Source organism: Arthrobacter sp. 05N33_2, assembly GCF_056397425.1.
On record NZ_JBFTNJ010000016.1, the window covers coordinates 1 to 57,671 of the forward strand.

Annotated in this window: 47 protein-coding genes and 1 pseudogene (1 of these 48 running past the window's edge); 11 read left to right on the forward strand and 37 right to left on the reverse strand. The window is 67.7% G+C overall.

What is annotated here, in order from left to right; all coding sequences use genetic code 11:
- Positions 1-271 (forward strand): hypothetical protein (locus tag AC1DHX_RS09930; RefSeq protein WP_476899999.1); only part of this gene is annotated, 271 nt, incomplete at its 5' end.
- On the opposite strand, the gene AC1DHX_RS09935 is transcribed toward AC1DHX_RS09930, so the two are convergent.
- The 3 genes from AC1DHX_RS09935 to leuS all read right to left on the reverse strand — a co-directional run bounded on the left by AC1DHX_RS09935 (position 255) and on the right by leuS (position 4,311).
- On the reverse strand, positions 255-434 hold the full coding sequence (locus tag AC1DHX_RS09935) for a hypothetical protein (protein WP_476849342.1): 180 nt from the start codon (positions 432-434) through the stop codon (positions 255-257). The genes AC1DHX_RS09930 and AC1DHX_RS09935 overlap by 17 nt on opposite strands.
- Positions 435-553: 119 nt before the next feature.
- The gene (locus AC1DHX_RS09940) at positions 554-1,630 is read right to left on the reverse strand and encodes a DegV family protein (RefSeq protein ID WP_476858436.1); all 1,077 of its coding nucleotides are present in this window, start codon (positions 1,628-1,630) and stop codon (positions 554-556) included.
- Positions 1,631-1,779: 149 nt separating this feature from the next.
- Entirely contained in the window at positions 1,780-4,311 is a 2,532-nt protein-coding gene (leuS, locus tag AC1DHX_RS09945) for a leucine--tRNA ligase (RefSeq protein WP_476849282.1), read from the reverse strand.
- An 876-nt stretch (positions 4,312-5,187) separates the two neighbouring features.
- Between leuS and AC1DHX_RS09950 the strand changes: the two genes are divergently transcribed.
- Genes AC1DHX_RS09950 through AC1DHX_RS09965 form a run of 4 tightly spaced genes read left to right on the forward strand, consistent with a single transcriptional unit; the run spans position 5,188 to position 12,910 of the window.
- Positions 5,188-8,337: an efflux RND transporter permease subunit gene (locus AC1DHX_RS09950; protein WP_476858435.1), complete on the forward strand. Its 3,150-nt coding sequence runs from the start codon at positions 5,188-5,190 to the stop codon at positions 8,335-8,337.
- Positions 8,334-8,792 carry a hypothetical protein gene (locus AC1DHX_RS09955; protein WP_230008548.1) on the forward strand — a complete coding sequence of 153 codons (459 nt, stop codon included), beginning with the start codon at positions 8,334-8,336 and terminating at the stop codon, positions 8,790-8,792. The genes AC1DHX_RS09950 and AC1DHX_RS09955 overlap by 4 nt, the downstream gene beginning before the upstream one ends.
- Before the next feature lies 1 nt (position 8,793).
- Positions 8,794-11,940, forward strand: coding sequence for an efflux RND transporter permease subunit (locus AC1DHX_RS09960; protein WP_476849284.1), 3,147 nt, complete (start codon positions 8,794-8,796; stop codon positions 11,938-11,940).
- A 31-nt stretch (positions 11,941-11,971) separates the two neighbouring features.
- Positions 11,972-12,910, forward strand: a complete 939-nt coding sequence (locus AC1DHX_RS09965) for a hypothetical protein (RefSeq protein WP_476858434.1) — start codon at positions 11,972-11,974, stop codon at positions 12,908-12,910.
- 75 nt (positions 12,911-12,985) lie between these two features.
- Here the strand turns inward: AC1DHX_RS09965 and glpK are convergent, their stop codons facing one another.
- The 3 genes and pseudogenes from glpK to AC1DHX_RS09980 all read right to left on the reverse strand — a co-directional run bounded on the left by glpK (position 12,986) and on the right by AC1DHX_RS09980 (position 17,243).
- Entirely contained in the window at positions 12,986-14,500 is a 1,515-nt protein-coding gene (glpK, locus tag AC1DHX_RS09970) for a glycerol kinase GlpK (RefSeq protein ID WP_476858433.1), read from the reverse strand.
- Between the two features lie 54 nt (positions 14,501-14,554).
- Complete coding sequence (locus AC1DHX_RS09975) at positions 14,555-15,307, reverse strand: MIP/aquaporin family protein (protein WP_476857068.1); 753 nt, start codon at positions 15,305-15,307, stop codon at positions 14,555-14,557.
- 156 nt (positions 15,308-15,463) lie between these two features.
- Positions 15,464-17,243, reverse strand: a pseudogene (locus AC1DHX_RS09980) (glycerol-3-phosphate dehydrogenase/oxidase).
- A gap of 123 nt (positions 17,244-17,366) precedes the next feature.
- On the opposite strand from AC1DHX_RS09980, the gene AC1DHX_RS09985 reads away from it, so the two are divergent.
- The 4 genes from AC1DHX_RS09985 (at position 17,367) to AC1DHX_RS10000 (ending at position 21,307) form a co-directional block, all read left to right on the forward strand.
- Positions 17,367-18,329, forward strand: a complete 963-nt coding sequence (locus AC1DHX_RS09985; protein ID WP_476849289.1) for a sugar-binding transcriptional regulator — start codon at positions 17,367-17,369, stop codon at positions 18,327-18,329.
- Between the two features lie 82 nt (positions 18,330-18,411).
- Positions 18,412-19,281, forward strand: a complete 870-nt coding sequence (locus tag AC1DHX_RS09990; RefSeq protein ID WP_476849290.1) for an aldo/keto reductase — start codon at positions 18,412-18,414, stop codon at positions 19,279-19,281.
- 11 nt (positions 19,282-19,292) lie between these two features.
- Positions 19,293-20,219 (forward strand): alpha/beta fold hydrolase, encoded by a 927-nt coding sequence (locus AC1DHX_RS09995; protein ID WP_476858431.1) that lies wholly within the window; start codon positions 19,293-19,295, stop codon positions 20,217-20,219.
- The gene (locus AC1DHX_RS10000) at positions 20,216-21,307 is read left to right on the forward strand and encodes a glycosyltransferase family 4 protein (RefSeq protein WP_476858430.1); all 1,092 of its coding nucleotides are present in this window, start codon (positions 20,216-20,218) and stop codon (positions 21,305-21,307) included. Before AC1DHX_RS09995 ends, AC1DHX_RS10000 begins: the two co-directional genes overlap by 4 nt.
- A gap of 250 nt (positions 21,308-21,557) precedes the next feature.
- Here AC1DHX_RS10000 and AC1DHX_RS10005 read toward each other — a convergent pair whose 3' ends face one another.
- From AC1DHX_RS10005 to pyrR, 13 genes are all read right to left on the reverse strand, one after another.
- Positions 21,558-23,777, reverse strand: a complete 2,220-nt coding sequence (locus tag AC1DHX_RS10005) for a primosomal protein N' (RefSeq protein ID WP_476858429.1) — start codon at positions 23,775-23,777, stop codon at positions 21,558-21,560.
- Between the two features lie 180 nt (positions 23,778-23,957).
- Complete coding sequence (metK, locus tag AC1DHX_RS10010) at positions 23,958-25,193, reverse strand: methionine adenosyltransferase (protein WP_028276457.1); 1,236 nt, start codon at positions 25,191-25,193, stop codon at positions 23,958-23,960.
- 77 nt (positions 25,194-25,270) lie between these two features.
- A complete protein-coding gene (locus tag AC1DHX_RS10015; RefSeq protein WP_476858428.1) occupies positions 25,271-26,599 on the reverse strand; it encodes a bifunctional phosphopantothenoylcysteine decarboxylase/phosphopantothenate synthase in 1,329 nt (442 codons plus the stop codon).
- A gap of 52 nt (positions 26,600-26,651) precedes the next feature.
- The gene (gene rpoZ, locus AC1DHX_RS10020) at positions 26,652-26,912 is read right to left on the reverse strand and encodes a DNA-directed RNA polymerase subunit omega (RefSeq protein ID WP_018773134.1); all 261 of its coding nucleotides are present in this window, start codon (positions 26,910-26,912) and stop codon (positions 26,652-26,654) included.
- Between the two features lie 39 nt (positions 26,913-26,951).
- Complete coding sequence (gene gmk, locus AC1DHX_RS10025) at positions 26,952-27,524, reverse strand: guanylate kinase (protein ID WP_476858427.1); 573 nt, start codon at positions 27,522-27,524, stop codon at positions 26,952-26,954.
- A 40-nt stretch (positions 27,525-27,564) separates the two neighbouring features.
- Positions 27,565-27,882 (reverse strand): integration host factor, actinobacterial type, encoded by a 318-nt coding sequence (gene mihF, locus AC1DHX_RS10030; RefSeq protein WP_223916673.1) that lies wholly within the window; start codon positions 27,880-27,882, stop codon positions 27,565-27,567.
- A gap of 188 nt (positions 27,883-28,070) precedes the next feature.
- Complete coding sequence (gene pyrF, locus AC1DHX_RS10035) at positions 28,071-28,937, reverse strand: orotidine-5'-phosphate decarboxylase (protein ID WP_476849295.1); 867 nt, start codon at positions 28,935-28,937, stop codon at positions 28,071-28,073.
- The gene (gene carB, locus AC1DHX_RS10040) at positions 28,930-32,229 is read right to left on the reverse strand and encodes a carbamoyl-phosphate synthase large subunit (protein ID WP_476858426.1); all 3,300 of its coding nucleotides are present in this window, start codon (positions 32,227-32,229) and stop codon (positions 28,930-28,932) included. Before carB ends, pyrF begins: the two co-directional genes overlap by 8 nt.
- Complete coding sequence (gene carA, locus AC1DHX_RS10045; RefSeq protein WP_476857075.1) at positions 32,229-33,488, reverse strand: glutamine-hydrolyzing carbamoyl-phosphate synthase small subunit; 1,260 nt, start codon at positions 33,486-33,488, stop codon at positions 32,229-32,231. The genes carB and carA overlap by 1 nt, the downstream gene beginning before the upstream one ends.
- Positions 33,489-33,525: 37 nt before the next feature.
- The gene (locus tag AC1DHX_RS10050; RefSeq protein ID WP_476857076.1) at positions 33,526-34,047 is read right to left on the reverse strand and encodes a PH-like domain-containing protein; all 522 of its coding nucleotides are present in this window, start codon (positions 34,045-34,047) and stop codon (positions 33,526-33,528) included.
- Positions 34,044-35,432: a dihydroorotase gene (locus AC1DHX_RS10055; RefSeq protein WP_476858425.1), complete on the reverse strand. Its 1,389-nt coding sequence runs from the start codon at positions 35,430-35,432 to the stop codon at positions 34,044-34,046. The genes AC1DHX_RS10050 and AC1DHX_RS10055 overlap by 4 nt, the downstream gene beginning before the upstream one ends.
- Entirely contained in the window at positions 35,432-36,520 is a 1,089-nt protein-coding gene (locus tag AC1DHX_RS10060) for an aspartate carbamoyltransferase catalytic subunit (RefSeq protein WP_476858424.1), read from the reverse strand. The genes AC1DHX_RS10055 and AC1DHX_RS10060 overlap by 1 nt, the downstream gene beginning before the upstream one ends.
- Entirely contained in the window at positions 36,517-37,143 is a 627-nt protein-coding gene (gene pyrR, locus AC1DHX_RS10065; protein WP_476858423.1) for a bifunctional pyr operon transcriptional regulator/uracil phosphoribosyltransferase PyrR, read from the reverse strand. The genes AC1DHX_RS10060 and pyrR overlap by 4 nt, the downstream gene beginning before the upstream one ends.
- 136 nt (positions 37,144-37,279) lie before the next feature.
- On the opposite strand from pyrR, the gene AC1DHX_RS10070 reads away from it, so the two are divergent.
- The gene (locus AC1DHX_RS10070; protein ID WP_476858422.1) at positions 37,280-38,554 is read left to right on the forward strand and encodes a PrsW family intramembrane metalloprotease; all 1,275 of its coding nucleotides are present in this window, start codon (positions 37,280-37,282) and stop codon (positions 38,552-38,554) included.
- Positions 38,555-38,657: 103 nt separating this feature from the next.
- Here AC1DHX_RS10070 and nusB read toward each other — a convergent pair whose 3' ends face one another.
- The 15 genes from nusB to AC1DHX_RS10145 form a co-directional block, all read right to left on the reverse strand.
- The gene (gene nusB / locus AC1DHX_RS10075; protein ID WP_018773145.1) at positions 38,658-39,068 is read right to left on the reverse strand and encodes a transcription antitermination factor NusB; all 411 of its coding nucleotides are present in this window, start codon (positions 39,066-39,068) and stop codon (positions 38,658-38,660) included.
- Positions 39,068-39,631, reverse strand: a complete 564-nt coding sequence (gene efp / locus AC1DHX_RS10080) for an elongation factor P (RefSeq protein WP_018773146.1) — start codon at positions 39,629-39,631, stop codon at positions 39,068-39,070. The genes nusB and efp overlap by 1 nt, the downstream gene beginning before the upstream one ends.
- Before the next feature lie 155 nt (positions 39,632-39,786).
- Positions 39,787-40,305, reverse strand: a complete 519-nt coding sequence (locus AC1DHX_RS10085; RefSeq protein WP_476858421.1) for a tetratricopeptide repeat protein — start codon at positions 40,303-40,305, stop codon at positions 39,787-39,789.
- Positions 40,305-41,396, reverse strand: a complete 1,092-nt coding sequence (gene aroB, locus AC1DHX_RS10090; protein ID WP_079554549.1) for a 3-dehydroquinate synthase — start codon at positions 41,394-41,396, stop codon at positions 40,305-40,307. The genes AC1DHX_RS10085 and aroB overlap by 1 nt, the downstream gene beginning before the upstream one ends.
- The gene (locus tag AC1DHX_RS10095) at positions 41,396-42,016 is read right to left on the reverse strand and encodes a shikimate kinase (RefSeq protein ID WP_476858420.1); all 621 of its coding nucleotides are present in this window, start codon (positions 42,014-42,016) and stop codon (positions 41,396-41,398) included. The genes aroB and AC1DHX_RS10095 overlap by 1 nt, the downstream gene beginning before the upstream one ends.
- The gene (aroC, locus tag AC1DHX_RS10100) at positions 42,016-43,215 is read right to left on the reverse strand and encodes a chorismate synthase (RefSeq protein WP_476849302.1); all 1,200 of its coding nucleotides are present in this window, start codon (positions 43,213-43,215) and stop codon (positions 42,016-42,018) included. Before aroC ends, AC1DHX_RS10095 begins: the two co-directional genes overlap by 1 nt.
- Positions 43,216-43,241: 26 nt before the next feature.
- Positions 43,242-44,153, reverse strand: a complete 912-nt coding sequence (locus AC1DHX_RS10105) for a shikimate dehydrogenase (RefSeq protein ID WP_476858419.1) — start codon at positions 44,151-44,153, stop codon at positions 43,242-43,244.
- The gene (gene mltG, locus AC1DHX_RS10110; protein WP_476900000.1) at positions 44,150-45,916 is read right to left on the reverse strand and encodes an endolytic transglycosylase MltG; all 1,767 of its coding nucleotides are present in this window, start codon (positions 45,914-45,916) and stop codon (positions 44,150-44,152) included. The genes AC1DHX_RS10105 and mltG overlap by 4 nt, the downstream gene beginning before the upstream one ends.
- Entirely contained in the window at positions 45,913-46,497 is a 585-nt protein-coding gene (gene ruvX / locus AC1DHX_RS10115; RefSeq protein ID WP_223916695.1) for a Holliday junction resolvase RuvX, read from the reverse strand. The genes mltG and ruvX overlap by 4 nt, the downstream gene beginning before the upstream one ends.
- A 10-nt stretch (positions 46,498-46,507) precedes the next feature.
- The gene (gene alaS / locus AC1DHX_RS10120) at positions 46,508-49,186 is read right to left on the reverse strand and encodes an alanine--tRNA ligase (RefSeq protein ID WP_476858417.1); all 2,679 of its coding nucleotides are present in this window, start codon (positions 49,184-49,186) and stop codon (positions 46,508-46,510) included.
- Positions 49,187-49,361: 175 nt separating this feature from the next.
- Positions 49,362-49,628, reverse strand: coding sequence for a DUF6167 family protein (locus AC1DHX_RS10125; RefSeq protein ID WP_253906754.1), 267 nt, complete (start codon positions 49,626-49,628; stop codon positions 49,362-49,364).
- A gap of 20 nt (positions 49,629-49,648) precedes the next feature.
- The gene (locus tag AC1DHX_RS10130; protein ID WP_018773156.1) at positions 49,649-50,023 is read right to left on the reverse strand and encodes a DUF948 domain-containing protein; all 375 of its coding nucleotides are present in this window, start codon (positions 50,021-50,023) and stop codon (positions 49,649-49,651) included.
- Between the two features lie 179 nt (positions 50,024-50,202).
- Entirely contained in the window at positions 50,203-50,829 is a 627-nt protein-coding gene (gene rpsD, locus AC1DHX_RS10135; protein WP_018773157.1) for a 30S ribosomal protein S4, read from the reverse strand.
- Positions 50,830-51,015: 186 nt separating this feature from the next.
- Positions 51,016-51,414 carry a cupin domain-containing protein gene (locus AC1DHX_RS10140; RefSeq protein WP_028276474.1) on the reverse strand — a complete coding sequence of 133 codons (399 nt, stop codon included), beginning with the start codon at positions 51,412-51,414 and terminating at the stop codon, positions 51,016-51,018.
- A 264-nt stretch (positions 51,415-51,678) separates the two neighbouring features.
- Positions 51,679-53,124, reverse strand: coding sequence for a replication-associated recombination protein A (locus AC1DHX_RS10145; protein ID WP_476857085.1), 1,446 nt, complete (start codon positions 53,122-53,124; stop codon positions 51,679-51,681).
- A 59-nt stretch (positions 53,125-53,183) separates the two neighbouring features.
- Between AC1DHX_RS10145 and AC1DHX_RS10150 the strand changes: the two genes are divergently transcribed.
- Entirely contained in the window at positions 53,184-53,831 is a 648-nt protein-coding gene (locus tag AC1DHX_RS10150; protein ID WP_476858416.1) for an acVLRF1 family peptidyl-tRNA hydrolase, read from the forward strand.
- A gap of 61 nt (positions 53,832-53,892) precedes the next feature.
- Here the strand turns inward: AC1DHX_RS10150 and AC1DHX_RS10155 are convergent, their stop codons facing one another.
- The 3 genes from AC1DHX_RS10155 to aspS all read right to left on the reverse strand — a co-directional run.
- On the reverse strand, positions 53,893-55,641 hold the full coding sequence (locus tag AC1DHX_RS10155; RefSeq protein WP_476858415.1) for an HNH endonuclease signature motif containing protein: 1,749 nt from the start codon (positions 55,639-55,641) through the stop codon (positions 53,893-53,895).
- A gap of 121 nt (positions 55,642-55,762) precedes the next feature.
- Positions 55,763-56,599, reverse strand: a complete 837-nt coding sequence (locus tag AC1DHX_RS10160) for a GNAT family N-acetyltransferase (RefSeq protein WP_476858414.1) — start codon at positions 56,597-56,599, stop codon at positions 55,763-55,765.
- Between the two features lie 95 nt (positions 56,600-56,694).
- Positions 56,695-57,671: the 3' portion of an aspartate--tRNA ligase gene (gene aspS, locus AC1DHX_RS10165; protein WP_476849310.1), read on the reverse strand. 808 nt of this gene lie beyond the right edge of the window; the window shows 977 of its 1,785 coding nt (coding positions 809-1,785); its start codon lies off the right edge, out of view — the gene reads right to left on this strand; its stop codon occupies positions 56,695-56,697.

The window sequence follows — 57,671 nt, forward strand, 5'->3', positions numbered from 1 at the left end:
CCCCACCGACGGTCCCGGAAACGCCCGCCCCGCCAACGTCCGAGCCGGCCGCCCCACCGACGGTCCCGGAAACGCCCGCCCCGCCAACGTCCGAGCCGGCCGCCCCACCAACCACCGCCCCACCAACCACCGTGTCAGCGACAACGCCAGAGACAGCGCCAACGGAACCAGCCCCACCCGCGCGTACAGCATCGCCCACGCCCGGACGGACATCGCCCGTGCCTACCCCCTGAAACGCATCTACAGTCGGGGGTTCACTTCTGATAGGTGATGTATGCCTCGTACTGCACGCGCCATTTATCCGCAGCCTTGGGATCCGGGACCGTGGTGGTGAGGAATTGAACGCTGGTCACTTGGCCTTTGAGGTATTTCAGCCACTTGGTCACCTCTTCGGCAACGTCGCGATCGAACTGGACTACGTGGTGCACCTGCATTGCCATGGCGGCCTCCGGATTCGCTGGTTCGCTGGGTTCGGTGGAGTGACTTTACCGCCGCCGCCCGTTCACGGCCAGAGTCCGGCGTCCGCGCAGATAGAGCACATGGACCCGCCGCGCTAGTCGCCGGATTCCGTCGCTTCGGCCGACGCCCCGCCAGGGCGCGCTTCCCCGCTGTCCGGGCTGGCGACGTCCCCGGCGAAGGCATCGGGTTTCGCTGCAGCAGGGGTGCTGCCCTCCCCCACGATCACGGCGAGCACACCGAGCCCGGCGTGGGCCGCCAGGACTGCCGGGAGAGCGCTGATCTGGGCCGGCGGACATGCCGGCAATGCCACGGCCAGGCGCCGGGCAAGGTCTTCGGCCTCGGCCTGGTTGCCAAAGTGGTGCACAGCCAGCCGCGCCTGCCCGGCAGGGCGGCCGGATGCGTCCGCGGCCACGATTTCTTCCAGGCGTGCGATGGCCTTCGCCGCTGACCGGACCTTTTCCAGCGGGATGATCCGGCCGTCTTCCACCGCCAGGATGGGTTTGATGGAGAACATGGTCCCCCAGAGCGAGGCCGCCGCCCCGATCCGGCCGCCCCGGCGCAACTGTTCCAGGGTCGGGACATAGAAGTACACTTTGGTGCGGTCCAGCCGGTCCTGCGCGAAGGCCAAGACGTCGGCCGCGCTCCTGCCGTCGGCGGCCGCGACCACCGCGCCCTGCACGCCCATCCCCTGGGCCATTCCGACCGTCCGGGAGTCGAGGACCTCTACCGGTATGCCAACCCGTTGGGCTGCCAGGCGGGCGGCGTCGGCTGTCCCGGACAGCCCCGCGGAGATGTGAATGGAGACCACGGACTGGAAGCCACGCTCGCTGGCCTCCCGGTAGGCGTGTTCAAACTGCCCCGGTGACGGACGCGAGGTCTTGACGGGCTTGCCGCTGGCCAGGGCCACGGCGATGGTCTCCGCAATGTCGTCCTCACCCTCGCCGTAGATTTCGGCGCCGACCATCACGGGCATCGGGACCACGGTGAGCCGGCCGTCAGCAGCGAAAGCCCGGACCCAGTCCGCGGGCAGCGCGGCGGCAGAGTCCGTGACCACCGCAACCTGCACGACGGCGGCGGGAGCCGCTTCGGGGATGCTGTCCCGGGAACCCTGCCGCAGGCGAACAAGCCGCTCGCGCAGCCATGGCCAGCCTGACGGCTCGCGGTGTGGCACGAAGGACCTCCTGCTGTGGGGACGCGTGGACTTACTTCTCCGGCGGGGGCACTTGTGCCCGTCCCATTGTCTGCACTGGTTGTCTGCACTGGTTGTCTGCACTGGCCGCCGGGATCAGCCGGCGGCCAGTGTCAAGCTGGTACGTCCGGCTAGGCCGGGACGATGTTGACCAGTTTAGGCGCCCGTACGATCACCGTGCGCAGGGCACGGCCATCGAGGGCGCGCTGGACATTTTCCGATGCCAGCGCCAGTTCGCGCAGGTCCTCCTCGGAGATGTCCGGGGAAACCTCCAGCCGGTCCCGCACCTTGCCCTGCACCTGGACGACGGCGGTGACCGTGTCCTCCACGAGCAGTGCGTCGTCGTGCGTGGGCCAGCCGGCGTTGGCGACCGATGCCGGGTGCCCCAGGACGTTCCACAGATCCTCGGCGGTATACGGTGCAAACAGGCTCAGGATTACGGCTACGGCCTCGACGGCCTCGCGGACTGCTGGGTCCGCACCGCCGGCACCGCTGGCTGCATCTATGGTCTTGCGGGTCGCGTTGACCAGTTCCATCAGCTTTGCCACAACCACGTTGAACTTGTTGTTGTCCAGCAGGGCCTGCGCATCGGCGATCGTGCGGTGGGTGACGGTGCGCAGCGCACGGTCACCGGTGGCGGCATCGACGCCGGGTGCGCTTGTGACGTCCTGCCCGAGGCGCCAGGCCCGGGCCAGGAACTTCGCGGAGCCCGACGGCGATACGTCCGCCCAGTCGACGTCGTCCTCCGGCGGGGAGGCGAAGATCATGGTCAGGCGGACAGCGTCCACACCGAACTTGTCCAACTGCTCGCCGAGGTCGACGCCGTTGCCCAGGGACTTGCTCATGGCCTTGCCGCCGTTGAGCACCTGCCCCTGGTTCAGCAGTGCGCTGAACGGCTCGTCCGCCTCAATCATGCCGAGGTCGTGGATGACCTTGGTGAAGAACCGCGCATAGAGCAGGTGCAGGATGGCGTGCTCCACGCCGCCCACGTACTGTCCGACCGGCATCCAGTCGTTGATCTTCTCCGGATCGAACGGACCGCCGGTGTACTGCGGAGAGACGAAGCGCAGGAAGTACCAGGAGGAATCCACGAAGGTGTCCATCGTGTCCGTGTCCCGTTTGGCCGGGCCCTGGCAGTTGGGGCACTCGACATTGACCCAGCTTTCGACCGCGGCGAGCGGTGACGTGCCCTTCGGGGACAGGTCCTCGCCGCGCAGGTCCGCCGGCAGGGTCACGGGCAGCTGATCATCCGGGACCGGGACCTCCCCGCAGGCCGGGCAGTGGATGATGGGGATCGGTGTGCCCCAGAACCGCTGCCGGCTGAGCAGCCAGTCACGCAGCCGGAAGTTCACGAACTTCTCGCCGGTGCCCAACTCGCGCAGGATTTCGATGGCCGCCGGGATGGCCTCGGCCTTGGGCAGCCCGTCGAGGCCGCCGGAGTTGATCAGGGTCCCTTCGCCGGTGGTGGCGATGCCCGTGGCGGCGGGGTCTTCCTCGCCCGTGTCCAGGACTGCCCGGACGGGCAGGTCAAAGGTCTTGGCGAAGTCGAGGTCGCGCTGGTCATGGGCCGGGACGGCCATGATGGCGCCTGTGCCATAGTCGGCCAGGACATAGTCGGCGGCCCAGACGGGCAGCTTTTCGCCGTTGAGCGGGTTGGTCGCGTAGCGCCCGGTGAAGACGCCGGTCTTTTCGCGCTCGGTGGACTGGCGCTCGATTTCGGAGAGCGCCTTGACCTGCTCCCGGTAGGCGTCCAGGGCGGCGGCGTGCTCGTCGGTGACCAGTTCGACGGCGAGCGGCGCGTCGGCGGCGACGACGAAGAACGTGGCGCCGTAGAGGGTGTCCGGGCGCGTCGTGAAGACGGTGACGTCCTTGGCGGCTTTGCCGCCGTCGGCCTCGATCACGAAGTTGACGTGGGCGCCCTCGGAACGGCCGATCCAGTTTTTCTGCATCGCGAGGACGCGTTCGGGCCAGTGCCCGCGCAGTTCGTCCATGTCATCGAGCAGGCGGTCGGCGTAGTCAGTGATCTTGAAGTACCACTGGTTCAGGGACTTCTTGGTCACGGGAGTGCCACACCGCTCGCAGGCGCCGTTGACCACCTGTTCGTTGGCCAGCACGGTCTGGTCCTTGGGGCACCAGTTGACCGGCGAATTCTTGCGGTAGGCCAGTCCACGCTCGTAGAACCGCGTGAACAGCCACTGGGTCCAGCGGTAGTACTCCGGGTCCGAGGTGTGCAGCCGGCGGGACCAGTCCGCGGAGATTGCGTAGCGCTTGAACGACGCCGCCTGGGTGTCGATGTTGGCGTACGTCCACTCACTGGGGTGCGCGTTGCGTTTGATCGCCGCGTTTTCCGCGGGCAGGCCGAAGGAGTCCCAGCCGATCGGGTGCAGCACGTCGTAGCCCTGCTGGCGCAGGTAGCGCGCCACAACGTCGCCCATCGCGAACGCCTCGGCGTGGCCCATGTGAAGGTCACCGGACGGATACGGGAACATGTCCAGCACGTAGCGGCGTTCCTTTGAGCCGTCGTCGAGGGGCGTGAAGACCTTCAGGTCTTCCCAGACCTGCGGCCATTTGGCTTCCATTGCCGCGAAGCTGTAGGCACCTTCCTCAGGCCCCTCCGCCGCGGCTGCTGGCGATCCGGTCTGTGTTTCCGGCTGAACGCTCACTGCTGGCCTCTTCTGTTCTGTGCGGCCTGTTACCCAGGCCTGTCTACCTTCAGGCCTGCCTGCCGCCAGGCCTGTTCACCATCAAGTCTGCACTGTCACGGCCGGCTGCCCGGTCCTGACTCCATACTGTCCGTACGTGGTACTCCTGCTGTAACTTCGTGCGTTGCGGACCGGAATTTACCCCGGACACACAAAAGCCCCTCGACATGGAGGGGCCGCCGCTCGGCAATCCGGGGACTCTTCGGAAACGAGGTCTCGCCGGGATGCCGGGCGGCTAGCTAAGCAGGAGCACGGCGCGCATAGGACCACTTTAGCCCCTCGGGCTGGTTCGTGCTGAACCGACGAGCCGGTTGCGGCCCGGTAGTCGCAGTCGACTCGCGCTCCGGCGGCCTGTGCGGGCTGCTATGTCCGCAATTGTTACAAACGACATACCTATGGAATAGCGGTACTTACTGCCAATTGCCCGACGTATCGGGCAAGTAACTACGACAGAAATTCGGGTAGCTCGGCGCGGAAAACAAGTAGAAAAACAACGAACACCCGGGTGGCCGGCCACGGGCGCCCGGGCCCTTCCGCGAAGTTTCTTCGGAGAGCGCATTGTGAGCCTCCAAGCTGGGAGAAACCCGTGAAAAACCGTGAAGCAGGCCTAAAATTTTGATCTTGCCAAACGATTCAAATGGGAACACTATTCGATAAAGATCAGCAAGAAATGGGATCTCTCGGGGGGATTCGCAAATGGTCTCGGGTTGAGGAGCCTGTCATGTATCAATTGCGCAATTCTTCCGTGCATTTGCCGAAATCCCCCGCCGGCCGCACCTGCGACGCCGGCTCCCTGGAACAGGGCTAGCCATGTTCGGCTGGATCACCCGTTTCAGTATGCAGTTCCGCATCCTGGTTCTCGCCATGGCGGCCGGACTCATTGCCTTCGGGGTAGTGAACGTCCCCCACGTCGCCATCGACAGCATGCCCGAGTTCGCCCCGGCCCACGTCGAGATCCAGACCGAGGCCCTGGGCCTCTCAGCTGCCGAAGTTGAACAGCTCATCACTGCCCCGATGGAAGCCGACCTCCTTAACGGGGTGGCGTGGCTCGATGAAATCCGGTCCAAATCAGTTCCCGGCCTGTCCTCGATCGAGCTCGTGTTCGAGCCGGGCACCGACCTTCTGCGCGCGCGCCAGCTCGTGGCCGAACGCATGACCCAGGCCCACGCGCTGCCGAACGTCTCGGCGCCGCCGCTGATCATGCAGCCGTTGTCGTCCACCAGCCGCGTCCTTATGGTCCGGATGAGCTCCAAAGAGCTTTCCGGGATCGAAATGTCGGTCCTGGCCCGGTGGAAGATCAAGCCGCGGCTGATCGGCATTCCCGGGGTCGCCAACGTTTCCATTTGGGGACAGCGCGAACAGCAGCTCCAAGTAGAGGTGACCCCCACGCAGCTGCGTGACAAGGGCATCACGCTCGAACAGGTCATCAAGACCACCGGCAACGCAGTCTGGGTGTCGCCGCTGAGCTTCCTTGAGGCGTCCACCCCCGGCACGGGCGGGTTCGTGGAGTCGCCGAGCCAACGCCTGGGCATCCAGCACGTGCTGCCCATCCGAACACCGGAGGACCTGGCCAAGGTCAGTGTCGAAGACGCCGGATCTCCCATGCTCCTGGGTGACATTGCCCAGGTGAAGGAGGACCACCAGCCGCTGATCGGCGATGCCGTCGTCGGCCAGGATGCGGGCCTCCTGCTGGTCGTGGAGAAGTTCCCCGGAGCCAGCACGCTGCAGGTCACCAAGGACCTCGAGGCTGCGCTGAACGACATGCAGCCCGGGCTTTCCGGAATCCAGATGGATACGTCCGTCTTCCGGCCCGCCTCCTTCCTGCAGGATGCCGTGGACGGACTCGGCCTGGCGCTGCTCGTGAGCCTCCTGATCGCCGTGCTGCTCTTCTGGGCCCTGTTCCGCTCCTGGCGGGTGGCCGTGATCGCCCTCGTGGCGATCAGCACCACCGTCATGGCGGCGGGAGTGGTGCTCTACTTGCTCGACTCCACACTGAATATCTCGATCCTCGCCGGCATCTTGCTGGGCGTCTCTGTGATTGTCGGAGACATCGTGGAGGATGTGCAGGCGCAGCGGCGCCGGCCGTTGCGGACCACCGGGACCGAGACAGATGCCACCATCAGGTTCCGCATGGTCCAGCTTGTCCGCAGCGTCCGCACACCGCTGTTCCACGGGTCGCTCATCATGGCCCTCGCGCTCGTACCGACGCTGTTCGTCACGGGAGTCGGCGGTGCGTTCTTCCAGCCCCTCTTCTGGTCCCTGGCGTTGGCGCTTGCCGTGTCAATGCTGGTGGGTTTGTCCGTGACACCGGTCCTGGCATATCTCCTGCTTCCCGGTGAGAAAGCCCGGCGGGCGGACTCGCTCGGTGTTGTCCGGGCCAGGTCCACGTACGACAGGGCACTCGAGGGGGCACGTTCCCGCCGTGCCCTCGGCATTGTCGCTGTCGCCGTCGTTGGACTGCTGGGGCTCGCCGCGGCATCGCAGCTGGTCGGGAACCGGGCGGTCGTGCCGACGATTCCGGACCGGACACTCCTGGTGCAGTGGGACTCGATGGCAGGCACGTCCAACGACGAGGTGCGTCGGGTGGCGTCCAAGGCGTCCGACGAACTGCGGACCCTGCCTGGTGTCTCGGGAGTTGGCGGCCACATCGGCCGCGCCATTTCCTCCGACCAGGTTGTCGGGAACAGTTCCGCGGAACTCTGGGTGTCCATCACACCGGATGCCGACTTCAGCGAAACGGAGCAGGCGGTCCGTGACGTCGTCCAGGGCTACCCCGGCATCGCCCACAACGTGGTGAACTACTCCCAGCAGCAGATCGGCCAGGAGCGCAGCAGCATGGATCCCGGATTCGCTGTCCGCGTCTACGGAACAGACTTGCCCGTCTTGCGAGAGAAGGCAGAAGAGGTCCGCAAGGCCATCGAAAAGGTCGACGGCGTGAAGAACCCGACGATCAACGCCAGCGCCATGACGCCCATCGTCGAAGTCGAGGTCAACCTCGAGGCGGCGCAGAAGGTCGGCATCAAACCCGGCGACGCACGCCGCGCCGCCGCCGCCCTGATGCAAGGCATCGTCGTCGGCAACCTCTTCGAACAGCAGAAGGTCTTTGAAGTGGTGGTGCGCGGCGCGGTGGACGTCCGGGATGACCTGACCAGCATCCGTGAGCTCCTGCTGGACACGCCAAGTGGCGGCCAGGTCCAGCTGGGCCAAATCGCCGACATCCGGCTCGTTCCCAATGAAGTCGTGATTCTGCACGATGACACCTCACGCCGGATCGATGTGGTGGCCGAGGTCAGCGGACGTCCGCTCGCGGATATCCAGCGCGACATCAACGCGGCGATCGAGCAGATCCAGTTCCCGCTGGAATACCACGCCGAAATCCCCACGAAGTACAGTGAACAGCTCGCCGGGGACGCCATGGTTCTGTGGATCGGCGCGGCTGCCCTTCTGGGAATCCTGCTCCTTCTCCAGACAGCGGTGCGGAGCTGGAAGCTGGCGCTTGCCATCTTCCTGTCCCTGCCGGCCGCGCTGGCCGGGGCCGCCGTGGCAGCGTGGATCGCGGGAGGCGCCATCACTGTGCTGGCACTCACGGCCTTTGCCGCGGTGCTGGCCGTTGCAGCCCGCAACGCGGCGCTGCTCTCCGCCCGGACGGATGAGCTGTGGCGGGCCACCCCGCACGAGTCCCCTGACAAGGTCATCATGATGGCGGCCCGGGACCGGGTCTCGCCCATTCTGAAGGCAGCCCTGATCACGGTGGCGATCCTGATCCCGCCGGGACTCTTCGGCGGCGCCGTCGGCGGGTCCTTCCTGGGCCCGATGGCCCTGATCATCGTCTGCGGACTCATCACGACAACTCTCATCGGGATCTTCGTACTCCCCCTGCTCGCACTCTGGTTCGGGCCCGGTTCCGCCCCGGAAGAGTGGGCCGAAGTGTACGAGGCCGAAGTTCCCGTCCAGCCCGTTACGCAGGAAAAGGTGGAAGCAAAATGACCAGCCAACAGCCCTCGCGGCGCCTGCCCCTGGCGGCCGCTGTATGCGCAGCACTTTTGTTCGCGTTGCCCGCATGTGCCCAGACGACGGCGGCGGCCCCCGCCGCCGTCTCGGCCAACGAACCCGCCAAGGTGGAGAAGAATGCCGCAACAGGCATCGCGAAACTGACGTTGACGGAGAAGGGAATCGAACGCCTCGACCTGAAGACCGACACCGTCAAGGCCGGAAAGGGTAAGGACGTCGTCGTGCCCTACTCAGCCCTGCTCTACGACGCCAGCGGAAAAACCTGGGTGTACACCAACCCGGCCCCGCGGGTCTACCAGCGGCAGTCGGTCACGGTAGCCAAGGTAGAGGACGGAGTGGTCACGGCCTCGGCCGGCCCCGCGGTCGGCACCGCAATCGTAACCGTCGGCGCGGCTGAACTCTTCGGCGCTGAATTCGATACGGCGCACTGACATGCGCCGGATTGTCGCTGCAAGCCTGAGGTTCCGGTCGATCATCATTGCGATGGCGGCCGCCCTCATGATCGTGGGCGGCGCGCAACTCAGCAGCGCTTCGGTGGATGTTTTCCCGGAGTTCGCACCGCCCCGCGTCGAGGTTCAGACGGCATGTCTGGGTCTCACTGCCTCCGAAGTCGAGGAACTCGTAACGGTTCCGATGGAGCAGGCCTTCAACGGCATAGACGGCCTGGACCAGATGCGGTCGAAGTCTGTGTCGCAGCTGTCCGCCATCGTGATGGAGTTCAAACCCGGGACCGATCTGCTCACCGCCCGGCAGCTGGTGTCGGAGCGGATGGCAACGGTCATACCGACTCTGCCGACCTGGGCCGCGCCGCCAATAATGCTCCAGCCGCTGTCCTCCACCAGCCGTGTCATGAAGATCGGGCTCTCCTCCGAGACCCGCTCCCTGATCGAAATGTCCATGGTTTCCTACTGGAACATCCGGGCACACCTGCTGCGGGTGCCTGGCGTGGCGAACGTTGCGATCTGGGGCGAACGGCTTCAGATGCTCCAGGTCCAGGTTGATCCGACCAAGCTGGCAGCCAACAACGTGACGCTGGAAAACGTCATGAACTCCACGTCCGACGCCTTGGACGCTGGCCTGCTCAAGTACTCCCCCGGTGCCTTGATCGGCACCGGAGGGGCGCTGGAAACACCCAGCCAGAGCATGTCCATCAGGCACGTACAACCCATCACGTCTCCGGCGGACCTTGCCCAGGTGCCACTGGAGGAACGCGAGGGACTGCCTCCCCTGAAGCTCGCCGACGTGGCAACCGTCGTGGAGGACCACCAGCAACTGATCGGTGACGCGGTTATCAATGGCGGCCCCGGACTGATGCTGATCGTCGAAAAGCTGCCGTGGGGCAACACCCTCGAAGTCACCCGCGGGGTCGAGGAAGCGCTCAAGGAACTGCAGCCCGGCCTGACCGGAATCGCAGTCGACACCACCCTGTTCCGGCCCGCCTCGTTCATCGAGGAGTCGCTCGGCAACCTGAGCCTCGCGCTGCTGCTGGGCTGCTTCCTGGTCGTCCTGGTGCTGAGCGTCTTCCTGTTCCAATGGCGGACAGCCCTGGTGAGCGTGACGGCGATCCCGTTGTCGCTGATGGCAGCGGCCCTGGTGCTGTATTGGACCGGAGGCACGATTAATACGATGGTGCTTGCGGGGCTGGTGATTGCCGTCGGGGTCGTGGTGGACGATGCCATCATCGACGTCGAGAACATCGTCAGGCGGCTCCGGCACCACCGCGCCAGCGGCGGGACCGAAAGCACCGCCCGCGTGGTCGTCAACGCCTCCCTGGAAGTCCGCGGCCCCATCGTCTACGCCACCCTGATTATCGTTGCCGCCACGGTACCGATCTTCTTCCTGGACGGCCTGACGGGCGCCTTCTTCCGGCCCCTGGCGACCGCCTACACCCTGGCGGTTTTGGCGTCCATGCTGGTGGCCCTCACGGTCACGCCGGCCATGGCGTACATCTTCCTGCGCAATGCCAAGCTGGAAGACCGCGATCCGCCGGTGGTCCGGGTCCTCAAGCGCTGGTACGGCGCCGCCCTGCGTCCCATTGTGAAACGCCCGCTCCCGGGCTACCTCGCGGTGGGGGCACTCGGCGTCGTCGGAATCATAGCGGCCCCGCTCCTGGGCCAGTCACTGTTGCCCTCGTTCAAGGAACGTGACTTCCTCATGCACTGGGTCACGCAACCCGGCACCTCCAACGCCGAGGAAGTGCGCGTCAGCCAACTGGCCTGCCAGGAGCTGATGACCATTCCAGGCGTCAACAACTGCGGGTCCCACATCGGCCAGGCCTTCGCCGCCGATGAGGTGGTGGGGGTCAACTTTGGCGAGAACTGGATCAGCGTTGACCCCTCGGTCGACTACGACAAGACCCTGGCCTCCATCCAGCAGGTCGTGGACGGGTATCCCGGCATCCACCGGGACGTCCAGACCTACCTCAAGGAACGTGTCCGCGAGGTGCTCACCGGTACGGGCTACTCGATCGTGGTCCGCGTGTACGGCGATGACCTGGACACGCTGAAGAAGCAGGCGGACAAGGTCAAGACTGCCCTGGCCGGCATCGAGGGTGCCATCGGAGCCAAAGTCGCACTCCAGGTCAACGTTCCGCAGGTGGACGTCGAGGTGAACCTGGACGCCGCCAACCGCTACGGCCTGAAGCCCGGTGACGTCCGCCGTGCCGCAGCCACCCTGGTATCCGGCGAAGAGGTCGGCGACGTCTACCGGGACGGCAAGGCCTATGACGTCCAGGTCTGGAGTCCTCCGGCGATCCGGACCAGCGTCACAAGCATCGAGAACCTCCCGCTGGACACTCCCAGCGGGCAGAAGATCCGGGTGGCCGATGTCGCCAAGATCACGGTAAAGCCCACTCCCAACGTCATTGAGCGTTCGGAAGGGTCCCGCCGCCTCGATGTCAGCGCCAACGTCAAGGAAGGTGATCTGGCCAAAGTCGTCGAGAAGCTCGAATCCGATCTCAAGTCCGTGGAGTTCCCCACCGGATACAGCGCCGAGATCCTGGGCGAATACGCGGAGCGGCAGGCCGCCTCGCAGCGGCTTCTCCTCTTCGCGATGGGCGCCCTGGTTGTGGTGTTCCTCCTGCTCCAGGCGGCATTCCGGAGCTGGCGGCTTGCCGTTCTGGGCATCCTGACGCTGCCGGTGGCACTGGTGGGCGGGGTGATCGCCGCGCACATGAGCGGCGGAATCCTGTCCCTCGGGTCGCTGGTCGGGTTCCTGACAGTGATGGGCATCGCCGCCCGCAACGGCATCCTGCTCATCAACCACTGCCAGCACCTGGAACAGTTCGAAGGCGTGCCGTTCGGCCGGGACCTGGTCCTGCGGGGCGCAGCCGAACGCCTGTCACCAATCCTGATGACCACGCTCGCCACCGCACTCGCCCTGGTCCCGCTGGTGGTGATGGGCAACCGCCCCGGCCATGAGATCGAGCACCCCATGGCCGTGGTGATCCTGGGCGGGCTGGTGACATCGACACTGGTCAACCTGTTCATCGTTCCATCGCTCTACCTGCGGTTCGCCAAGAAGGGTCCGGCACGTCATGACCGTCAGCCCCGCGAGCCGGAACCTGTATCAGCCGTATAGCAACAACTACCAACAATGAGAGGCCAGTCAGATGACTCCACTATCTAAGAGATTTACCGCTTACGGCTCCGCGGTCTTGCTGGTGGTGGCGTCGCTGACGGCGGCGACGGCGGCCGCGGCGACGGCAGCCACCGCGCCGGCGGCCGCCCGTTCGCAGGAACTGTGCGGCCCCGGCTCGGCAATCAAATTCAACCGCAGCGCCTTCCCGTCCAGGCCGGAGATTGACAACAAGTGGTTCCCCCTCGAACCCGGCATGCAGTACACCACCACCGGCAAAGTAGTCTCCCCGGACGGGACAACCACCCGCAAGGTTGTCAGCACGGTCACGGGGCTGACCAAGGTGATCGACGGGGTGAAGACCATCGCGATATGGGACCGGGACTACTCCGACGGTGAGCTCGCGGAATCGGAACTTGCCTTCTTCGCCGAGACACGGAAGGGCGACGTGTGGCTCTTCGGCGAATATCCGGAGGAGTACGAGAACGGGAAGCTTGTGGGTGCGCCAAGTACGTTCATCAGCGGCATCGACAAGGCCCAGGCGGGCATCGCCATGCAGAGCCACCCGCGCCTGAAGACCCCCGCCTACCCCCAGGCCTACGCACCCAGCGTGGACTTCCTGGACTGCGGTGATGTGTTCGCGAAGGACCAACGCGTCTGCGTCGCCACTGGTTGCTACAGCGATGTGCTGGTTATCGATGAGTTCAACCCGCTGGACCCGCCAAGCGCCGGCCACCAGCGAAAGTTCTATTCCAAGCACACGGGTCTGATCAAGGTCACGGCCGTGGGCGGAGAGGACCAGGAGTTCCTGAATCTCGTCAAGATCAAGAAGCTCAGCCGCTCCGAGCTGAAGAGCGTCAACGAGCAGGCACTGCAGATCGACCGCCGGGGCTACACGGTCAGCAAGGACGTCTACGCGAAGACGCCGCGCGCTGAGATGGCACGTGGCTACGATGGCCACCACTACCACTAACGGCCCTGCCGCTCCCGGGCAATAGACAAAGGAGCCCCGGCCGGGATCTTCCCGGCCGGGGCTCCTTGTGCGCGCCTACTTCACGTCGTCGTCAACCCAGTCCATCGACTTGGTGACGGCCTTCTTCCAGAGACGCATCTGGCGTTCCCGCTCGGCCTGGTCCATTTGCGGCTCCCACCGCTTGTCCTCGGCCCAGTTGGCCGAGCACTCGCCCAGGTCCTTCCAGAATCCGACCGCCAGGCCGGCCGCGTAGGCTGCGCCCAGCGCCGTCGTCTCGACCACCTTCGGACGGATGACCGGCACGCCGAGGATGTCCGCCTGGAACTGCATCAGGGCGTCGTTGGCGACCATGCCGCCGTCGACCTTCAGCTCCGTCAGCGGTACGCCGGAGTCGGCGTTGACGGCGTCCAGCACCTCACGGGTCTGGAAGGCGGTGGCCTCCAGCGCCGCGCGGGCGATATGGGCCTTGGTAACATAGCGGGTCAGGCCCACAATGGCGCCGCGGGCGTCCGAGCGCCAGTACGGTGCGAAGAGGCCGGAGAATGCCGGCACAATGTACACACCGCCGTTGTCCTCCACCGAGGCCGCGAGGGTCTCGACCTCCGGGGCGCTGCTGATCATGCCGAGGTTGTCCCGCAGCCACTGGATCAAGGAACCGGTGACGGCAATGGAGCCCTCCAGCGCGTAGTGCGGCGCCGCGTCGCCGAGCTTGTAGCCGACGGTGGTCAGCAGCCCGTTCTTGGAATGGATAATTTCCTCGGCCGTGTTGAAGATCAGGAAGCAGCCCGTGCCGTAGGTGTTCTTGGCTTCCCCGGCATCGAACGCCGCCTGCCCGAACGTGGCCGCTTGCTGGTCGCCCAGGATGCCGGCCACAGGAACCTCGCGCAGCAGCTGCGAGGTGTGGACTGTGCCGTAGACCTCGGAGGAGGACTTGATGGTCGGCATCATGGAGGCCGGGACGCCGAACGCGTCCAGAATCTCCTGGTCCCACGACAGCGTCTCAAGGTCCATGAACATGGTCCGTGAGGCGTTGGTCACGTCGGTCACGTGCACTCCGCCGTCGGTCCCGCCGGTCAGGTTCCAGAGCACCCAGCAGTCGGTGTTGCCGAAGACGAGGTCGCCGGCCTCCGCCTTGGCCCGGGCGCCCTCGACGTTGTCCAGGATCCACTTGATCTTGGTGCCCGAGAAGTAGGTCGCCAGCGGCAGGCCCACCTTCTGCTTGAAACGTTCTACCCCGCCGTCCTTGGCGAGTTCGTCCACGATCGGCTGGGTACGGGTGTCCTGCCACACGATGGCGTTGTAGATCGCCTCGCCGGTGGTCTTGTCCCACACCACCGCTGTTTCGCGCTGGTTGGTGATGCCGACGGCGGCGATGTCGTGCCGGGTCAGGTTCGCCTTGGACAGGGCCGAGCCGATCACCTCGCGGGTGTTGTTCCAGATTTCAGCGGGGTTGTGCTCCACCCAGCCGGGCTGGGGGAAGATCTGCTCGTGCTCCATCTGGCCGGAGGAGACGATGCTGCCGCTGTGGTCGAACACGATAGCTCGGGTGCTCGTGGTGCCCTGGTCGATTGCAACTACGTACTGGTTCATATTGACGTCCTTGTCTGTTTGGCGTGGCAGTTGTACTGACGGTTGAACGGGCAGTTAGTGAGGGATGACGGGGATGATGATCGGCACGACTGCTGCCACGAGGCCGCCGAGGCCGCCGCCAATGAGCGGACCGACCACCGGGATCCAGGAGTAGCTCCAGTCGCTGGAGCCCTTGCCCTTGATGGGGAGCAAGGCGTGCGCGATGCGGGGGCCCAGGTCACGGGCGGGGTTGATGGCGTAGCCGGTGGGGCCGCCGAGCGAAACACCGATACCGACGACCAGCAGGGCCACCGACAGCGGGCCGAGCCCGGAAGGCGTCCCGCCGAAGGTCAGGATAACGAACACGAGGACAAAGGTGCCGATGATCTCGGTGATCAGGTTCCACTGGTTGGAGCGGATCGCCGGGCCCGTGGAGAAGACGGCCAGCTGACTGGCGGGCTCCTGCTCGAGATCAAAGTGCTGCTTGTGGGCCAGCCACATCACGACGGCGCCGAGGAAGGCACCGGTCAGTTCACCGCCGAAGTACGTCAGGGTCGAGGCGAAGTCAACCGGAACACCGGGGGCGTACAACTTCTTGCCGTTGACCAGCAGGCCAAAAGTCACGGCCGGGTTCAGGTGCGCACCTGAGATGGAAGCAACATAGACACCGGAGAAGACGGCAAGGCCCCACCCCCAGGTGACCATGAGGAACCCGCCGTTATTGCCCTTGGTGCCTTTGAGCGCAACGTTGGCCACAACGCCGCAACCCAGCAGGGTCAGCATGGCGGTACCGAATAATTCGGATAGGAAAACTATTCCAAGAGACATCTTTGACTCCTCTATTTTCTGTTGTCGGCCTCCGCGAGTTTGGAAGCCGTTGGGCCGGCAGCATGTTCGTGCTGCCGGCCGGCCACTGCGCCGGCCGCCAGGGCGGACCGCGCAGTGCTTGCACCCGGGCTTCCCTGCCCGGGCACGCAAGCAATATCAGGCGACCAGGCTGTGGACCCGGACACCGTGGAACCGCTGTAGCACCTCCTGTGCGTGGCTGATCTCTGAGGCCCGGCGTGCCGCGTCCCAGCCGAGCGGTCCGGAAAGGATGTCCGCGACTTCGTTGAGCAGTTCCCCTGTCACCAGGCCGCGAAAAGCCAGGGACGTGCGGCGGATGAGGACGTCCACGAGGTGCCCGATCTGCTCATGGGCGGCCATGAACTCCAGTTCCCGGGTGCTCAGCTCGCGGGTGGAATGCAGCAGCCGGTCCGGCTCGCCGGCCGCGGCCCCGTCCAGGAAGCGGATGACTTCTTCGGCACGGGTCCCGTAGCGGGTCAGCAGCCCGGTGACGCGGGCGGCGTCGCGGCCGGCCGACATGTGGGCCTTGATCCAGCGCTGGACGCCGTCCTCGCTGTCCGGGAAGCCGGCGCCGCCGCCGATGGCGAGCTTCGCCGTCGAAACCTTCCGTTGCATACCGAGTTCGGCCAGGACGTCGTTGCTCAGGTGCTCGGCGAGGGCCCGGAACGTGGTCCACTTGCCGCCGACGAGGCTGAGGACGGCGCCGCGCGCCGCCGCACGGCGTTCGATCCGGTAGTCCCTGCTGACGAAGCCGGGCTGGGTCGCGTCGTGCTTCGGAAGCGGCCGAACACCGGAGAACGAGTAGACAATCTGGTCCCGGCCCACCGGGATGTCCGGGAACACGTGGCCGATCAGGTCAAAGAAGTAGTCGATTTCCGCCTCGGTGCACACGGCGTCCTGGGCCATGTCGGCGTCGACGTCGGTGGTGCCGACCAGGACGCGGTCACCCATCGGGTAGATCAGTACGATCCGGCCGTCGGTGTGCTCGAAGAAGATTTCGCGGCCGTTGCACGCCGCGAGCAGCTCCGGATGGTCCAGCACGATGTGCGAACCCTTGGTTCCGCCCATGAACGACGACGCCGCCCCCATGGCCTCGTTGGTCAGGTCGACCCAGGCGCCGGTGGTGTTCACGACAACGTCGGCAGTGAAGTCGAACACCTCACCGGTCAGTTCATCGCGCAGCTGGACAGTGGTTCCGGGGGGTTCCGGGGGTGCCGGGGGTTCCGGAGCCGCCCAGCGAGACCAGAGAGACGTAGTTGCTGGCGCGGGCGTGGCTGTCCGCGCCGCCGGCCTTCTCGCCGTCCTGGAGCACGTCGAGGGTGAGGCGCTCGGGGTTGTGGACGGAGGCGTCGAAGTACGTGGCCGCGTACTTGATCCCGGGGTGCAGGCGGGGCAGCTCGGCGAGGGCGCGTTTGCGTCCGCGGAACTGGTGGCGCGGAACCGTGCCGCCGTCGCGGGAGAAGAAGTCGTACATGCTCAGGCCGAGCTTGATCAGGAACGCCCCGCGTTCGGTGTGCTTGCCCTGCTTGTGGGTCAGGAAGCGCATGGGGGCGGCCAGGACCCCGGAGAAGGTGCTGAAGATCGGGATCGTGGTCTGCAGCGGCTTGACGTAGTGCGGCGCGATCCGCAGAAGCCTGTTGCGTTCGGTCACCGACTCCTGGACCAGGCGGAACTCGCCGTTTTCCAGGTACCGGATGCCGCCGTGGATCATGTGGGAAGAGGCGCCGCTGGCACCCTGGCAGTAATCGCCGCGCTCAACGAGCGCCACATCCACGCCCTGCAGCGCAAGGTCACGGAACGTTCCGACCCCGTTGATTCCGCCTCCGATGATCAGAACCTGCGCGTGCCGCCGCGCCCGCAGCTTCTGCACCGAGGCGCGATCGTTCGCCGGTGTGCCGACTGAGTCCTTCTGTCCCAAAATTGCTCCCTTGGGTTTGATTCTGTGCGGCACGCCCGTGGCGCGGCGCCGTTCAACACTATTCTTTGGACTAATGGAAAATGGAGTCAAGCACTATGCACAAACGTGCAGATGGGAAATGTCATGATGCAATCACGCCAGTCCGACGCCCTCCGCGCGGCCCAGCTGTATTACCTGCAGGACCTGACCATGGACGCCATCGCCCGCGAGCTCCGGACGTCCCGGTCCACGGTTTCCCGGCTGTTGTCCGCGGCGCGCGATTCGGGTCTCGTGCAGATCCAGATCCGCAGCCCGCTGGACACCGGGCCCGAACTCGAGGGCATGATCCGCGCCGAATACAAGGTGGATGTCCATGTCGTTCCGGTGGTGGACACCCTCAATGAGGCGGAAACACTGGACCGTGTGGCCATGCAGGCCGCCCGGACGATCGGACCGCTGGTGGACTCCAACGCCATCATCGGCGTCGCATGGGGCTCCACCCTGAGCGCCGTGAGCCGGCACCTGACGCGCAAGATCACCCACGACAGCGTGATCGTCCAGCTCAACGGCGCCGGGAACATGCAGACCACCGGCATCACCTATGCCTCGGACATCATGAGGCGGTTCGGGAGCGCCTACGGAGCACGGGTGGAACAGTTTCCCGTGCCGGCCTTCTTCGACCACGCCGCGACCAAAAGGGCAATGTGGAATGAGCGGAGTGTTCAGCGGATCCTGGAGCTGCAGGCCCGGATGAGCATCGCGATCTTTGGTGTCGGATCGGTCGACGCCGACTACCCCAGCCACGTCTACGCCGGCGGCTACCTCGATGAAGACGACCTGAACGTCCTGGCGAACTCCGATGTGGTGGGCGATGTTGCCACGGTGTTCTTCCGCGCCGACGGGTCCTCGGACGGCATCACGCTCAACGCGCGCTCCACCGGCCCGGACCTGGCCCAGCTCCGCCAGGTCCGGCGCCGCATCTGCGTGGTGTCCGGTGCTTCCAAAATCAACGGGCTCAGGGGCGCGCTGGCGGCAGGACTGGCCACCGACCTGATCCTGGACGAGGCCAGCGCCCGCAGGCTCGTCCGGTTCGACGGACTGGGCTGAGCGGTTGCGGGCACCGTGACCGGCGCGGCCGGCGGCAACGGCGGTCCGGCACTCGCCAGCGCCAGTGGGTAAAGTCTTTGTCATGAGACTCTCCCCCCGGCTGACCCTGAACAACGGCGTACTGATCGACCGGCTGGGGTTCGGGCTGTACAAGGTCCCCCCGGCCGACGCCGCCAGCCTGGTGACCATGGCGGTCGAGACCGGCTACCGGCACTTCGACACCGCCGCCATGTACGGCAACGAGACGGGCGTCGGCAAGGGAATCGGTGCCCTGTCCGGATTTGAGGGCACCGGCGGCGGGCCTGGGGAAACCGCACCCTACGTTTCCCGCGAGGACCTCTTCATCACCACCAAGGTCTGGAATGACGACCACGGCTACGACGCCACCATGCGTGCGTTCGACACCTCGATCTCCAACCTCGGCCTGGAATACATCGACCTCTACCTGATCCATTGGCCGTGCGCGCGCCGTGGCCTGTTCCCGGAAACGTACCGGGCCCTGGAGACGCTGTACCGCGAGGGCAAGGTTCGCGCAATCGGCGTCTCCAACTTCCAGCCGCAGCACCTGGACCGGCTCCTGGAAACGGCGGAGGTGGTGCCCGCCGTGAACCAGATCGAACTTCATCCTTGGCTGCAGCAGGATGAACTGCGGGAAAAGCACGAGCTGCTGGGTATCCGCACCGAGGCGTGGAGTCCTTTGGGCCGCGGCCAGGTCCTGAAGGACCCCGTGATCCTGGCCCTGGCGGCCGAACACGACCGCACGCCGGCACAGATCATCCTGCGCTGGCACCTGCAGCTGGGCAATATCGCCATCCCCAAGGCCAGCTCGTCCGGGCGGATCCGTGAAAACTTCGAGGTCTTCGACTTTGAGCTCTCCCCGCTGGATATGACGGAGGTCGGCGGCCTCGAACGCGGCTTCCGGACCGGCTCCCACCCCGACAACGTCGCATAGGATTCGAACCAATGGAACAAGTGGATACCGGGTCCTCACGCACGCCCCTCTTCAGCGGCGGACTCGACGCCCGCACCCGGGCCGCGTCCGTTGAGGTTGACGGTGCCCGGATCGCGTACTGGGTCTACGAACCCGCCGAGGTCACCCCCGAAACGCGCACCATCCTGGTGGTGCACGGGTTCCGCGGCGACCACCACGGCCTGCTCCGGGTAGCCGACCAGCTGACGGACATGCGCCTGATCATGCCGGACCTGCCGGGCTTCGGCAGCTCGGCCGCCTTCGCGGGAACCGGGCACAGCGTTGCCGGCTACAGCCAGTTCCTGGGTGGTTTCATGGCTGCTCTGGGACTGGGCGCGGACACGGTCCTGCTGGGGCATTCGTTCGGTTCGATCATCGCCAGCCATTTCGTGGCGGCCAACTCCGGTGCCGTTGCCGAACTGATCCTGGTCAATCCCATCGCGGCGCCCGCCCTCGAAGGGCCCAAGGGCCTGATGACGAAGCTCGCGGTGCTCTACTACGAGGCCGCCGCACGCCTTCCCCAGCGGCTCGGTCTGGCCCTGCTGCGCAGCCAGGCGATCGTGCGGGTGATGAGCGTGACCATGGCCAAGACCGGGGACAAGGACATCCGCCGGTTCGTGCACGCCCAGCACAGCGCCTATTTTTCCTCCTTCGCAGACCGGGACAGCCTGCTCCAGGCCTTCAAGGCCTCGGTGGGCAGCAACGTCACCGAGGTGGCCGGCGACCTGACGCTGCCGGTGCTGCTGATCGCGGGCGAGAAGGACGAGATCGCCATGCTGGCGGACCAGCACAAACTCGCGGCGCGGCTCCCGGACGGGAGGCTGGAGGTCATTCCCGGCGTCGGGCACCTGATCCACTACGAAACCCCCGAGCCCGCTGCCCGCTACATCAGACGCTTCCTAAAGGACCACGCCGCGTGAAAATTCTCGTTGATGCCCGCTTCACCCGGCTGGACCACCACGACGGCATCAGCCGCTACGGCGCCAGCCTGATCGCGGCGGCCGCCAGGATCGCCGACGTCTCGATGCTGATCAGCGACACCCGCCAGCTCGCGCTCCTGCCCGATGTTCCCTACACCCTGATCAACAGCCCGCTGTCCCCGGCCGAACTCTTCGTGGCGGCCAAGGTCAACAAGCTGGGCGCCGACGTGGTGGTATGCCCCATGCAGACCATGGGCAGCTGGGGCCGGAAGTACGCCCTGGTGCTGACCCTGCACGACCTCATCTACTACGAGCACCCCACCCCTCCCGGATTCCTGCCGGCCCCCGTCAGGGTCCTGTGGCGCCTATACCACAAAGCGTTCTGGCCCCAGCGGCTCCTGCTGAACCGGGCGGACATCGTGGCGACGATCAGCTCCACCACGGCGGCCCTGATGGCGAAGTACCGGCTCACCCGGCGTCCTGTCAGGATTGTCGGCAACGCCCCCCAGCACGGCCACACCCCGCGCGATCCCGGGGCGGGGGCCGACAAAACGCTGCTCTACATGGGTTCCTTCATGCCCTATAAGAACGTGGAGACCATGGTCCGCGGCATGGCGGAACTCCCGGACATGACCCTGCATCTGCTCAGCCGCATCACGCCCGAGCGGCGGGCCGAGCTCGAGGCCCTGGCTCCGGAGGGCGCAAGCATCGTCTTCCACAACGGGGTGACCGACGCCGAGTATGAGGCCCTCCTGGCACGCACCACCGCCTTGGTCAGCCTGTCCCGGGCCGAGGGCTACGGACTGCCGCTCGTCGAGGCCATGTCCCACGGCACGCCGGTGATTGCCAGCGACATCCCGATCTTCCGGGAGGTCGGTGACGATGCCGTCAGCTACGTGCATCCGGACTCCCCGGCGGAGTTTGCCGAGGCGGTGCGCACGCTCGAGGACCCCGCCCTGTGGAAGGCCCGGTCCCGCCGTTCAGTGGAGCGGGCCGCAGACTTCAGCTGGGATGAGTCGGCGCGGCGGCTCGTGGCCGTCGCCGAAGAGGCCGTCGCGCTCCGGAACCGGCCCCGCGACCGGAGATAGCCGGAACGGCTGTAAGTGGCCGGCGCGGAGATCCGCTCCGCGCCGCACCCAAAGCGAGGCCGGGATGACGCCGGCGCCACGGTCCCCGACCACCCATTTGCCGCGGAGGGCCGCAATACGGAGCCTCATTCCGGCCATCTGCGGCGAATGGCCGCCGGCCTGCGGGCCTGTTGTGGCATGCGCGCCCTTTGAATAGAGGGACCGCCGTGCCGGTGGGGCCATGTGAGCCGCGGAGACGCAATGGAGGGTCCTACAGGACGTCGACGCCGTCCAGGCGCAGTTGCACCGGGTCGTCGCTGCGTTTGGCTGCGGCCGCCGCCTTGACGGCCCGCATGACGGCCGTGGCAGCCGCGGCCTGGGCGTAGGGGATGAACAGCAGGGTCCGGACCTCCTGGCCGGAGTCCCGGGGCACAGCATCCCGGGGCACAGCATCCCGGGGCACAGTATCCCGCGTCGCAGCATCCTGCGGCGGCGTGCGGCCTGCCCCCGCGGCCGCCGGCAGAATGACCGGCGCGGGCCCGGCCGTCCGGAGGACGGTTCCCTGCGCCGCCAGCCGCTGCTGAATGGCATCCGTGAAATGGCCGACGGCGGTCCTGCCGCCGGTGACGGAGGCGACCCGCACGGCGGGCGGCAGCTGCAGCTCCTGCCGCAGTGCCAGTTCCCGGCTGGCGTACCCGGCGGGATCCCAGCGCAGCAGGGCGCCAACCCCGGCGGCGTCGTCGGCGGTGATGACCACCAGGCCGCCCTCGGAAGCGGGCCGCACCAGGGCCGCGGCGTTGAACCAGCGGCGGACCGCGTCCTCCCCCGCCCTCAGGTTTTCCCGGCGCAGCAGCGAATCGCCGTCGAGCAGCAGGGCCGCGGCGTACCCGCCGGAGGCCACCGGTTCGGCGCCGACAGTTGCCACCACCAGGGCCGCGGTCTCCGCAACGGTGGCCTTGATCTGGTCACCGGATGAGGTGACGACCGGTTTTCCCGGAAACGCCCGGCCCAGCTCCTCCGCGGTGCGGAGGGCTCCCGTGGCGCCGCGCCTTAGCCTGGCGCCGTTGCACGTGCCGCAGCGCCAGGCCGGGGCCGGGGCCGAGCACCAGCGGCATTGCGGCACGGCGCTGCTCCCGGCCGGGCCGGCGATCGCCAGCGGGCCGCTGCAGGCAGTGCAGCGGGCCGGTTCCCGGCAGGTGTCGCACACCAGCGAGGGGGCGTAGCCGGCGCGGGCCACCTGGACCAGGACCGGACCCCGTTCCAGGCCTTCCTTGGCGGCCCGCCAGGCCGCGCCGGGGAGCCGGGCGATCCGGGCGAGCGGGTCATGCTCGAGTTCGTAGCTGTCGGCTGTGTTCAGGACCCGCGGGACTGTCCGCCGCACGACGGCCCGGTCCGCTTCCACGGCCTGGGCCCAGCCCGAGGCGACCAGCCGCTCCGCTTCGGTGCTGCGCGAATGGGCCGCGAGCAGGCACGCGGCCCCCTCCTGGGCCGCCCGGAGCAGGAGGACTTCGCGGGTGTGCGCGTACGGGGAGCGCTGCTCGATGTGGAGGTCGTCGCCGTCGTCCCAGCAGATGACGAGCCCGAGGTTCGGCACCGGCGCGTAGGCCGCGGACCGCGTGCCCACGACGACCCCGGCGGCGCCGCTGAGCACGCGCAGGAAGCTGCGGTAGCGCGGCGTCTGGCCGTCGTCCGCGGTGAGCCGGGCGACGTCGCCGGCGGGAAGCAGTTCCAGCAGGGCAGATTCCACGCGGTCAAGGTCCCGGTAGTCGGGCACCACGACGACGGCGCCGCGGCCGGAGATCCGCACCGCGGCCACGGCTTCGGCGATCATCCGCGGCCAGCCGGCGGGCCCGTACCCCTGCAGGGCGGTCAGCACGGCCCGGGGCGACTCCCCCGCGGCGAGGTGGGCGAGGAATGCCGCACCGTTGCGGTACCGGGTCCAGATGCTGCCGGCGGCCGGCGACGGAAGCGACACGTCGGTCGCCAGACCGAACGTCTCAGTGCCGAACAGCGCGGGATCGAGCCGGCCGTCCGGGGCGAATTCCTTTTCCAGCTTGGCCATGCGCGGCGGCACGGCCACGCGCAGGACATCGCTGACCGTTCCGGCGTAGCGCGAGGCGATCCGGCCGGCGAGCTCGGCCACTGCGGGGGTCAGGACCGGGACGGCGGAGAGCACCTTGTGCAGCGGCACCAGGGGGTGGCCGGCGTCGGATCCGGCGCGGCGCTCCAGCAGGTATCCGGCCAGTTCCTGCCCGTTGAATTTGACCTTGACCCGGACTCCGGGCATGGCGTCGGCGTCGAGGGCGTCGGGGACGCTGTAGTCGAAAGGCCTGTCCAGGTGGGGCAGCGAGGACTCGATGAGCACCCGCGCCACTGGCAGGTGGGCCGCAAGGGCCGGCCCGGACGCTTCCGCGGCGGAGGCGGGAAAACCCTGGAGCAGGGACAGCTGCTGGGGTTCACCGGGCGCGCCGCCGGCAGGAATGGGACTCACGGCTCGCACCTCCCCTGAGGATCGTTCGACACATGCACTGTTTCCGAAATGCACTGTATTCCCAAATGCACTGTAGCCAGGCCACCGGAGGGCGGCCTGGCTACAGCACATCACGCAGGACTGACAAACTCACTGTCAAAACAAACCGCCTGGGCGGCTTTGGACCGTGTGGGCCGGGCCTTAGGCGTTGAAGAACGCTTTCAGCTCGTCCACCCGGTCCAGGCGTTCCCACGTGAAGTCCGGGTCTTCGCGGCCGAAGTGACCGTGGGCGGCGGTCTTGGCGTAGATCGGGCGCTTGAGGTCGAGGGCGTCGATGATGGCCCGCGGGCGCAGGTCGAAGATCTCGGCGATCGCGGCGCTGATGCGGGCCGGGTCCACGGTTTCGGTTCCGAATGTCTCAACGTAGGTTCCCACCGGGCGGGCCTGGCCGATCGCGTAGGCGATCTGGATTTCGGCGCGCTTGGCGAGGCCGGCGGCCACCACGTTCTTGGCGACCCAGCGCATGGCGTAGGCGGCCGAACGGTCCACCTTCGACGGGTCCTTGCCGGAGAACGCGCCGCCGCCGTGGCGGGCCATGCCGCCGTAGGTGTCGACGATGATCTTGCGGCCGGTGAGGCCGGCGTCGCCCACCGGGCCGCCAATCACAAAGGCGCCTGCGGGGTTGAGGATGTTGCGGGTCCGTGAGGTGTCCAGGTTGGACAGTGCCATGACCGGCCCCACCACGTGCTCGGCAAGGTCGGCCCGGAGCTGGTCCAGGCTGGTGCCTTCGGCGTGCTGGCTGGAGATGACGACGGTTTCGACTGAGACCGGGCGGTCGCCGTCGTAGCCCACGGTGACCTGGGTCTTGCCGTCCGGGCGCAGGTAGGCGAGTTCGCCGTTCTTGCGGACCTCGGTCAGGCGCTCGGAGAGCCGGTGCGCGAGCCAGATCGGCACGGGCATGTAGGACGGCGTTTCGTCGCTGGCGTAGCCGAACATGAGTCCCTGGTCGCCGGCTCCCTGGAGGTCGTAGTCGTCCTCCTGGCGGCCCTCACGCGCTTCGAGGGAGTTGAACACGCCGCCGGCGATGTCGTTGGACTGCTGGCCGATGGATACCGAGACGCCGCACCGGGCGCCGTCGAAGCCGTTGGCCGAAGAATCGTACCCGATGCCCAAAATGGTCTCCCGGACAATCTGGGGAATCTCGACGTAGGCGTCGGTGGTGACCTCGCCCGCGACGTGGACCAGCCCGGTGGTGGCCAGCGTCTCCACGGCTACCCGGGACTCGGGGTCTTTGTCGAGCAGTGCGTCTAGGATCGCATCGCTGATCTGGTCACAGATCTTGTCGGGGTGGCCCTCCGTCACCGACTCGGACGTGAAGAGCCGGAGCGCGGCGGGCGTGGACCCGTGGAAGGCGGGGATGTGCAGCGGTAAAGTCACTCAACTACCTTACTGGTTGGATAACGGACGTCCGGCGGCGTGTGTCCCCGTGCTAAGGAGATGTTGGTTACGCCGGGCTACGCCGGCGGTACAGCCCGGCTCAGCTCGGCGCTGATCCGGTCGATCACGGCAGCCGCGACGTCGGATTTGGAACCCGACGCCTCTTGGGGTTCGGAGCCGTCACGGGAAAGGATGACTACTGTGTTCGTGTCCTCGCCAAAGACCAGGTCCCGGCCCACCTGGTTGACGACCAGCAGGTCGCAGGCTTTTCGGTGCAGCTTGGCCCGGGCATAGTCCAGGACATCGCCGCCGGCATCGCCCGTCTCGGCGGCGAAGCCGACGATCAGCTGATTCCGGGACGCGGCGTCGCGGACCTCGACGAGTTCGCGCAGGATGTCGGGGTTGCGCACCAGGTTGATCACGGGATCGGCGACGTCGTCGCGCTTCTTGATCTTGGTCCCGGCGACGTCCGCCGGCCGGAAGTCCGCGACCGCGGCGGCCATGATGACGACGTCGGAGTCGGCGGCCGCGTGCAGCGCCGCCTCCCGCAGTTCCAGGGCCGTTTCGACCTGGACGATTTCGACGCCGGCGGGCGCCGGGACCTCCATGTGGGCGGCCAGCAACCGGACGCGGGCTCCGGCGTCGCGGGCCGCGGCGGCCAGGGCCACGCCCTGCTTGCCGGAGGAGCGGTTGCCGAGGAACCGCACGGGGTCCAGCGGTTCCCGGGTGCCGCCGGCACTGATGGTCACCGTCAGTCCGGCCAACGGCGTAACCGCCGGCTGCGCCGCTGCAGGCACGGCGGCCAGGGCAGTGGCCACATCCGGGTCAACGGCCGGCATCGCCGCGGAAGTTGCGGAAGCGTTGGCGGCGGCCGCTTCGGCGCCGGCGAGGGCCATGGCGGCGGTGAAGATCGCCTCCGGCTCGGGCAGGCGGCCGGGACCGGAGTCGGCGCCGGTCAGCCGCCCGCTCGCGGGTTCCAGCACGGTGACGCCGCGGCTGCGCAGGATTTCGACGTTGGCCTCGGTGGCGGGGTGTTGCCACATTTCGGTGTGCATGGCCGGGGCCATGAGCACCGGGCAGTCGCCGGCCATCAGCAGGGTGTTGGTGAGGAGGTCATCGGCCTGGCCGGTGGCCGCGCGGGCCAGGAGATCGGCCGTGGCCGGGGCCACGACGATCAGTTCGGCCTCGTGGCCGAGCCGGACATGGTTGACCGTGTGGACGGCGTCGAACACGCTGTTGCTCACCGGGTGCCCGGACAGGGCCTCCCACGTGGCGACGCCGACGAAGCGGGTGGCCGCCTCGGTGGGGATGACCGTGACGTCATGCCCGGCTTCAGTAAAAAGCCGGAGGAGCGATGCCACCTTGTAGGCGGCAATCCCTCCCCCGACTCCGAGGACTATGCGCACGTGATCTCCGTCAGCAGGCAGTCTGTTTATTTGGCTCTTCCCGCGAGGGGAATTACTCTGCGGTTTCGATCGGCGTGGAGACGAGCTTGCCTTCGTTGATCTCGCGCAGGGCGATCGACAGGGACTTCTCGTTCAGCTTGGTGTCGACCAGCGGGCCAACGTACTCAAACAGGCCCTCATGCAGCTGGGCATAGTACGCGTTGATCTGGCGTGCGCGCTTGGCACCAAAAATCACCAGTCCGTACTTCGAGTCGGCGGCCTTCAGCAGCTCGTCGATCGGCGGGTTGATGATGCCTTCAAGGTTCGTGGACACGAATTCTCCAAATTCTAACGGGCCGGTACGTCCCGGCGCCTAGCGCGGGTTCGGGGTCAGCCCCATGAGTGAAACAAGCTCGTCCGCTGCCCGACGAACGTCATCATTGATGACGGTGTGGTCGAACTCCGGTTCAGCGGCAAGTTCTAGTTTAGCGGTTTCCAGCCTCTGCTGCTGTTCTTCGGCGCTTTCCGTGCCGCGGCCGACCAGCCGGCGGACCATTTCGTCCCAGCTCGGGGGCGCCAGGAACACAAACTGGGCATCCGGGACGGCCTGCTTGACCTGCCGGGCGCCCTGCAGATCGATCTCCAGCAGCACCGAGCGGCCCTCGGCAATGGCGGCGTCAACCGTGCTGCGCAGCGTGCCGTAGCGGTTCCGGCCGTGGACGACGGCCCACTCGAGCAAGTCGCCGTTTTCGACCAGGGAATCGAATTCCTCGGCCGATTTGAAGAAGTAGTGGATCCCGTCCTGCTCCCCCGGCCGCGGCGGGCGCGTGGTGGCCGACACGGAGAGCCAGACGCCGGGGTAGTTGTCCCGGATGTAGGTGGACACGGTGCCTTTGCCAACAGCCGTCGGGCCGGCGAGGACTGTCAGTCCCGGTTTCTTGCTCACATATTCCTTTGGGCGGTGGTGGGCAGCTCGGCGGACCGGGCTACTTGTCGTCAATAAAATCTACCAGCGCCCGGCGCTGGTGGATTCCCAGGCCGCGGACCCGTCGGGATTGTGCGATGCCGAGCTGGTCCATGATGGCCGCCGCCCGGACCCGGCCGATCCCGGGCAGGGCCTCGAGCAGCTCCACAATTCTCATGCGGGCAATGGCGTCGTCGGATTCGGCGGCACTGATGACATTGGCGATGGTCAGCTCGCCCGTCTTGAGCCGCTCCTTTGCCTCGGCCCTGGTGGCCCTTGCGGCAGCGGCCTTGCGAAGGGCGTCGGAACGCTCCTGAGGAGTGAGTGGTCTCAAACTCACGGAAGGCCTCCCTGCATGGCGGGACGGGCACTCATGCCCTTGCCCCGAACCTACCGTCAGGCGGCGGCAGAAATCAATGGAAATCTGCGCGCCGGCCAGTTCGGGAACGGGAAAAGCACAATCCCGCACGGGACAGCCCCCGGCCCGGGTCCGGCAGCTCCGGTCCCGGGCCGGCGAGGCGGCTGCAGCTAAGCCGCGAGGAGTCCGTCGAGGGTGCGCCGCGCGGCATCCCGGAGGGACTGCAGCTGCGGTCCGGCGCCGAGAATCTCCCGGCTCGACGTGCCCAGAACCTGGGGATAGGCCGCACCGAACGTGCGGCGCAGGTCCGCGGCCGTGGCGCCCTGAGCGCCCAGCCCGGGGGCCAGGATGGGCCCACGGACCGCCGCCAGATCGATATCAAGTGCGGCGAGGGCCGAGCCCACCGTGGCACCGACCACCAGGCCCACGGAACCGAGCGAACCGTCATAGCGCTGGTTCTCCACCGCGGCCGCTTCCGTGATCCGCCGCGCGACGGAATCGGCCCCGCCGACGTGCTGGACCGAGGCGCCCTCCGGGTTCGAGGTCAGCGCGAGGACGAACACCCCGCGGCCGGTCCCGGCCGCCAGGTCCAGGGCGGGCCGGAGCGACTCAAAGCCCAGGTACGGGCTCAACGTCACCGAATCCGCGGCCAGGGCCGAGCCGTCCCGCAGCCAGGCATCCGCGTAGGCGGCCATGGTGGAGCCGATGTCGCCGCGTTTGGCGTCCGCGATGGTCAGCACGGACGCTTCCGCCGCCGCGGCCAGGGTGCGTTCGAGCACGGCGATTCCAGCCGATCCGTGACGCTCGTACAGGGCCACCTGCGGTTTCACCGCGGCAGCGAGGGAGCCCACGGCCTCCAGCACGGTCAGCGAGAAGCGTTCCAGCCCGGCGGCGTCGTCAGTGAGCCCCCAGCGCTGCAGCAGCGCCGGGTGCGGGTCGATGCCGACGCACAGCGGGCCGCGGTCCGCCATGGCCCGCCCCAGCCGGGAGCCGAAGGTCTCCCGGCCGGCCGCCGGGGCGGTGGATGCCTCAGGCATCCTGGAGCGCCTTCAGGTTCGCGGCGTGTTCCTGCAGGCTCGTGACCGACCATTCGTAGGTGCGCAGCGCCTCGATGGCCTGGACGGCCGCGTTGAACTCGGCCACGGTGGTGATGCACGGGATCCCGATCGAGGTCGCGGCGGCACGGAGTTCGTAGCCGTCGCTGCGGGCCTCGCCGCCGGAGGGGGTGTTGAAGACCATGTCGATCTCGCCGGCGATGATGAGGTCGGCGATGGTGCCTTCGCCTTCGGCGCTGGAGCCTTCGGCGACCTTCCGGACCGGGGTGGCCTGGATCCCGTTGCGGCGGAGCACGTCGGCTGTGCCGCCGGTGGAGACGATCTCGAAGCCGAGGTCCGAGAGCCGCTTGACGCCCATGATGACCGAGCGCTTGTCCCGGTTGGCCACCGAGACGAAGATCTTGCCCTCGGTGGGCAGGGCGTTGTTCGCGGCCGCCTGGCTCTTGGCGAAGGCCGTGTCGAAGTGCTTGTCGATGCCCATGACCTCGCCCGTGGAGCGCATTTCCGGGCCGAGCAGGGAGTCGACCACCTTGCCCTCCGGGGTGCGGAAGCGGCTGAACGGCAGCACGGCTTCCTTGACCGAGACCGGCGCGTCCAGCGGCAGGGTGGAGCCGTCGCCGCTCTCCGGCAGCATCTTGTAGGCGCTGCGGAGCTGGTTGATGGTGACGCCGGTGCCGATCAGGGCAGCGGCTTTCGCCATCTGGACACCCGTGGCCTTGGAGACGAACGGGACGGTGCGGGACGCGCGCGGGTTGGCTTCGAGGACGTAGAGCACGTCGGAGGCCAGGGCGAACTGGATGTTGATCAGGCCGCGGACGCCCACGCCCTCGGCGATCGCCAGGGTGGCGGTGCGCACCCGTTCCAGTACGTTGCCGCCCAGGGTGATGGGCGGCAGGACGCAGGCCGAGTCGCCGGAGTGGATGCCGGCCTCCTCGATGTGTTCCATGATGCCGCCGAGGTACATCTCCGTGCCGTCGTAGAGGGCATCGACGTCAATCTCGACGGCGTCCTCGAGGAAGCGGTCGATCAGCACCGGGTGGTCGGGGGTGATCTCGGTGGCGTTGGCGATGTAGCGGGAGAGGTTGGGCTCGTCGTAGACGATCTCCATGCCGCGTCCGCCGAGGACGTAGGAGGGCCGGACCAGGACCGGGTAGCCGATCTCGTCGGCGATCTTCTTGGCGTCCTCGAAGGACACGGCGGTGCCGTTCTTCGGCGAGACGAGCCCGGCCTTGTCGAGGACGCGGGAGAAGGCCCCGCGGTGTTCGGCGAGGTCGATGGCCTCCGGCGAGGTGCCGAGGATCGGCACGCCGGCGTCGGCGAGCTGCTGGGCGAGCTTGAGCGGGGTCTGGCCGCCGAGCTGGACGAAGACGCCCATGACCCCGCCGGTGCGCTCCTCGGCCGCGATGACCTCGAGGACGTCCTCCAGGGTGAGCGGCTCGAAGTAGAGCCGGGTGGAGACGTCGTAGTCGGTGGAGACGGTTTCCGGGTTGCAGTTGACCATCACGGTCTCGTAGCCGGCCTTGCGCAGCGCCATCGAGGCGTGCACGCAGGAGTAGTCGAACTCGATGCCCTGGCCGATCCGGTTGGGGCCGGACCCGAGGATGATGATGGACGGCTTGGCGTGCAGCGCAACCTCGTCCTCCTCGTCATAGGAGGAGTAGTGGTACGGGGTGTAGGCGGCGAACTCGGCCGCGCAGGTGTCCACGGTCTTGTAGACGGGACGGATGCCCAGGGCCTGCCGGACCCCGCGGACTACGTCCTCGGAGTTGTGGGTCAGCGCACCGATCTGTTCGTCGGAGAAGCCGTGGCGCTTGGCGCGGGTCAGCATCTCCGGCGTCAGCGCCGCGGCCTGGCGGATTTCGAGCGAGATCTCGTTCAGCAGCTGGAGCTGGTCCAGGTACCAGGGGTCGATCTTGGTCGCCTCGAAGAGCTGTTCCACGGTGGCGCCGCCGAGCATGGCGCGCTGCACCTGGTGCAGGCGCTCGGTGGTGGGACGCTTGGACTTCTCGATCAGCTCCGCGACTTCCCATTCCGGGACGTGGCTGAAGTCCAGCTGGGAGCCCTTCTGCTCCAGGGAGCGCAAGGCCTTCTGCAGCGCCTCGGTGAAGTTCCGGCCCATGGCCATGGCCTCGCCCACCGACTTCATGGTGGTGGTCAGGGTGGGGTCCGCCGCCGGGAACTTCTCGAACGCGAAGCGCGGGACCTTCACCACCACGTAGTCCAGCGTCGGTTCGAAGGACGCCGGGGTCTTCTGGGTGATGTCGTTCGGGATCTCGTCCAGGGTGTAGCCGAGGGACAGCTTGGTGGCGATCTTGGCGATCGCGAAGCCGGTGGCCTTGGACGCGAGGGCGGAGGAACGGGAGACGCGGGGGTTCATTTCGATCACGACGACGCGGCCGGTGTCCGGCTCGACGGCGAACTGGATGTTGCAGCCGCCGGTGTCGACGCCGACTTCGCGGATGACGGCGATGGAGATGTCGCGCAGCCGCTGGTATTCGCGGTCGGTGAGGGTCAGGGCGGGGGCGACGGTGATGGAGTCGCCGGTGTGGACGCCCACGGGGTCGAAGTTCTCGATGGAGCAGACCACCACGACGTTGTCGTTCTTGTCGCGCATCATCTCGAGCTCGTACTCCTTCCAGCCGAGGATGCTCTCTTCGAGCAGCACCTCGGACGTGGGGCTGTACTGCAGGCCCTGGCCGACAATCCGGCGCAGGTCCCCCTCGTCGTAGGCCAGCCCGGAGCCCAGGCCGCCCATGGTGAAGGAGGGCCGGACGACCATCGGGTAACCGAGGTCACCGGCCGCGGCGAGAGCCTCGTCCATGGTGTGGATGATGTGGCTGCGGGCCGACTCGGCGCCGCAGCGCTCGACGACGCCCTTGAACTTCTCGCGGTCCTCGCCCAGCTCAATCGCGGCGATATTGGCGCCGATCAGCTCGACGTTGTACTTCTCCAGGACGCCGTTCTTGTCCAGCGCGATGGCCGTGTTGAGGGCCGTCTGGCCGCCGAGGGTCGGCAGGAGCGCGTCGGGGCGCTCCTTGGCGATGATTTTCTCCACCACTTCGGGGGTGATCGGTTCGATGTAGGTCGCGTCAGCGAACTCGGGGTCCGTCATGATGGTGGCCGGGTTGGAGTTGACGAGGATGACCCGCAGGCCTTCCTCCTTGAGGACGCGCAGCGCCTGGGTGCCGGAGTAATCGAATTCGGCCGCCTGGCCGATCACGATCGGGCCGGACCCGATGACCATGACGCTCTTGAGGTCAGTTCTCTTGGGCATTACTTCGTGTCCCCAGTCTTGGAATCGGTGGCAGTCTTTGTGCCGGTCTCTGTCTTTGAAGAAGCGTCCGCCATCAGCTCGATGAAGCGGTCGAAGAGGTAGGCGGCGTCGTGCGGGCCGGCGGCCGCTTCGGGGTGGTACTGCACGGAGAAGGCCGGAATGTCGAGGCAGGACAGCCCCTCGACGACGTCGTCGTTGAGGCTCACGTGGCTGACCTCGACCCGGCCGAAGCGCTCCTCGGGGGCCTGGGTGGCGCCGTTGAGCGGGGCGTCGACGGCGAAGCCGTGGTTCTGCGAAGTGATTTCGACCTTGCCGGTGCGGCGGTCCATCACGGGCTGGTTCAGGCCGCGGTGGCCGTAGCGGAGCTTGTAGGTGCCGAACCCGAGGGCCCGGCCGAGGATCTGGTTGCCGAAGCAGATGCCGAAGTACGGGATCTTCTCATCGAGCACGGAGCGCAGCAGCGCCACTTGGTTGTCCGCGGTGGCGGGGTCGCCGGGGCCGTTGGACATGAAGAAGCCGTCCGGGTTGACAGCCTGGACGTCGGCGAGGGTTGCCGTGGCGGGCAGCACGTGCACCCGGACCCCGCGCTCGGCGAACCGTACGGGGGTCATGCGCTTGATGCCCAAATCGATGGCGGCAATGCTGAACCGCGGCTCGCCGTCCCAGCCGAAGTCCTTGGGCTCCACCGTGTAGGCGGCGTCCACGCTGACTTCCTCGGCGAGCCGTGAGCCTTCCATCGGCGCGCTGGCCAGGACAGCGTCGACGAGTTCCTTGTCCGTGGCGCGGGCGGCGTCGCCGGAGAAGATGCCGGCGCGCATGGTCTTGTGTTCGCGCAGGTGGCGGGTGATGGCGCGGGTGTCGACGCCCTGGATGCCGACGATCCCCTGCTCGACGAGCTCGTCGTCGAGGGGGCGTTCGGAACGCCAGTTGGAGGGCCGGCGCGCGGCGTCGCGGACGATGTAGCCGGCCACCCAGATGCGGCGGGACTCGGCGTCGTCGGTGTTGACGCCGGTGTTGCCAATGTGCGGCGCGGTCTGGACCACGAGCTGGCGGGCGTAGGAGGGGTCGGTGATGGTCTCCTGGTAGCCGGTCATGCCGGTCGCGAAGACTGCCTCGCCGAGGGCCGTTCCGGTGGCGCCGTAGCTGGTGCCGCGGAAAATCCGGCCGTCCTCGAGCACGAGGACCGCGGGGGTGGATGCTGCTGCGGGTGCAGTGGGGTTAGCTGGCACTGATTCTTCTGTCACTGTTTTTTCTGACACTGCTGTTTCTGTCACTTCGTTGGATTCCGTCACGTCGTTACTTTCCACTATCGGCTTCTGCCTGAGGGGCTGCGGAGATCAAATCTTGGAGGGTGGTGAGGAGCACGGCCTTGTCCTCGGCGCGGCGCGTCCTGTAGCCGGTGTCGAGTTCGTGGGAACCGAGCATCCAGCTGAGCACCAGCAGGCCGTCCTTTTCCACGAACTTTCCGGCCATGCCGCTTTCCTGCCGCACACCGGTCAGGCATCCGGTCGGGATGAACACCGGGCCGGCGCCCGCGCGCTCGAACAGCACGCCTTCGGGGTGCACGGAGAGCTTGGCGTTGGTGCGGATGCCCAGATTGTGCACGGCGATCCGGTCCAGCCAGTCGCCGGCGGTGGTGGAGGCGACGTACTGGCCGTCGGCGGCGGCCAGCGGGGCGCCGAGTTCGGCGGGAACCTCGGGGAGGGGCTCGACGTCGGACTGGCGGCGCAGGCGGTTACGCCAGCCGACGGCGATGAGGGCAAGCGCGACGCCAATCAGGACGAGCGTGAAGAGCAGGGAGAGGTCCTTGACACTCACGGGCGGCGGCCCGCCGGTCCTGCGTCGACCGCTTCGGCCGGCCACCGGTACGGGGTGTTGAGTTTTCCGTCGAGAACGGTCGGGTGGCCCTTGAAGAACGTCGCCACTACCTTCCCCGGCAGTTCCCGGCCGGCAAACGGAGAGTTACGGCCCATGGTTGCCATCTTAGAAGGGTCCACGGTCCAGCGCGCAGCCGGGTCCACGAGTATGACGTTGGCAGGCTCCCCGGCCTCGAGCGGGCGGCCCTGGTCCTGGACCCGGCCGATGGCGGCCGGCGCCGTGGAGGTCACGCGGGCAAAATCCTCCCAGCCCATCAGGCCTGTTTCGATCATGGTGTGCTGGACCACGGAGAGCGCGGTTTCCAGCCCGGTCATGCCCATGGCCGCCTGCGCCCACTCGCATTCCTTGTGTTCGCTCGGGTGCGGGGCGTGGTCGGTGCCGACGACGTCGATCGTGCCATCGGCCAGGGCGGCCCGGAGGGCCTGGACATCGGCGTCCGTGCGCAGCGGCGGGTTGACCTTGTAGACGGGGTCGTAGCTGCGGGCGAGCTCATCCGTGAGCCAGAGGTGGTGCGGGGTGACCTCGGCCGTGACGTTGACGCCGCGGGACTTGGCCCAGCGGATGATCTCCACGGACCCGGCCGTGGAGACGTGGCAGACGTGCAGGCGGGACCCGACGTGCTGGGCCAGCAGCACGTCCCGGGCGATGATGCTCTCTTCGGCGACGGCCGGCCAGCCGGCCAGGCCGAGGACGGCGGAGACCTCGCCCTCGTTCATCTGGGCGCCGGCGGTGAGTCGGGGTTCCTGCGCGTGCTGGGCCACGACGCCGTCGAACGCCTTGACGTATTCGAGCGCGCGGCGCATCAGCACCGGATCGTGGACGCAGATGCCGTCGTCGGAGAACACGCGGACGTGGGCGCGGGAGTCGGCCATGGCGCCGAGCTCGGCGAGCTGCTCCCCCGCGAGGCCCACGGTGACTGCCCCCACCGGACGGACGTCCACCCAGCCGGCGGTCCGGCCAAGGGTGAGGACTTGCTCCACGACGCCGGCGGTGTCCGCCACCGGGGTGCTGTTGGCCATGGCGTGCACGGCCGTGTAGCCGCCCAGGGCGGCGGCGCGGGTGCCGGTTTCGACGGTTTCGGCGTCTTCGCGGCCGGGTTCGCGCAGGTGGGTGTGGATGTCCACCATGCCCGGGAGCGCGACAAGGCCCGCGGCGTCGATTACTGTTGCGTCCCGCACCCCGGCGCCTTCGGCGTCCAGCTGGCGGCCGCGGGCGGCGATCACGCCGGCCCGGATCAGGAGGTCCTCGGCTGCTCCGCCCAGGATCGAGGCCCCCCGGATGAGGTAGGCGCCGCTGTTGTCTGCGTTCTGGTGCTGATCGGCCATCAGTGGCTCTCCTGGTGGGAATAAGTGAGGTTCGGAATGGCGGCGTGCGCCGCGGACGCGGCCGCGGACGCGGCCGCGGACGCGGCCGCAGAGGCAGTGGCAGAAACTGGTGCGGCGGCCGGCTCGCGGTTCTCCCCGGACAGGAGCAGGTACAGTGCCGCCATCCGGACCGACACGCCGTTGCGCACCTGCGCCAGCACGGTGGAGCGGGGCGAGTCGGCCGCGGCCGCGGAGATTTCCAGCCCGCGGTTCATGGGACCGGGGTGCATGATGATGGTGTCCTTGAGCCCCAGGCTGTCGAGGGCACGGAGCCGGTTGTCGTCGAAGCCCCAGCGCCGCGAGTATTCGCGGGTGGTGGGGAAGAAGGAGGCATTCATCCGTTCGCCCTGGACGCGGAGCATCATCATGGCGTCCACGCCTTGGGCGAGGGTCTCGTCGAGGTCGAAGCTGACGGCGCACGGCCATTTTTCGACGCCGATGGGGAGCAGCGTGGGCGGCGCGACGAGGGTGACCTCGGCGCCGAGGGTGCGCAGCAGCCAGACGTTGGAGCGGGCAACGCGCGAGTGCAGGACGTCACCGGCGATGGCGACGCGCATGCCTTTGAGGTCGGCGCCGGCCGACGGCGTGCCGGCCAGCTTCGACCAGTGCCGGCGCATCGTGAACGCGTCCAGCAACGCCTGGGTGGGGTGTTCGTGGGTGCCGTCGCCGGCGTTGATGACGGCGGCGTCGATCCAGTCGGTCGCGGCGAGCCGGTGCGGGGCGCCGGAGGCCCAGTGCCGGATGACGACGGCGTCGGCGCCCATCGCGGCGAGCGTCTGGGCGGTGTCCTTCAGCGACTCGCCCTTGGAGACGGACGAGCCCTTCGCGGCGAAGTTGATGACGTCGGCGGAGAGCCGCTTGGCGGCGGCTTCGAAGGAGATCCGGGTGCGGGTGGAGTCCTCGAAGAAGAGGTTGACCACGGTGCGCCCCCGCAGGGCCGGGAGCTTTTTGACCTCGCGCTCCCCCACCGCAGCCATTTCCTCGGCGGTGTCCAGGATGCGGATGGCGTTGTGCAGGCTCAGGTCTTCGGTGGAGAGCAGGTGCCTCATGCGGTGGCCTCGATGACGACTTCATCGACGGGGACGCCGTCGGGGGCGCCGTCTGTTGCCCCGCCTCCGGCAGAATCGGTTTCCTCGAGCCGGACCCGGACCTTCTCCGATGAGGAGGTAGGCAGGTTCTTGCCGACATGGTCGGCGCGGATGGGCAGTTCCCGGTGGCCGCGGTCGATCAGCACGGCGAGGCGGACAATCCGCGGCCGGCCGAGGTCGATGATGGCGTCCAGTGCTGCCCGGATGGTGCGCCCGGAATAGAGGACGTCGTCGATCAGCACCACAACTTTGTTGTCGATGCCCGTGCGCGGCAGCTGGGTGGGGTACGGCGGCCTGGTGGGCTGGTGCGAGAGGTCGTCGCGGAACATCGTGACGTCGAGTTGGCCGACAATGGCCGCGGCGTCCACGGTGGGATCCGCGGCGGCGATCTTGGCGGCGAGGCGGACGGCGAGGGGATATCCCCGGCGCGGGATGCCCAGCAGGACGAGGTCCTGGGAGCCCTTGTTGGCCTCAAGAATTTCATGGGCGATACGAGTGAGCGCGCGGTCGATGTCAGCCTGGTTGAGGACAACCCTGGTGAGCACCACCTGCGCCGGACCCGGTGCTGAAGGCACGGAAGTCAAAGCTCGTCTCCCCTTTCCCCGCCTCACGGGACGGAATTAAAAAAGGATTATTTGCTCTTTCAAATTACCACAACGGCACTGCTGCCCCGTCGCCGCCGGAATGCGTTTAACCTCACACGGACATAGGCTCGGTTCCATGACGATGAACGGACCGCGGCCGGGGCATGAGCACCCTGGCGGCCCCCGCCAGGGACAGCTGCCCCGGCAGGCCAACCCGACGTGGCTGGGGCGTGTCCAGCCCGCGAACTACCAGCGGGCCCCTGCCAACGACGGCGGTCAGTTGCAGCCGGCACTGCCTCCCGCCGGGCCGGCGGGAGGCAGCCCGGGCTGGAAGAACGGCCGCGGTTCCGGTGTTTTTGGCCTGGTGATGGCCGGCGGATTCCTGGCGTTCCTCTGCCTCTTCCTGGTGGTGCCCTTCCTGCTGGAAAGGACCGGAATCACCGGCTTTGCCGTTGGTTTCGTGGCCTCGCTGGTTCCCCTGGGGACCGTGTTGCTGACGGTGCGCTTCATCGACCGCTGGGAACCTGAGCCGAAACCCCTGCTGCTTTTCGCGTTTGCCTGGGGAGCCGTCGTCTCGATCGCGGTGACGATGCTGATCCAGCCCTATTTCTCACTGGTGGCCGGGCCCGCCTCGGGACTGGACTATACGACGTTCGCAGTGACGGTCCAGGCGCCGGTGGTGGAGGAATTCGCCAAGTCCCTGGGACTGCTGTTGCTCGTGCTCTTTGCCCCGAAACACTTCAACGGACCGGTCGACGGTGTGGTGTTCGCCTTCACAATCGCGGCGGGCTTCGCGTTTACCGAGAACATCCTCTACTTCGGCCGCGCCATCGCCGAATCCAGCGATCCCGGCACGGACCTCGCGGTGGTCTTCTTTCTCCGCGGGGTCCTCTCACCCTTCGCCCACGCCATTTTCACGGGTACGACCGGTCTGGTGATGGGCTTCGCCGCCGGCCGCGGGAACACCGGGCTGTCCGTGCTGGCGTTCTTCGGCGGCCTCGTCCCCGCGATGCTTTTGCACAGCGCCTGGAACAGCATGGGCCGGGACTTCCTGGGCCGGTACGTGATGGTGCAGGTGCCGATCTTCCTGCTGGCGGTGCTGGTGATCGTGCTGCTGCGGGTGGCTGAGCGCAGGCTCACGCGCCAGCGGCTGACGGAATACGCGGCCGCGGGATGGTTTACCGCGGCCGAGGTCGACATGCTGGCCACAGCCGCCGGGCGCCGTTCCGCGCTGCGCTGGGCCAGGTCCACCGGGCGGGGCGTGCAGATGAAGGCGCTGCTCGATGCCGCCACCCAGCTCGCCCTCACCCGGCAACGGATCCTCAGCGGCCGGGACGTGCCGGCACACCAGCGCGATGAGCAGCACCAGCTCGCCGGGATCGCCGCGCTCCGGGCCGCCGTCGTCGGTTAGGGACAGTTGGAACCCAGTGGGGCCAGCCCAGCGTGGGCACCCGGGGAAAAGAAAGAACCCCGGCCAGGATGTCCTGGCCGGGGTTCTTCGGGGCACTGAGAGCTTACGCCAGCAGCGAGGGCTTGAGCTGCTGCAGCCGGCCCAGCAGGCCGTTGATGAACGACGGCGACTCGTCGGTGGAGAGCGTCTTGGCCAAGGCCACAGCCTCGCTGACCGCCACGCCGTCCGGGACGTCGTCGTTGTAGAGCAGTTCCCACGTGCCGATCCGCAGGATGATGCGGTCCACGGAGGGCATGCGCTCCAGGGTCCAGCCCTGCGAATAGGTCTCCAGGAATTCGTCGATGGCCACCTGGTGCGAGACCACGCCTTCGACGATTTCGAGGGTGTAGGGGTTGACGATCTGGTCTGTCTGCTCGCGGCGGGACTTCAGCACGTCGAACGCGGAGGCTGAGCGCTGCTCGGCCTCAAAGAGCACATCGAGGGCCCGGTTCCGGGCCTTACCGCGCGCACTCACTAGTCGTTGACCCGGCCGAGGTAGCTGCCGTCGCGGGTGTCGACCTTGACCTTGGTGTTGTTCTCGACGAACAGCGGCACCTGGATCTCGTACCCGGTTTCGAGGGTGGCGGGCTTGGTGCCGGCCGAGGAGCGGTCGCCCTGCAGGCCCGGCTCGGTGTAGGTGATCTCGAGGACGACGCTCGGGGGCAGCTCGATGTAGAGCGGGTTGCCTTCGTGGATGGCGATGTTGACCATCTGGTTCTCGAGCATGAAGTTGGTGGCGTCGCCGACGGTGGCGGCCGAGACGGTGAGCTGGTCGAAGTCCGAGGTGTCCATGAAGACGAAGTCGGCGCCGTCCTGGTACAGGTACTGGTAGTCGCGGCGGTCCACCGTGGCGGTCTCAATCTTCAGTCCGGCGTTGAAGGTCTTGTCGACGACCTTGCCGGACATCACGTTGCGCATCTTGGTGCGCACGAACGCGCCACCCTTGCCGGGCTTGACGTGCTGGAACTCGATGATGTTCCAAAGCTGGCCCTCGAGCTTAAGGACGGTTCCGTTCTTGATGTCGTTAGTGGTTGCCACTGTATCCTCTTAGTTTCTCTCTGGTTCCATCAGGCCGGTGCTATCGGCCGGACGATCTATGCCGGGCCGGCATGCCAAGCGGGCCGCCAGCGCGTATTTGTCAAAAATCCAAGATCTATTCTACCGGTTCCGGCGGACAGCTGCCTGACGCAGGCTCAGGACTGCTGTTCCAGGACGTCCCTGGCGCGCTGCAACGCAACGGTGGAGGCATAGATGAGGGCCGCGTCGGCGGACCCGGCGACGCGCAGATCCAGCGCCTTGGCGAAGGATTCGACGGCGGCGCCAATGTTCCCGCCGGCGAAGTAGGACCGGCCGAGGTGCTGGCGGACGGCGGCCTCCTCCAGGGTGCCCTGGGTCTCGGCGAGGAGTTGGCGGAACACCTCCACCGCCCGGTCGAACCGGTTCGAGACCCGGAGCACGTCCGCCTCGAAGATCCGCAGCCGGAGCGAGCCGGGGTCCTTGTAGCGGGCCTCGGCGAGGAGCTCGGCGGCTTCGGCCGCGTGCCCTTCTACGAGCCGGACCAGGATCAGGTCCCCGGGGTCTGTCGAGGCCGCCAGGGCCTCGGCCATGACCTCGTCATTGACGATCTGGGGCATCAGGGACTGCGGGTTGATCCGGATCCCGGGAAATCCCGCGTCCGGCCACTCGCTAGTGCCGCCCTTGACCATGTGCATCAGGAGGCAATCTCCTGGTAGGCGGCAAACAGCAGGGACGTGTCCGGGACATCGAGGATGCCGGGCCGGCCAACGCCGTCGAGCACCACGAACCGCAGCAGGTCACCGCGGGACTTCTTGTCCCGGCGCATGCCGTCCAGGAGGGCCTGCCAGCGGTCGCGGCGGTACGTGATGGGAAGCCCGAGGCTTTCCAGGATGCTCCGGTGCCTGTCGGCGTCGGCGTCGCTGAGCCGGCCGACGCTGCGGGCGAGCTCGGCGGCGAACATCATGCCCACGGAGACGGCGGCGCCGTGCCGCCAGGAGTAGCGCTCGGCGAGTTCGATCGCGTGGCCCAGGGTGTGGCCGTAGTTCAGGATCTCGCGCTGGCCGGTTTCCTTCAGGTCCTCGGACACCACCCGGGCCTTGACGCTGATGGCGCGTTCGATCAGTTCGCGCAGGATGTCCGAGCGCGGATCGGAAACCGCGGACGGGTCCTTCTCGATCAGGTCAAGGATGGCCGGGTCGGCGATGAAGCCGCACTTGATGACCTCGGCCATGCCGGAGATGATCTCGTTCTTCGGCAGCGTCTCCAGCGTGTCGAGGTCCGCGAGGACACCGGCCGGCGGGTGGAACGCGCCCACCAGGTTCTTGCCCTCGGCGGTGTTGATGCCGGTCTTGCCGCCGACCGAGGCGTCCACCATGCCCAGCAGGCTCGTGGGCATGTGGATCACCTTCACGCCGCGCAGCCAGGTCGCGGCGACAAAGCCGGCCAGGTCGGTGACGGCGCCGCCGCCGACGGCGACGATGGCATCGGAGCGGGTGAAGTCGTTCTGCCCCAGCACCTGCCAGCAGAACGAGGCAACCTCGATGTGTTTGCCCTCTTCGGCGTCGGGGATTTCTGCGGTCAGCGCGGTGAACCCGGCGGCGGCCAGCTCTTCCCGGACGGTGTCCCCGGTCAACCGCAGCGCACGGGGGTGGATGACCAGGACGCGCTTGACGCGCTCACCCAGCAGGCCCGGCAGGCTTGCCAGGAGGCCGCGGCCCACTACGACGTCGTAGTTCTCACCCGGCGTTTGTCCGGTGACTTTGATGACGGTTGATTCGGTACTCACTATTCAACTTCCTTTGTCGACGCCGGAGTGGGCACCGCCGCGGCCTTAGCCGCGGCGCGCTCCCCCAGCGCATCTTCCAGCCGGTGAGCCAGCTCCGGAACGCTGCCGCGCCGGACATCGAGGACGAGGTCGGCGAGCCGTTCGTAGACCGGCTGCCGGGTGGCGAACAAGGTCCGCCACCGGCCCATGGCGTCGCCGGCCAGGAGCGGCCGGCCCGAATTTCTGGCGATGCGCTCCGCCACAGTCTCGGCGTCGCATTCGAGGTAAACAACGGTACAGCGGCCCAGGAGCTGCTGCGTACCGGAATCAAGGACGGCCCCGCCGCCGAGCGAAATGACGGCGGTGCCGCCCTGTGTCTCTTCGATGGCCTGGGCCACGGCCCGGGCCTCCATTTCGCGGAAGGCGTGCTCGCCACGGCTGGCGAAGATCTCGGCGATCGTCCCGTGCTGGGCCACCACGAGGGCGTCGGTGTCCATGAAGGCGCACCCCAAGTGCTCGGCGAGCTGCTGTCCGATCGCCGATTTGCCCACGGCCATCGGTCCGATCAGGACCACCGGTCCAACGTCATTTGCCGCGGGCGCCGCCGCGGCGGAGGGCCCGTCGGTTTTCCCGGCCGGCACTAGTGGCCGATCGAGTCCAGGGACGCCGGAATGCTGTCCAGGTAACCCTTGATGTTGCGCGCGGTCTCCTGCACGGAGTCACCGCCGAATTTTTCCGCGACCGCTTCGGCGATCACGAGGGCCACCATAGCCTCGGCCACCACACCGGCGGCCGGCACGGCACAGACGTCGGAGCGCTGGTGGTGGGCCTTGGCGGCCTCCCCCGTGCTGACGTCGACCGTCCTGAGCGCGCGGGGTACGGTGGCGATCGGTTTCATGGCGGCACGGACACGCAGGACATCGCCGATGCTCATACCGCCCTCAATCCCGCCTGCGCGGTTGGAGGTACGGATGATCTTGCCGTCCGCGTCCTTGACGATCTCGTCGTGGGCGGCGGAGCCGCGGCGCGCGGCGGTAAGGAAGCCGTCGCCGACTTCAACGCCCTTGATGGCCTGGATGCCCATGAGGGCCGCCGCCAGACGCGAGTCGAGGCGCCGGTCCCAGTGCACGTAGCTGCCGAGTCCGGGCGGGAGGCCGTAGGCAAGCACCTCGACGACGCCGCCGAGGGTTTCGCCTTCCTTGTGCGCGACGTCGACCTCGGCCACCATGGCGTCCGAGGTTTCGCGGTCGAAGCAGCGCAGCGGGTCGGCATCCAGGGCGATCACGTTCCCCGGCACGGGCAGCGGCCGGCCCTCCGGCACGGCGACGCTGGCGATGGATACGGTGTGGGAGACGAGCTCGATGCCGAGCTGCTTGAGGAAGGCCGCGGCGACCGTGCCGAGCGCCACCCTCGTGGCCGTCTCGCGGGCGCTGGCGCGCTCCAGGACCGGGCGGGCCTCGTCGAAGCCGTATTTCTGCATGCCGGTGAAATCTGCGTGGCCGGGCCGCGGGCGCGTCAGCGGGGCGTTCCGGGCCTGGTCGGCCAGGACTTCAGGCTCCACGGGATCGGAGGACATGATCTGTTCCCACTTGGGCCATTCGGTGTTGCCGACCTGGATGGCGACGGGGCCGCCCTGGGTCAGGCCGTGGCGGACTCCGCCGAGGATCGTGACCACGTCCTGCTCGAATTTCATCCGGGCGCCGCGGCCATAGCCGAGCCGGCGGCGGGCCAGCGCCTCGCTGATGTGGGCGCTGGTGAGTTCCACACCGGCGGGCACGCCTTCAATTATTCCGACCAGTGCCGGGCCATGGGATTCTCCGGCAGTCAACCAACGCAACATACATTCCATCCTGCCATGTCGGGCGGTTAGAACACCCGTCGGGGCGCCCCGACTGCGTCACACATCACATCTGTGACACCGGCAGGGAGGGCCTCGCCCAGCCCGGTGAAGTGCCGTACCTGCTCCACGGCCTGGTAGATCAGCATTTCCAGTCCGGGGACCACCGTGCCGCCGGCTTCCTGCCAGACCGCGGCGATCCGGCTGGGCCATGGATCATAGGCGACGTCCAGGAGGACGCCCGGGCTGCCATGCGGAGGCAGTTCTCCTGGACGTTTCGCCGCCAGCTCTTCGGCCAGTTCCGCGGCCAGTGCGTCTGCCGCGCGGGGCGGCAGCGTGGAGATGACGACGTCGGCCGCGGCGACGGCGGCTGCCGCCCCGGCGAGGGGAAGCACCCGGATGGGGACGCCGACGGCGGCGGAGGCCGCGCGGGCCTCTGCCGCACGGCTGACATCGCGGACGAACACTTCGGCGGACACCGACCCCAATTCCTTGAGCGCCGCGATGGCTGCTGCCGCGGTCCCGCCCCCGCCGAGGATCACGGCGGTGGGCGCCGAGGCTGCCCCTGCGTGCCGGAGCGCGTTGACGATCCCGGTGACGTCGGTGTTGTACGCGACCAATCGCGTGTGGCCAGCACTGCCGCCGTCGGATTCGAACGCAACCGTGTTGACGACCCCGAGGGCGCGCCCCACGCCTCGGACCTCGTCCACTTCCGCCACCATGGCCGATTTGAGCGGCATGGTGACCGACAGGCCGCGCCAGGAACCCTCAGCGCGCACCTCGTCCCTGACCTGCCTCATGAAATCGGGCAGGGCGGCCTCGGTCACGTCAATGGCGGAGTAGGCGATATCTACGCCCAGGTGGGCGTACGCGGCCCGGTGCAGCGCGGGCGACTTCGAATGGCTGATGGGATGCCCGAGGACGGCCGCCCGCAGCGTCATACGCAGCGTCCCGGGTTGGCCTCGCACCAGGCGTTGTACTGCGCCACGTAGCCGTTGTGTTCCGCCAGCGTCTTGGAGAACTTGGTCTCCTTGGTGTCCAGGTTGATGGTGACCCAGTAGAGGAAGCTGTTGGACTTGGGCTTGGCGGCGGCGTCAATGGCCGTCTTGCCGGGGGAACCGATGGGTCCGGCGGGCAGCCCCTGGTTGGCGTAGGTGTTGTAAGGGTTCGACTTGTCAGCCTTCTGGGCCTCGTCGATGTGGAAGCTGCGGATGCCCAGGCCGTAGGTGACGGTGGCATCGGACTGGCTGAGCCCGTTGGTCTCGGTGTTGTTGGGCTTGAGGCGGTTGTAGATGGCGCCGGCGACGTCACCATATTCGGCCTGGCCACCTTCGGCCTGGACGATGCTGGCCACCGTCACGACGTCGTACTGTTTCGCGGGATCGGTAACGCCCTGGGCCTTGAGTTCATCCTGGGTGCTGCCGACGAGCTTCTGCAAAATGTCCTTGGCGGAGGAGCCCAACGGGAAGCGGTACTCTCCCGGCGCCAGGTAGCCCTCGAGGTTCTTGGCTTTGGCCGGGACACCGAACTGTGCGGGCGCATCGCTGAGCGCTTTCAGGTCCTGAACAGGAATCCCGGTGCCCTCGGAAATCGCCTGCAGGGATTCGCCGATCCGCAGCCCGGCGCTGAGCGCAAAGTACATGACCTTGCTCTGGCCCTTGTTGAGCAGGACATCCACGGCATCGGAGTTCTTCATTTCCTGGCGCATCGAGAACGTGCCGGGGTTCAGGGCACCGCCGGAAGCGGTGAACTCCTTGAGGAAGGTGTCCGCGTTGGCCACGACCTTTTTCGACTGAAGTTCGGTGGCCACGGACCGCGTTCCGGCGCCGGGTTCGATCGTGATGGTGACTTCACCGGTTCCGGGGCCGGGGTAGTCGGCCATGGTGTCTCCGCCGAGGAGGGGCTTGAGGAACTGTGCGCCGACGGCGATTGCGACGACGAAGACCGTCAGGGTCAGCACCAGTGCCAGGAAGCGGCGCCTACGGCGGACCTTCTTGGACGGTCCCTTGTCGTAGCGGGCTGCTCCGGCCATCAGCTCCTCGCCCGGGTCGCCGTGGTACTCGGCCTCCGGGTGCGGCTGTGCCTGGGGGTCACCGGAGTTGCCGTAGAGATGGTGGGCCTCGTCGTGGGGGTGCGGAGCGTAGCCATCGTGGACGCCGGCGTCATGGGCAGCCGCATCGTGGCTGGAGCCGTAGCCGAGCCCGCCCGCTGACGCATAGACGACGTCCTCGTGGCCAGCGTCTTCGCGGACGGGCTCCTCGCGGGAAGGTACTTCGTGGACAGGTACATCGCGGACAGGGATCAGCTGCGTGAAGTCTTCTTGCACGGGCCCTTCACGCACGGCTTCTTCGCGCACCGGCTCTTCGTGAACGGGCTCTTCGCGCACCGGCTCTTCACGCACGGCTTCTTCGCGCACCGGCTCTTCACTCACGGGCTCTTCACGCACGGCTTCTTCGTGCACGGTCGGTGCCGCGTCGGGAAGTTCCGGTGCGGACTGCGGCCGGCTGTCCTCTGCCGGTGCCGGCGTTGGTGCCGGTGCCGGCGTCGGAACGTCCGGTCCCGCCTCAAAAGCCTGCGGCGGGATCACGTTGTGGCCCTGGGTGGCCAGAAGCTTTTCCCGGGCCCGGATTTCTTTGCGCGTCAGCGGTCGGCCGGCGCCACCAAGGGCGTCACCGGAGGAGTCATCACTGTTGACCGGGCTCACTGTAGCCTTCCATGTTCTGAAGAGTGCGTCTGTACTGCCGGGCCGGTCTGTGCGCCGCCTCCGGTCGGCCCCGGCGCAGACTCCGCGTACACGCGGTTTCCGACCTCCGTTCCCCTGGCCTTTTGCATATCAATCGCATGTTGCAGAATACCTGCCGCCGCAACCTGATCAACAACTGTACGGTGATTCCTGCTGCTCATGCCAGCTTCGTGCAGGTTGCGGTGGGCGCTCACGGTGCTGAGCCGTTCGTCAACCAGGCGCACGGGCACCTCGGATCCGGCGTCCTGCAGGGCCAGTACCAGCAGCTGTGCGTACTCGGTCGCCATCCTGGCGGAAGCGTGCTCTTCGCCTTTCATGGTGCGCGGCAGTCCCACGAAAATCTCCACGGCGCCCAGTTCCGCGGCCAGGGCGGCCAGGATTCGCACGTCAGTGTTCTTTTTCACGTTCCGCGCCAGAGTGCGCAGCGGCGTCGCCAGGATTCCGTCGGGGTCGCAGACGGCCACGCCCACACGGACGGTGCCGACGTCCACCCCGAGCTTCACGCCCCGGGGATAGACGCCGGCAACAGCAGCTTCAGACACGTGGGATCCGCTATCGCCTGGTAATGGCGTCCACGACGGCGCCGAGGGCAGCACCGACCTTGGCGGCGTCGGTCCCGCCGCCCTGGGCGACGTCGTCCTTGCCGCCACCGCCGCCGCCGAGGATGCCTGCGGCGAGGCGCACCAGGGCACCGGCCTTGACTCCGGCTGCCCGGGCGGCTTCGTTGGTGGCGATCAGGATCACAGGACGGTCGTTGCTGACACCGGCTACCGCGACGGCGGCGGGCTCGGACCCGAGACGCGTCCGCAGGTCCAGGGCCAGGCCGCGCAGGTCGTCCGCGCCGCTGACCTGGCCGGCGTCGTGCGCGATGACCTTGACGCCGGCGGCATCCTGGGCGGTGCCGACCAGCTGGGCTGCGGCGGCCGTGAGCTGCTCTTTGCGCAGCCGCTCGAGTTCCTTCTCGGCCGTCTTGAGCTTGGTCAGGGTGCTGGAAATCCGGTCCGCGAGCAGCCCGGAGGGAACTTTCAGCATTTCCGTGAGCTCGGTGACGAGCGCCCGCTCCGCGGCCAGGTGCCGGAACGCGTCCATGCCCACGAAGGCTTCGACACGCCGGTTTCCTGAGCCGACCGACTGTTCGCCGAGCAGGGACAGGCTGCCGATCAGCGAGGTGTTCTCGACGTGGGTGCCGCCGCAGAGTTCCCGGGACCATGCGCCGTCGATTTCCACGACGCGGACCTCGTTGCCGTAGTTCTCGCCGAACAGTGCCATGGCGCCGAGCGCCTTGGCCTCGGCGAGCCCCATGATCTTGGTCTCCACCCGGAAGTTGTTGCGGATGGCGATGTTGGAGACTTCCTCGATCTCGGACCGGGTGGCGGCGCTCAGGCCCTCACCCCAGGCGAAGTCGAAGCGCAGGTAGCCGGCCTTGTTGAAGGAGCCGCGCTGCAGGGCCTCCGGGCCGAGGATCTGGTGCAGGGCAGCGTGCACAATGTGCGTGCCGGTGTGGGCCTGCTCCGCGGCGTGGCGGCGTTCCCGGTCCACGGCGGCCTGAACCAGCGAGTCGGCACCGATTTCGCCTTCGCGGACGATTGCCTTGTGGACGCTGAGGCCCTTGACGGGGCGCTGGACATCCAGGACCTCGACGACGAAGCCGTCGCCGGTGATCAGCCCGGTGTCGGCAGCCTGGCCGCCGGCTTCGGCGTAGAACGGCGTCTCGGCCAGGACCAGTTCGATTTCATCGCCGGTCGAGGCCTGGGCGACCTTCCGGCCGCCGGAGAGGATGCCGCGGACCTTGGACTCGCCCTGGAGCTCGGTGTAGCCGGTGAAGACTGTCTCGCCGGCGGACAGCAGCTCCTGGAAGGCGCTGAGGTCAGCGTGCGACCCCTTCTTGCCCTTGGCGTCGGCCTGGGCGCGCTGGCGCTGCTCGAGCATGAGCTTGCGGAACTCGGGCTCGTCGACTTTCAGCCCGGCCTCTTCGGCCATTTCCAGGGTGAGGTCGATCGGGAAGCCGTAGGTGTCATGCAGGGCAAAGGCGTCGGCGCCCGAGAGCGGCTGGTTGGCGGCCTTGGATTCCTTGACGGCGTCCTCGAGGCGGGCGGTGCCGGACGCGATGGTGCGCAGGAACGCCTTCTCTTCGGCGTAGGCAATCCGGCTGATGCGTTCGAAGTCGGTCTCGACGATCGGGTAGACACCCTTCATGGCGTCCCGCGAGGCCGGCAGCAGTTCCGGCAGGCAGGCTTTTTCGACGCCGAGCAGGCGCATGGAGCGGACGGCCCGGCGGATCAGGCGGCGCAGCACGTAGCCGCGGCCCTCGTTGGAGGGGGTCACGCCGTCGGCGATCAGCATGAGGGCCGAGCGGATGTGGTCGGCAACGACGCGCATGCGGACGTCGTCCGTGTGGTGCGGGTCCTCGGCGGACTCCGCGGAGGTGTACTCTCGGCCGGAGAGGGCCGCGGCCCGGTCGATCACGGGGCGGACCTGGTCCGTCTCGTACATGTTCTCGACGTCCTGGAGGATCATCGCGAGGCGCTCCATGCCCAAGCCCGTGTCGATGTTCTTCTTGGGCAGCTCTCCGGTGATGTCGAAATCCACCTTGGAGCGGACGTTGTCGATCTGGTACTGCATGAACACGAGGTTCCAGATCTCGACGTAGCGGTTTTCATCGGCGATGGGGCCGCCCTCGACGCCGTAGGACGGGCCGCGGTCGTAATAGATCTCCGAGCAGGGACCGGCGGGGCCGGGCTGGCCGGTGGACCAGTAGTTGTCGGACTTGCCCATGCGCTGGATCCGCTCGGCCGGCATGCCGGTGTTCTTCAGCCACAGCTGCTCGGCCTCGTCGTCCTCTTCATAGACGGTGACCCAGAGCCGCTCCGGCGGCAGTCCGTACCCGCCGTCGTCCACGCTGGTGGTCAGGAGCTCCCACGCGAACTTGATGGCGTCTTCCTTGAAGTAGTCGCCAAAGGAGAAGTTGCCGCACATCTGGAAGAACGTGCCGTGGCGGGCGGTTTTGCCCACTTCCTCGATGTCACCGGTCCGGATGCACTTCTGCACACTGGTGGCCCGCTGGTAGGGGGCCTCCTCACGGGCGGTCAGGTACGGGATGAACGGGACCATGCCGGCGACCGTAAACAGCAGGGACGGGTCGCTGGAGACCAGGGAGGCGGAGGGGACGGCGGTGTGCCCCTTGCTGACAAAAAAGTCGATCCAGCGCTTGGTGATCTCCTGCGACTTCATGAGCTGTTTTCTTACCCTTCAATATTCACTGCGTTATGTGGCCCGCGTCTGTGCTGCGCGGGACAAGCTGAGGACCGGCACTGATCCGGGCCCGTCAATCTGGTACCCGTCACCGGGGGCGTCGGCGCGCCGTCACCCCCGGTGACGGGCACCTTACTTACTAATTCTCTCCCGGCTAGCGCCGGACCGCATCCCGGCGGGCGACAGTGCCGCCGGCGGCGAGGTCCGTTGCCGTCTCGATCCCGAGGGCCGTGCGGAGTTCTGACTCCCGCTCGCCCATGCCATCGCGGACCGCATCGGCGAAGTCGAGCAGGCCGTCCGTCAGCCGTCCGACGGCCCGGTTCAGGCCTTCGGGGCCGAGGGCGGACTGCGCTTCGGTGACTTTGCGGAAGGCGATAACGCCGATCGCGACGCCGATTCCCATCCAGATGATTCTGTTCATGTCAGGTGCTCCCGAAGTGTTTAGCGGCTGCGGCGGCCGGTGGCGGGCTTTTTGCGGGTGCTGAAGGCGGAGCGCACGCCGTAGCTGAAGGCTGCCACCTTGATCAGCGGCGAGCCCACGGTGGCGGCCATGAGCGAGGACAGCGCCGAGATGTTGGCGGAGGCGTCCGAGACGTTCGAGGAGATGCCGTCAACCTTCTTCAGCTGCTCGTTGGTGGTGGTCACCGTCGCGGTGACCTCGTCCATGAGCGGGGTGGCGCCGTCGCTGATGGAGCGGATAGTGGTCCGCATTTCGTCGAACACTCCCCCGAGCTTCAGGATCGGCACGGCGAGCAGCAGGACCAGCAGTGCAAACACTCCAGCCGCGATCAGGCCGGCAATATCGCCACCAGACATAGACACTCATCTCCTTGAACTGCAGTGGATACCTGCTTGTTGCGTCGGGTTCCGACGGTTTCGCCGACAGTTAAATCCGGCAAGCCGAACCGGCTCCCGGGGAACTCCCCCAAGTACCTTACATACAAAGAAGCCCGCGGCGCTTGCCACGGGCTTCTTTGTAGGTGATGCCTTTTGAATTAGCGTGCGTAGAATTCCACGACGAGCTGCTCTTCGCAGGTCACGGGGATCTCGGAGCGCTTGGGGCGACGCACCAGGCGGGCCTGCAGGGCGTCAAGCTTGACGTCCAGGTAAGCCGGAACGATCGGCAGGACGTCGCGGTGAGCGCCGGCTGCTGCAACCTGGAACGGAGGCATGGTCTCGCTGCGGCTGTGAACGTGGACCAGCTGGCCCTCGCCGACGCGGAAAGACGGGCGGTCAACGCGGATGCCGTCAACGAGGATGTGGCGGTGCACAACCAGCTGGCGGGCCTGGGCGATGGTGCGGGCGAAGCCGGCACGCAGCACGAGGGCGTCGAGACGCATTTCGAGCAGTTCGATCAGGTTTTCACCGGTCAGGCCCTTGGTGCGGCGTGCTTCTTCGAAGGCACGGGTCATCTGGGCTTCGCGGATGCCGTACTGGGCGCGCAGACGCTGCTTTTCGCGCAGACGTACGGCGTAGTCGGAGTCCTGCTTCTTGCGGGCACGGCCATGCTCACCGGGGCCGTACGGGCGGCGCTCCATGTACTTGGCGGCCTTGGGGGTCAGAGCGATGCCGAGTGCACGCGAAAGGCGTGCGGTACGGCGAGCACGAGTGTTGTTAGCCACTTGTGTCCTTCCAATATCTGCGGTGTGTCAGTGTTACTGGCCTCCACGATGGAGAGCATCGGCCAACCGCTGCCTTTTGCTACTGGGCACAGGGCAACCCTCATCGAACCGAAGTTTCCATGGATTGTGCGTCCGTGCCTTGCCAGACAACGATCCAGCCTACCAGATCCGGCCGGCGGACCGAAGTCAGATTCTGGCGTGCGCTCCCCGGACACCGCTGCGCCCGAAGGACGCCGCGCCCAGGAATTCCACGGCCACGAACGGTTTCGGGCCCACCACCCATTCGTCGTGTCCCGGCGGAATCGCGTAGGTGTCGTTGGCGTGGATCGTGGACCGCAGCCCTTCGGCCGTTTCGACTTCCATTTCACCGGAGATGCAGAAGCCGAGATGGTGGTGCAGGCAGACGTCGGTCCGCTCGTAGGGTCTGGTGTTCTCCGACCACCGCCAGCCCGGGCCCAGGATCAGCCGGGCCACCGAGTAGTCGTTCACTGTGCAGAGGTCGAATTCGGCCTTGTCCGGGCACCGTTTCTTGTCCGGCACATCGAAGGACTTCACTGCCATGGCTGTAACGAAGTTGATACTCATGGGACACCTGCCGGGGAGGGACGGGAACGCTCGCGCTGGATGAGCTGGGTTGGAGCGAAGCCGGCTGCCGTTCCGGGGTCCGGAACGAGGGAGCCAGCGATGTGACCGCGCTGTCCCCTGCGCCGCACGGACGGTCAGCAGATCCATGCCGCCGTAATTCCACGTTAGACCTCTTGGCCCCTATGTCAACGGCGGATTCCGGCGCCACGGGCCGCCGCCGACCAGCCGCAGGTCACGGGCGTTCACTTGCCGCCCACGTGCCTTTCAGGTGCCGCGGATGATCCTCCGAAGCCGCTCGAGCCGGGTGGCGATGTCGCGTTCGGCCCCGTTGCCGGTGGGTTCGTAGTAGTTGCGCCCGACGAGGTCGTCCGGCGGGTACTGCTGCGTGGCGACGGCGTGCGGGGCATCGTGGGCGTATTTGTAGCCCTTGCCGTGGCCGAGCTGTTTCGAGCCCGGGTAGTGGGCGTCGCGAAGGTGGGCGGGGATGCCGTTCCCGAGCCCGGCGCGGACGTCGGCGATGGCCTGGTTAATGCCCATGTACGCGGCGTTGGACTTCGGCGCGGTGGCCAGATGCACCACGGCCTCGGCGAGGATGATGCGGCCTTCCGGCATGCCGATCAGCTGTACGGCCTGGGCCGCCGCGACGGCGGTCTGCAGCGCAGTCGGGTCAGCCATGCCGACGTCCTCGGCCGCCGAGATCACGATCCTGCGGGCCACGAACCGGGGGTCCTCACCCGCCTCCAGCATCCGGGCAAGGTAGTGCAGCGCGGCGTCGACGTCGGAACCCCGGATCGACTTGATGAACGCGCTGGCGACGTCGTAATGCTGGTCCCCGGCCCGGTCGTAGCGGACGGAGGCGACATCCAGGGCGCGCTCCGTGTGCTTGAGCTCGATCTTCACCGGGGCCGCCTCGGGCGCCCCGCTGGCTGTGCCGGCTACGACTGCGTCAGTGTCGTCCGCGTCCCCGAACGCGACACCGGCCGCCGCCTCGAGCGCGGTCAGCGCACGCCGGGCGTCCCCGCCGGAGAGCCGGACGAGGTGTGCCAGGGCCTCGTCGCTGAGTTCCACTTTGCCGCCGAGCCCGCGGTCATCCGTTGCGGCCCGCAGGAGAAGGCCCTCGACGTCGGCGTCGGTGAGCGGTTTCAGGGTCAGCAGCAGCGAGCGGGACAGCAGTGGGGAAACGACGGAGAAGGAGGGGTTTTCGGTGGTCGCGGCGACCAGGACCACCCAGCGGTTCTCGACGCCGGGCAACAGGGCGTCCTGCTGGGCCTTGTTGAAGCGGTGGATCTCATCCAGGAAGAGGACGGTGGTGGTCTTGAACAGGTCGCGCGCGGTCAGGGCTTCGTCCATCACGCGGCGGACGTCCTTGACGCCGGCGGTGATGGCGGAGAGCTCGACGAACTTCCGCCCTGGGCCCTTGGCAATCACATGGGCAAGGGTGGTCTTGCCGGTACCCGGAGGACCCCAGAGGATCAGTGAACTGGGACCCGCGGGGCCGGTGGCGTCCGTGCCGGCGGCGAGCTGGCGCAGCGGCGAGCCTTGGCCGAGTAGGTGCTGCTGGCCCACGACATCATCGAGGGTGCGGGGCCGCATCCGGACGGCGAGGGGGCTCCGCGGGGAGACCCGGCGGCTCTCGCCGGTCTGGTCAGCGTCGCCGTCATCCTCGGTAGCGGCGCCGCCGTCCCGCCCTGCGCCAAAGAGATCATCCACATAGATAGGCTACTTCTAGTTCCCGCCTGTCCAGACACCCTCATAACGGAGACCCCGCCATGACAATCCCCGACACCCGTGTGGCCTTCGTCTCCGGCGACCGGCTGCCGGGCTGGGTGGACCGCTTCGCCGCGAGCCACGGCGCACTGGTGGAGGAGGAGCTCGACGCAGGTCTGCAGCTGCGCGCCGCCGACGGGGCCGTGGCTCTGCTCCAGGCGCCATGGCCGGTGGACGGCCGTCCTGGGCGCGGCGGCGACGCCGTCGCCCGCCTCGCTTCCCTGGCGTCCCAGTCGCGGGGCATCGGGGCGGTACTGGTCCGCCGCGGCGGTTACTCGGTGGCGGTGGTGAGCGGCGGCGCCGTGCTCGCGTCGAAGACCGGTACACGGCATGTCCAGTCCCGGACGGCTGCGGGCGGCTGGTCGCAGCAGCGCTTTGCCCGGCGCCGGGCGAACCAGGCCGAGGCGCTGGTGGAGGCCGTTGCGGAGCATGCCGGGCGGATTTTCGCGGAGCACCCGATCGAGTATCTGGCTCCCGGCGGCGACCGGACCCTTGCGGACCAAGTGCTCGCCGAACCGGTGTTGAAGCAGTACGCGGCACGGCCGAGGCTGGCGTTCCTCGACGTCCCGGATCCGCGCGCCGCGGTACTGAAGAAGGCGGCCACGGACCTGTGCGCGGTGCGGATCCTGGTGACGGATCCGCAGGCGTAGCAGTTGCCCGATTGGCCGCAGCTGCTCTTCGGGCGCCAACGTAAGTGTGACCGGGGGTAGATCACACACAGTGGAACAGGCCGCCGTCCGCGGAAAGACTGTCCGCGCGTGCTGGCCAGCCCGGATCGTCCGTTTCCGTGTCGGCAAATGGGTGCCCGGCGATGAATTGGTGCCAGTCCGGGAACGGGTCCGGAGGCAGTTCAATTTCGGGCTCCGGAACGGGATTCTGGCCGGGATGGCAGTCCGGAAGCGGTTCCGGTTCGCAACGATGTCCTGGATACGCGGGCAAGCCTCGATCCGGGCCCGTGTCGGGGCCGGGTTCCGGGCCGGGTTCGTCCGTGGCCGGGATGTGGGGCAGCCAGTCTTCGGGCCAGTGGGGTGGTTCCCAGTCCTGGTGTTCGCTGGGATAGTAGCGTCCCGACGGGGAGGTCCAGCCCGGCGGGTGGTCCTTGCTGGCCCGGGCCGGTGTCCAGGCGGAGGCGTGTTTAAGCCGGTGGTGTTTCGGGCAGGGCTGGCCCAGGTTCGAGATCCCGGTGGTGCCGCCGTCGGCCCAGGCCAGGAGATGGTCTGCATCGTTGTCCAGGGAGTGGTTGGCGCAGCCGGGGAACGGACACCGGCCGTCGCGGAGCCGGAGCCAGTGGCGCTGGGCCGCCGTAAGCCGGTAGCTGGTCCGGCCGATTTCCAGCGGGGCACCGTCCCGGGGATCGGTCAGGACCCGGGAGAAGGACCCGGCGCCCTCGGCGATCAGGCGGCGGGCCATCGAGGGCGGGATCGGCCCGTACCCGTCCAGGACGGCCGGTTCGTCGGTGGCGCCGAGCAGAGCCAGGACCGGGACGGTGACCAGAACCTGCGCCCGCGGGACCGGAACAAGCCCACCCGCCCCCGCACGAGCTTCCGCCCCCGTGCCGGTGCCGTTGCCGCCGTCGGCCGTTCCACCGTTTGTTCCGCCGCCGGGCGTGCCGGCGGTGAGGAGCCAGGTGGCGGTGATGTCGGCGCGGAGCTGGGTCAGGGTCCGGGGCTCGTCCGGGCCCTGGAGGGCGCGGGCGGCGGCGGTGGCCCGTTCCCAGATCCCGGCGGCGGTGTCGGCCGGGAAATAGGCCGAGAGCCAGGCCATGCCGTCCCGGTCCGGAGCGTACTCGACCCGCCGGTCCGCGGCGCTCGTGGCGTGGCGTGCCTCGATGCCGGCCGGGTGGTGGCGTTCGCGCCAGGCGCGGGCCTTGGCTCGGAACCGGGACGGAACGAGCTCCCCGGCCGGGCAGCCGCGGGCCGGGTTGGGTGCTTCGGGGTCCAGGAAGTGCGCTTCGAGCCCGGCCGCCCCGGCCGCATCCAGGCTGCTGGTTTCGTCCACGATGATCCGTGCGTGCTGCCAGGAGATCGCCCCGGACTCAAGGGCGGCCAGGGTCAGCGGCAGCGCCGTCGTCAGGGCGTAGGTTTCGGCGAGGAGGGCTGCGGCGGCGCGTTCGCTGACCGTCAGGACACAGGCGACCTCGGCCACCAGTGCCATCTCCTGTACGGCGCGGTCCCGCGGTGACGGCGCCGGCGGCGCCAGGAACCTGGTTGCCTGCGCGTAGTCGGCGGTCAGCCGCACCCTCAACGCGGCCATCCGGGCCTCCATCCGGGCGACCTCGGCGAGCCCGTCCAGGCAACCGTCCGCCAGCCGCCGCAGCGGATCGCCGTTTCCCACCGGGTCGGCAGCAGGCGCATCGTCGCTAGCGGCCGATCCGGCCAAGGCGGCAAGCGCGGCAACCGAGGCGGCGACGGCTTCTATCGCCGCACCGCTCTCCGCGCTCAACGCTGTCCCGCTCTCCACACTCAGATCATCTCAGGAGGCACCGACAGAAATAGCGACATAGGCTGTCCTCGAGCGTGAGCATTGAGCCGAGGGACATCCCGCGACACCGGAGTGACCTGAACGGCGGGAGCCGGAATCCTTAGCAGCCGGTCAGGTGCCGCTTGGGCCTGTCCTGACGGTAGAGGTAGAGGCCGGCTTCACGGAAGCCGGCGCGGGCGTACAGCTCACGGGCACCGGCGTTGGAGGCCATGACCAGCAGCCAGTACCCCGCCAGGCCGCGGGGCCCGCCCTCGTGCAGCAGCGCCCGGACCACCCGGCCGCCATAGCCCCGACGCCGTGCATCCGGACGCGTTGCCATGCAGTACAGCCCGCCCCACCCGGGCCCGGACGGGCCGGTGTTGGGCAAGGCGAGGCGTGCGACGGCGGCCGGCGCGCCGCCGTCGTCTCGCACCAGAGCGTACAGCGAGGGGCACCCTTCGAGAATGCCGCGGGCCACGGCGAGCTCGTCCGCTCCCCCGCGGCCGTCGACGCTCCACCACAGCTCCAGCCATTCCGCCGACGGCCCGGCCGAAATTTCCACGGCAAGTTCGGGGGCGCCGACGCCGGACTCCACGCCGGACTCAGCACCGGGAACATGGACCAGCACCAAGGTTTCGGACTGCCGGGTGAACCCTTCGGCGTCGAGCACCGCGTTGAGCGCCACGTGGCGTGGGCCGTCAAAAATTTGGAAGATGAGCGGAAGCCGCCGGCTGCGGTACCAAAGCCGCGCGTCACGGACTGCGGCGAGCTGCCGGTGCGGATCCTCGCCGGGATCCCTCGGCCAGACCGAGTTCGCCCGCTGGGTCACCCCTGACGCCGCCCGCAGCACCCACCCGCCGGATTCCTCGCGCTCCGCGGCAGGCCACGCTGCATCCATCAGCGTCTCCAGCCCGGGGACGGATCCAGGAATCATCCCGGGGCGCGGGTCCAGGTTCATCGGGCTACTCCGTCCGGGACGAATGCGGGCAACTAATGACAGACGGCAGGGACTCCCCGGTTGCCCGGGGAGCCCCTGCCGCTGAAGCTCGCAGGCTAGTCCCTGCCGTCCTCAGGCTTCTTGGGCTGCGGCTTGAAGTCGACGCCGGCTTCCTTGCGCTGCTGCGCCGTGATGGGAGCGGGAGCCTGGGTCAGCGGGTCGAAGCCGCCGCCGGACTTCGGGAACGCGATGACGTCGCGGATGGACTCCACACCGGCCAACAGGGCAACCACACGGTCCCAGCCGAAGGCGATGCCGCCGTGCGGAGGGGCGCCGAACTTGAAGCCCTCCAGCAGGAAGCCGAACTTGGTCTGGGCGTCTTCCTTGTCCAGGCCCATGAGCTCGAAGACGCGTTCCTGGACGTCGCGCTCGTGGATACGGATCGAGCCGCCGCCAATTTCGTTGCCGTTGCAGACGATGTCGTAGGCGTAGGACAGCGCCGATTCGGGATCGGCGTCGAAGGAGTCCATGAACTCGGGCTTGGGCGAGGTGAACGCGTGGTGGACGGCGGTCCACTTGCCTGCGCCGACGGCGACGTCGCCGGAGGCGACCGCAGCGGCGGCCGGCTCGAACATCGGCGCGTCCACGACCCAGCAGAAGGCCCAGTCAGCAGGGTTGATGAGCCCGGTGCGGTGGCCGATCTCGACGCGGGCAGCGCCGAGGAGCGCGCGGGACGGGGTCTTCTCGCCGGCTGCGAAGAAGATGCAGTCACCGGGCTTGGCGCCGACGGCGTCGGCGAGGCCCGCCCGCTCGGTCTCTGTGAGGTTCTTGGCGACGGGACCGGCGAGTTCGCCATCCTCCTTGTACAGGACGTACGCCAGGCCCTTGGCGCCGCGCTGCTTGGCCCACTCCTGCCAGGCGTCGAGGGCCCGGCGGGCCTGGGAGGCGCCGCCGGGCATGACGACGGCGCCGACGTAGGGCGCCTTGAAGACACCAAAGTTGGTGTCCTTGAAGAATTCGGTCAGCTCGGTGAGTTCCTGGCCGAAGCGCAGGTCCGGCTTGTCCGAACCGTAGCGGGCCATGGCGTCGTGGT

Bases quoted from the DNA above. Each gene is read 5' to 3' on its own strand.
- AC1DHX_RS09935 (WP_476849342.1), bottom strand. From the start codon at position 434: ATGCAGGTGCACCACGTAGTCCAGTTCGATCGCGACGTTGCCGAAGAG.
- AC1DHX_RS09950 (WP_476858435.1), top strand. From the start codon at position 5,188: ATGCAGTTCCGCATCCTGGTTCTCGCCATGGCGGCCGGACTCATTGCC.
- AC1DHX_RS09955 (WP_230008548.1), top strand. From the start codon at position 8,334: ATGACCAGCCAACAGCCCTCGCGGCGCCTGCCCCTGGCGGCCGCTGTA.
- AC1DHX_RS09960 (WP_476849284.1), top strand. From the start codon at position 8,794: ATGCGCCGGATTGTCGCTGCAAGCCTGAGGTTCCGGTCGATCATCATT.
- AC1DHX_RS09965 (WP_476858434.1), top strand. From the start codon at position 11,972: ATGACTCCACTATCTAAGAGATTTACCGCTTACGGCTCCGCGGTCTTG.
- glpK (WP_476858433.1), bottom strand. From the start codon at position 14,500: ATGAACCAGTACGTAGTTGCAATCGACCAGGGCACCACGAGCACCCGA.
- AC1DHX_RS09975 (WP_476857068.1), bottom strand. From the start codon at position 15,307: ATGTCTCTTGGAATAGTTTTCCTATCCGAATTATTCGGTACCGCCATG.
- AC1DHX_RS09985 (WP_476849289.1), top strand. From the start codon at position 17,367: ATGATGCAATCACGCCAGTCCGACGCCCTCCGCGCGGCCCAGCTGTAT.
- AC1DHX_RS09990 (WP_476849290.1), top strand. From the start codon at position 18,412: ATGAGACTCTCCCCCCGGCTGACCCTGAACAACGGCGTACTGATCGAC.
- AC1DHX_RS09995 (WP_476858431.1), top strand. From the start codon at position 19,293: ATGGAACAAGTGGATACCGGGTCCTCACGCACGCCCCTCTTCAGCGGC.
- pyrF (WP_476849295.1), bottom strand. From the start codon at position 28,937: ATGCCTGAGGCATCCACCGCCCCGGCGGCCGGCCGGGAGACCTTCGGC.
- carB (WP_476858426.1), bottom strand. From the start codon at position 32,229: ATGCCCAAGAGAACTGACCTCAAGAGCGTCATGGTCATCGGGTCCGGC.
- AC1DHX_RS10055 (WP_476858425.1), bottom strand. From the start codon at position 35,432: ATGGCCGATCAGCACCAGAACGCAGACAACAGCGGCGCCTACCTCATC.
- AC1DHX_RS10060 (WP_476858424.1), bottom strand. From the start codon at position 36,520: ATGAGGCACCTGCTCTCCACCGAAGACCTGAGCCTGCACAACGCCATC.
- AC1DHX_RS10070 (WP_476858422.1), top strand. From the start codon at position 37,280: ATGACGATGAACGGACCGCGGCCGGGGCATGAGCACCCTGGCGGCCCC.
- AC1DHX_RS10085 (WP_476858421.1), bottom strand. From the start codon at position 40,305: ATGCACATGGTCAAGGGCGGCACTAGCGAGTGGCCGGACGCGGGATTT.
- aroC (WP_476849302.1), bottom strand. From the start codon at position 43,215: ATGTTGCGTTGGTTGACTGCCGGAGAATCCCATGGCCCGGCACTGGTC.
- AC1DHX_RS10105 (WP_476858419.1), bottom strand. From the start codon at position 44,153: ATGACGCTGCGGGCGGCCGTCCTCGGGCATCCCATCAGCCATTCGAAG.
- alaS (WP_476858417.1), bottom strand. From the start codon at position 49,186: ATGAAGTCGCAGGAGATCACCAAGCGCTGGATCGACTTTTTTGTCAGC.
- AC1DHX_RS10125 (WP_253906754.1), bottom strand. From the start codon at position 49,628: ATGAACAGAATCATCTGGATGGGAATCGGCGTCGCGATCGGCGTTATC.
- AC1DHX_RS10130 (WP_018773156.1), bottom strand. From the start codon at position 50,023: ATGTCTGGTGGCGATATTGCCGGCCTGATCGCGGCTGGAGTGTTTGCA.
- AC1DHX_RS10140 (WP_028276474.1), bottom strand. From the start codon at position 51,414: ATGAGTATCAACTTCGTTACAGCCATGGCAGTGAAGTCCTTCGATGTG.
- AC1DHX_RS10150 (WP_476858416.1), top strand. From the start codon at position 53,184: ATGACAATCCCCGACACCCGTGTGGCCTTCGTCTCCGGCGACCGGCTG.
- AC1DHX_RS10160 (WP_476858414.1), bottom strand. From the start codon at position 56,599: ATGAACCTGGACCCGCGCCCCGGGATGATTCCTGGATCCGTCCCCGGG.